The sequence below is a fragment of the Magnetospirillum sulfuroxidans genome, from assembly GCF_018224925.1.
Lineage (GTDB): Bacteria > Pseudomonadota > Alphaproteobacteria > Rhodospirillales > Magnetospirillaceae > Magnetospirillum > Magnetospirillum sulfuroxidans.
On record NZ_JAGTUF010000004.1, the window covers coordinates 172,574 to 228,058 of the forward strand.

The 55,485-nt window shown below is 63.5% G+C and carries 60 protein-coding genes and 1 riboswitch (2 of these 61 only partly in view); of the genes, 34 read left to right on the plus strand and 26 right to left on the minus strand.

Annotated features, from left to right (window positions below):
• Positions 1-863, plus strand: the 3' portion of a protein-coding gene (locus KEC16_RS06910; RefSeq protein WP_211547189.1) for a sensor domain-containing protein. 1,660 nt of this gene lie to the left of the window's left edge; only the last 863 of its 2,523 coding nucleotides appear in the window; its start codon lies beyond the left edge, outside the window; the stop codon is at positions 861-863.
• Here the strand turns inward: KEC16_RS06910 and KEC16_RS06915 are convergent.
• From KEC16_RS06915 to KEC16_RS06935, 5 genes are all read right to left on the minus strand, one after another.
• Positions 858-2,111, minus strand: coding sequence for a sodium ion-translocating decarboxylase subunit beta (locus tag KEC16_RS06915; protein ID WP_211547191.1), 1,254 nt, complete (start codon positions 2,109-2,111; stop codon positions 858-860). The two genes, KEC16_RS06910 and KEC16_RS06915, sit on opposite strands and share 6 nt — an antisense overlap.
• Before the next feature lie 15 nt (positions 2,112-2,126).
• Positions 2,127-2,528, minus strand: a complete 402-nt coding sequence (locus tag KEC16_RS06920) for a biotin/lipoyl-containing protein (RefSeq protein WP_211547193.1) — start codon at positions 2,526-2,528, stop codon at positions 2,127-2,129.
• Positions 2,529-2,548: 20 nt separating this feature from the next.
• Entirely contained in the window at positions 2,549-2,914 is a 366-nt protein-coding gene (locus KEC16_RS06925; RefSeq protein WP_211547195.1) for a hypothetical protein, read from the minus strand.
• Between the two features lie 24 nt (positions 2,915-2,938).
• Positions 2,939-4,492, minus strand: coding sequence for an acyl-CoA carboxylase subunit beta (locus tag KEC16_RS06930; protein WP_211547197.1), 1,554 nt, complete (start codon positions 4,490-4,492; stop codon positions 2,939-2,941).
• A gap of 85 nt (positions 4,493-4,577) precedes the next feature.
• Complete coding sequence (locus KEC16_RS06935; protein ID WP_211547199.1) at positions 4,578-5,717, minus strand: alpha-hydroxy acid oxidase; 1,140 nt, start codon at positions 5,715-5,717, stop codon at positions 4,578-4,580.
• Positions 5,718-5,907: 190 nt separating this feature from the next.
• Positions 5,908-6,014: riboswitch (guanidine-I (ykkC/yxkD leader) on the plus strand.
• A gap of 126 nt (positions 6,015-6,140) precedes the next feature.
• Here KEC16_RS06935 and KEC16_RS06940 point away from each other — a divergent pair.
• The 7 genes from KEC16_RS06940 (at position 6,141) to atzF (ending at position 15,627) form a co-directional block, all read left to right on the plus strand.
• Positions 6,141-7,211, plus strand: coding sequence for a putative urea ABC transporter substrate-binding protein (locus KEC16_RS06940; protein WP_211547201.1), 1,071 nt, complete (start codon positions 6,141-6,143; stop codon positions 7,209-7,211).
• Positions 7,212-7,213: 2 nt separating this feature from the next.
• Positions 7,214-8,035, plus strand: a complete 822-nt coding sequence (locus tag KEC16_RS06945) for an ABC transporter permease (protein WP_211547202.1) — start codon at positions 7,214-7,216, stop codon at positions 8,033-8,035.
• Positions 8,032-8,781: an ABC transporter ATP-binding protein gene (locus tag KEC16_RS06950; RefSeq protein ID WP_211547221.1), complete on the plus strand. Its 750-nt coding sequence runs from the start codon at positions 8,032-8,034 to the stop codon at positions 8,779-8,781. The genes KEC16_RS06945 and KEC16_RS06950 overlap by 4 nt, the downstream gene beginning before the upstream one ends.
• Before the next feature lie 71 nt (positions 8,782-8,852).
• Positions 8,853-9,569 carry an urea amidolyase associated protein UAAP1 gene (locus tag KEC16_RS06955; RefSeq protein ID WP_249208882.1) on the plus strand — a complete coding sequence of 239 codons (717 nt, stop codon included), beginning with the start codon at positions 8,853-8,855 and terminating at the stop codon, positions 9,567-9,569.
• A gap of 12 nt (positions 9,570-9,581) precedes the next feature.
• Positions 9,582-10,226, plus strand: coding sequence for an urea amidolyase associated protein UAAP2 (locus KEC16_RS06960; RefSeq protein ID WP_211547223.1), 645 nt, complete (start codon positions 9,582-9,584; stop codon positions 10,224-10,226).
• A complete protein-coding gene (gene uca / locus KEC16_RS06965; RefSeq protein ID WP_211547225.1) occupies positions 10,226-13,846 on the plus strand; it encodes an urea carboxylase in 3,621 nt (1,206 codons plus the stop codon). Before KEC16_RS06960 ends, uca begins: the two co-directional genes overlap by 1 nt.
• A complete protein-coding gene (gene atzF / locus KEC16_RS06970) occupies positions 13,846-15,627 on the plus strand; it encodes an allophanate hydrolase (protein ID WP_211547227.1) in 1,782 nt (593 codons plus the stop codon). The genes uca and atzF overlap by 1 nt, the downstream gene beginning before the upstream one ends.
• 42 nt (positions 15,628-15,669) lie before the next feature.
• Here atzF and KEC16_RS06975 read toward each other — a convergent pair whose 3' ends face one another.
• From KEC16_RS06975 to KEC16_RS07015, 8 genes are all read right to left on the minus strand, one after another.
• Positions 15,670-15,921 (minus strand): hypothetical protein, encoded by a 252-nt coding sequence (locus tag KEC16_RS06975; protein WP_211547229.1) that lies wholly within the window; start codon positions 15,919-15,921, stop codon positions 15,670-15,672.
• Positions 15,922-16,011: 90 nt separating this feature from the next.
• The gene (locus tag KEC16_RS06980; RefSeq protein WP_211547231.1) at positions 16,012-16,422 is read right to left on the minus strand and encodes a flagellar export chaperone FliS; all 411 of its coding nucleotides are present in this window, start codon (positions 16,420-16,422) and stop codon (positions 16,012-16,014) included.
• A gap of 2 nt (positions 16,423-16,424) precedes the next feature.
• Positions 16,425-18,113 (minus strand): flagellar filament capping protein FliD, encoded by a 1,689-nt coding sequence (gene fliD / locus KEC16_RS06985; RefSeq protein WP_211547233.1) that lies wholly within the window; start codon positions 18,111-18,113, stop codon positions 16,425-16,427.
• 90 nt (positions 18,114-18,203) lie between these two features.
• Positions 18,204-19,418, minus strand: coding sequence for a flagellin N-terminal helical domain-containing protein (locus KEC16_RS19765; protein ID WP_249208883.1), 1,215 nt, complete (start codon positions 19,416-19,418; stop codon positions 18,204-18,206).
• A 218-nt stretch (positions 19,419-19,636) separates the two neighbouring features.
• Positions 19,637-20,248 (minus strand): sigma-70 family RNA polymerase sigma factor, encoded by a 612-nt coding sequence (locus KEC16_RS07000; protein WP_249208884.1) that lies wholly within the window; start codon positions 20,246-20,248, stop codon positions 19,637-19,639.
• Between the two features lie 133 nt (positions 20,249-20,381).
• Complete coding sequence (locus tag KEC16_RS07005) at positions 20,382-20,816, minus strand: periplasmic heavy metal sensor (protein ID WP_211547235.1); 435 nt, start codon at positions 20,814-20,816, stop codon at positions 20,382-20,384.
• A gap of 3 nt (positions 20,817-20,819) precedes the next feature.
• Positions 20,820-21,149, minus strand: a complete 330-nt coding sequence (locus KEC16_RS07010; RefSeq protein WP_211547237.1) for a hypothetical protein — start codon at positions 21,147-21,149, stop codon at positions 20,820-20,822.
• Positions 21,146-21,739, minus strand: a complete 594-nt coding sequence (locus KEC16_RS07015; protein ID WP_211547238.1) for an RNA polymerase sigma factor — start codon at positions 21,737-21,739, stop codon at positions 21,146-21,148. Before KEC16_RS07015 ends, KEC16_RS07010 begins: the two co-directional genes overlap by 4 nt.
• 124 nt (positions 21,740-21,863) lie before the next feature.
• On the opposite strand from KEC16_RS07015, the gene KEC16_RS07020 reads away from it, so the two are divergent.
• From KEC16_RS07020 to KEC16_RS07035, 4 genes are read left to right on the plus strand one after another with little or no spacing between them, the layout of a single operon-like run.
• Positions 21,864-23,012, plus strand: a complete 1,149-nt coding sequence (locus KEC16_RS07020) for an ABC transporter permease (RefSeq protein ID WP_249208912.1) — start codon at positions 21,864-21,866, stop codon at positions 23,010-23,012.
• Positions 23,009-23,716 (plus strand): ABC transporter ATP-binding protein, encoded by a 708-nt coding sequence (locus KEC16_RS07025; protein ID WP_211547242.1) that lies wholly within the window; start codon positions 23,009-23,011, stop codon positions 23,714-23,716. Before KEC16_RS07020 ends, KEC16_RS07025 begins: the two co-directional genes overlap by 4 nt.
• A gap of 2 nt (positions 23,717-23,718) precedes the next feature.
• A complete protein-coding gene (locus KEC16_RS07030) occupies positions 23,719-24,651 on the plus strand; it encodes an efflux RND transporter periplasmic adaptor subunit (protein ID WP_211547244.1) in 933 nt (310 codons plus the stop codon).
• Positions 24,648-26,039, plus strand: coding sequence for an efflux transporter outer membrane subunit (locus KEC16_RS07035; RefSeq protein WP_211547246.1), 1,392 nt, complete (start codon positions 24,648-24,650; stop codon positions 26,037-26,039). The genes KEC16_RS07030 and KEC16_RS07035 overlap by 4 nt, the downstream gene beginning before the upstream one ends.
• On the opposite strand, the gene KEC16_RS07040 is transcribed toward KEC16_RS07035, so the two are convergent.
• Positions 26,003-26,176, minus strand: a complete 174-nt coding sequence (locus KEC16_RS07040) for a hypothetical protein (RefSeq protein WP_211547248.1) — start codon at positions 26,174-26,176, stop codon at positions 26,003-26,005. The genes KEC16_RS07035 and KEC16_RS07040 overlap by 37 nt on opposite strands.
• 129 nt (positions 26,177-26,305) lie before the next feature.
• Here KEC16_RS07040 and KEC16_RS07045 point away from each other — a divergent pair, with 129 nt between their 5' ends.
• The 7 genes from KEC16_RS07045 (at position 26,306) to KEC16_RS07075 (ending at position 32,288) form a co-directional block, all read left to right on the plus strand.
• Positions 26,306-26,698 (plus strand): hypothetical protein, encoded by a 393-nt coding sequence (locus KEC16_RS07045; protein WP_211547250.1) that lies wholly within the window; start codon positions 26,306-26,308, stop codon positions 26,696-26,698.
• Between the two features lie 183 nt (positions 26,699-26,881).
• Positions 26,882-27,544 carry a flagellar hook assembly protein FlgD gene (locus tag KEC16_RS07050; RefSeq protein ID WP_211547252.1) on the plus strand — a complete coding sequence of 221 codons (663 nt, stop codon included), beginning with the start codon at positions 26,882-26,884 and terminating at the stop codon, positions 27,542-27,544.
• A gap of 14 nt (positions 27,545-27,558) precedes the next feature.
• Positions 27,559-28,851, plus strand: coding sequence for a flagellar hook protein FlgE (gene flgE, locus KEC16_RS07055; protein WP_211547254.1), 1,293 nt, complete (start codon positions 27,559-27,561; stop codon positions 28,849-28,851).
• Positions 28,852-28,871: 20 nt separating this feature from the next.
• The gene (locus tag KEC16_RS07060; RefSeq protein WP_211547256.1) at positions 28,872-29,219 is read left to right on the plus strand and encodes a hypothetical protein; all 348 of its coding nucleotides are present in this window, start codon (positions 28,872-28,874) and stop codon (positions 29,217-29,219) included.
• A 14-nt stretch (positions 29,220-29,233) separates the two neighbouring features.
• Entirely contained in the window at positions 29,234-29,698 is a 465-nt protein-coding gene (locus tag KEC16_RS07065; RefSeq protein WP_211547258.1) for a hypothetical protein, read from the plus strand.
• A gap of 20 nt (positions 29,699-29,718) precedes the next feature.
• Positions 29,719-31,383, plus strand: a complete 1,665-nt coding sequence (flgK, locus tag KEC16_RS07070; protein ID WP_211547260.1) for a flagellar hook-associated protein FlgK — start codon at positions 29,719-29,721, stop codon at positions 31,381-31,383.
• Between the two features lie 2 nt (positions 31,384-31,385).
• Entirely contained in the window at positions 31,386-32,288 is a 903-nt protein-coding gene (locus KEC16_RS07075) for a flagellin (protein WP_211547261.1), read from the plus strand.
• A 9-nt stretch (positions 32,289-32,297) separates the two neighbouring features.
• On the opposite strand, the gene KEC16_RS07080 is transcribed toward KEC16_RS07075, so the two are convergent.
• Positions 32,298-32,795 (minus strand): DinB family protein, encoded by a 498-nt coding sequence (locus KEC16_RS07080; RefSeq protein ID WP_211547263.1) that lies wholly within the window; start codon positions 32,793-32,795, stop codon positions 32,298-32,300.
• A 153-nt stretch (positions 32,796-32,948) separates the two neighbouring features.
• On the opposite strand from KEC16_RS07080, the gene hemP reads away from it, so the two are divergent.
• The 7 genes from hemP to KEC16_RS07115 all read left to right on the plus strand — a co-directional run bounded on the left by hemP (position 32,949) and on the right by KEC16_RS07115 (position 39,646).
• Positions 32,949-33,152: a hemin uptake protein HemP gene (hemP, locus tag KEC16_RS07085; RefSeq protein WP_346344049.1), complete on the plus strand. Its 204-nt coding sequence runs from the start codon at positions 32,949-32,951 to the stop codon at positions 33,150-33,152.
• Positions 33,153-33,250: 98 nt separating this feature from the next.
• Positions 33,251-35,242: a TonB-dependent hemoglobin/transferrin/lactoferrin family receptor gene (locus tag KEC16_RS07090; protein WP_211547266.1), complete on the plus strand. Its 1,992-nt coding sequence runs from the start codon at positions 33,251-33,253 to the stop codon at positions 35,240-35,242.
• A gap of 17 nt (positions 35,243-35,259) precedes the next feature.
• The gene (locus KEC16_RS07095) at positions 35,260-35,967 is read left to right on the plus strand and encodes an energy transducer TonB (protein ID WP_211547268.1); all 708 of its coding nucleotides are present in this window, start codon (positions 35,260-35,262) and stop codon (positions 35,965-35,967) included.
• Positions 35,968-35,979: 12 nt separating this feature from the next.
• A complete protein-coding gene (locus KEC16_RS07100; protein WP_211547270.1) occupies positions 35,980-37,032 on the plus strand; it encodes a hemin-degrading factor in 1,053 nt (350 codons plus the stop codon).
• Positions 37,033-37,110: 78 nt separating this feature from the next.
• Entirely contained in the window at positions 37,111-37,896 is a 786-nt protein-coding gene (locus KEC16_RS07105) for a heme/hemin ABC transporter substrate-binding protein (protein WP_211547271.1), read from the plus strand.
• Positions 37,893-38,873 (plus strand): FecCD family ABC transporter permease, encoded by a 981-nt coding sequence (locus tag KEC16_RS07110; RefSeq protein ID WP_211547273.1) that lies wholly within the window; start codon positions 37,893-37,895, stop codon positions 38,871-38,873. The genes KEC16_RS07105 and KEC16_RS07110 overlap by 4 nt, the downstream gene beginning before the upstream one ends.
• Complete coding sequence (locus KEC16_RS07115; protein WP_211547275.1) at positions 38,870-39,646, plus strand: heme ABC transporter ATP-binding protein; 777 nt, start codon at positions 38,870-38,872, stop codon at positions 39,644-39,646. Before KEC16_RS07110 ends, KEC16_RS07115 begins: the two co-directional genes overlap by 4 nt.
• Here the strand turns inward: KEC16_RS07115 and KEC16_RS07120 are convergent.
• Positions 39,641-40,333: a pseudouridine synthase gene (locus KEC16_RS07120; RefSeq protein WP_211547277.1), complete on the minus strand. Its 693-nt coding sequence runs from the start codon at positions 40,331-40,333 to the stop codon at positions 39,641-39,643. The genes KEC16_RS07115 and KEC16_RS07120 overlap by 6 nt on opposite strands.
• Positions 40,334-40,342: 9 nt before the next feature.
• Positions 40,343-41,368, minus strand: a complete 1,026-nt coding sequence (locus KEC16_RS07125; protein ID WP_249208885.1) for a class I SAM-dependent methyltransferase — start codon at positions 41,366-41,368, stop codon at positions 40,343-40,345.
• Between the two features lie 139 nt (positions 41,369-41,507).
• Between KEC16_RS07125 and KEC16_RS07130 the strand changes: the two genes are divergently transcribed.
• From KEC16_RS07130 to KEC16_RS07150, 5 genes are all read left to right on the plus strand, one after another.
• Entirely contained in the window at positions 41,508-42,119 is a 612-nt protein-coding gene (locus KEC16_RS07130) for a DapH/DapD/GlmU-related protein (RefSeq protein ID WP_249208886.1), read from the plus strand.
• A gap of 147 nt (positions 42,120-42,266) precedes the next feature.
• Positions 42,267-43,133, plus strand: a complete 867-nt coding sequence (phnC, locus tag KEC16_RS07135; protein ID WP_211547279.1) for a phosphonate ABC transporter ATP-binding protein — start codon at positions 42,267-42,269, stop codon at positions 43,131-43,133.
• Positions 43,134-43,168: 35 nt separating this feature from the next.
• Positions 43,169-44,170 (plus strand): phosphonate ABC transporter substrate-binding protein, encoded by a 1,002-nt coding sequence (gene phnD, locus KEC16_RS07140; RefSeq protein WP_211547281.1) that lies wholly within the window; start codon positions 43,169-43,171, stop codon positions 44,168-44,170.
• Positions 44,171-44,241: 71 nt separating this feature from the next.
• Complete coding sequence (phnE, locus tag KEC16_RS07145) at positions 44,242-45,036, plus strand: phosphonate ABC transporter, permease protein PhnE (RefSeq protein WP_249208887.1); 795 nt, start codon at positions 44,242-44,244, stop codon at positions 45,034-45,036.
• 107 nt (positions 45,037-45,143) lie between these two features.
• Positions 45,144-45,884, plus strand: coding sequence for a flagellin family protein (locus KEC16_RS07150; RefSeq protein ID WP_211547285.1), 741 nt, complete (start codon positions 45,144-45,146; stop codon positions 45,882-45,884).
• 21 nt (positions 45,885-45,905) lie between these two features.
• On the opposite strand, the gene KEC16_RS07155 is transcribed toward KEC16_RS07150, so the two are convergent.
• The 8 genes from KEC16_RS07155 to phnG form a co-directional block, all read right to left on the minus strand.
• Positions 45,906-46,985 (minus strand): helix-turn-helix domain-containing protein, encoded by a 1,080-nt coding sequence (locus KEC16_RS07155; RefSeq protein ID WP_211547287.1) that lies wholly within the window; start codon positions 46,983-46,985, stop codon positions 45,906-45,908.
• Between the two features lie 395 nt (positions 46,986-47,380).
• Positions 47,381-48,526 carry an alpha-D-ribose 1-methylphosphonate 5-triphosphate diphosphatase gene (locus tag KEC16_RS07160; protein ID WP_211547289.1) on the minus strand — a complete coding sequence of 382 codons (1,146 nt, stop codon included), beginning with the start codon at positions 48,524-48,526 and terminating at the stop codon, positions 47,381-47,383.
• Entirely contained in the window at positions 48,523-49,209 is a 687-nt protein-coding gene (gene phnL, locus KEC16_RS07165) for a phosphonate C-P lyase system protein PhnL (RefSeq protein WP_211547291.1), read from the minus strand. Before phnL ends, KEC16_RS07160 begins: the two co-directional genes overlap by 4 nt.
• Positions 49,206-49,982, minus strand: a complete 777-nt coding sequence (gene phnK, locus KEC16_RS07170) for a phosphonate C-P lyase system protein PhnK (RefSeq protein WP_211547293.1) — start codon at positions 49,980-49,982, stop codon at positions 49,206-49,208. Before phnK ends, phnL begins: the two co-directional genes overlap by 4 nt.
• On the minus strand, positions 49,979-50,818 hold the full coding sequence (locus KEC16_RS07175) for an alpha-D-ribose 1-methylphosphonate 5-phosphate C-P-lyase PhnJ (protein WP_211547296.1): 840 nt from the start codon (positions 50,816-50,818) through the stop codon (positions 49,979-49,981). The genes phnK and KEC16_RS07175 overlap by 4 nt, the downstream gene beginning before the upstream one ends.
• Positions 50,815-51,888 carry a carbon-phosphorus lyase complex subunit gene (locus KEC16_RS07180; protein WP_211547298.1) on the minus strand — a complete coding sequence of 358 codons (1,074 nt, stop codon included), beginning with the start codon at positions 51,886-51,888 and terminating at the stop codon, positions 50,815-50,817. Before KEC16_RS07180 ends, KEC16_RS07175 begins: the two co-directional genes overlap by 4 nt.
• 3 nt (positions 51,889-51,891) lie before the next feature.
• A complete protein-coding gene (gene phnH / locus KEC16_RS07185) occupies positions 51,892-52,497 on the minus strand; it encodes a phosphonate C-P lyase system protein PhnH (RefSeq protein ID WP_211547300.1) in 606 nt (201 codons plus the stop codon).
• 4 nt (positions 52,498-52,501) lie between these two features.
• Positions 52,502-52,960: a phosphonate C-P lyase system protein PhnG gene (gene phnG / locus KEC16_RS07190; protein WP_249208888.1), complete on the minus strand. Its 459-nt coding sequence runs from the start codon at positions 52,958-52,960 to the stop codon at positions 52,502-52,504.
• Between the two features lie 95 nt (positions 52,961-53,055).
• Between phnG and phnF the strand changes: the two genes are divergently transcribed.
• From phnF to KEC16_RS07205, 3 genes are all read left to right on the plus strand, one after another.
• Positions 53,056-53,793, plus strand: a complete 738-nt coding sequence (gene phnF, locus KEC16_RS07195) for a phosphonate metabolism transcriptional regulator PhnF (protein WP_211547302.1) — start codon at positions 53,056-53,058, stop codon at positions 53,791-53,793.
• A gap of 121 nt (positions 53,794-53,914) precedes the next feature.
• Positions 53,915-54,562, plus strand: a complete 648-nt coding sequence (locus KEC16_RS07200; RefSeq protein ID WP_211547304.1) for a DUF1045 domain-containing protein — start codon at positions 53,915-53,917, stop codon at positions 54,560-54,562.
• Positions 54,550-55,278 (plus strand): endonuclease/exonuclease/phosphatase family protein, encoded by a 729-nt coding sequence (locus KEC16_RS07205; protein WP_211547306.1) that lies wholly within the window; start codon positions 54,550-54,552, stop codon positions 55,276-55,278. The genes KEC16_RS07200 and KEC16_RS07205 overlap by 13 nt, the downstream gene beginning before the upstream one ends.
• A gap of 45 nt (positions 55,279-55,323) precedes the next feature.
• On the opposite strand, the gene KEC16_RS07210 is transcribed toward KEC16_RS07205, so the two are convergent.
• Positions 55,324-55,485: the 3' portion of a peroxidase-related enzyme gene (locus KEC16_RS07210; protein WP_211547308.1), read on the minus strand. 420 nt of this gene lie beyond the right edge of the window; 162 of the gene's 582 nt are visible here — the last part of the coding sequence; its start codon lies off the right edge, out of view; its stop codon occupies positions 55,324-55,326.

The window sequence follows — 55,485 nt, forward strand, 5'->3', positions numbered from 1 at the left end:
TGGCCATGTTCCGTTCCAAGGCCGAAGGACGCAACAATTACCATTTCTACGTCACCGAGATGGATGCCGAGATCCAGGCGCGCAAAGTGGTGGAACACGATTTGCGCGTCGCCCTGGGCACCGATCAGCTGGAAATGCATTATCAACCGTTGATCGAGATGACTACCGGCGAAGTGGTCGGCTGCGAGGCGCTGATCCGCTGGAAGCACCCGACGCGCGGGTGGATCAGTCCGGTGGAATTCATCCCCATCGCCGAACGGACTGATTTGATCATACCGTTGGGCCGCTGGATCCTGCATCGCTCGTGCCTGCAAGGCCGCGATTGGGCGCGGGCCGGGTTGCCGCCCCTGAAAATCGCCGTCAACCTGTCGCCGGTGCAATTCAGGAACCACACCGCGCTTCTGGCCATGGTCGCCGACATTTTGGATCAGACCGGCTTTCCGCCCGATCTGCTGCAATTGGAAATCACCGAAGGCATCGCCATGCAGAACGTCGAGGCGACGGTGGATGTCTTGCGGCAATTGCGCGATATGGGGGTGCTGATCTCTATTGATGATTTCGGCACCGGTTATTCATCGCTGAATTATCTCAAGCGCTTCCCGGTGGACAAGCTGAAGATCGACCGTTCCTTTGTTGTCGATATCGGCCTGCATCCCGACAACGCCGCCGTGGTCAACGCCATCGTCACCTTGGGCCATTCGCTCGGCACCCGCGTCAACGTGGAAGGGGTGGAAACCATCGAGCAATTGGACTTCCTGAAAACCCACGGCGTCGACGAAGCCCAGGGCTTTTACTTCGCCAAAGCCCTGCCCCCCGATGACTTCGCCACCTTCGTTCGCGAAAAAAGCCCCTGGCCGCTATAGCGGGTAAACCGTCTGAATCACGGTGACGTAGATGGCGGCCAGGATGGCGGTGGTGATGACCCCAGAGATGCTGGCGCCGAGCGCGTGCGGCATGACGATGACGTCGCGGCCGGCTTTCGACACTTCCTTTTGCGCCACCTTGGCGGTGGTGGGAATGCACGACACGGCGGCGATGCCGATCACCGGGTTGAACTTCTTGCCCGAGGCAAAATACAGCACATAGCCGCCGATGATGCCGCCGATGCCGGAAATCAGCAACGCCAGCACCCCCAGCACCAGCAGGATCAGCACTTGCGGGTCAAGGATCAGCCGCGCTTCGCACAGCACGCCCAACAGCAGCCCCAGGAAGAAGGTCCCGCCATACAGAAACACCCCGCCCAGCAGGTCGATATAGGGCACCAAATTGCTTTCGCGGATGATGACGCCAAGGAACAGGCACATGATCAGCGGCGACGCCACCGGGAACAGCAGCGACAGCAAGATGCACAAGGTCACGGAGAACGCGATCTTCTGGCCCGAGGTGATCGGCCGGCGCGGCTTTTCCACCGGCATGGGCAGGGCGCGCAAGCGCTTGGGGATCAACAATCGGATCAGATAGGGATAGCCGCCATAGGTCAGGCCCAGATAGAGATAGGCGACCACGGTGATCGGCACGAATAATTCGCGCGCCAGGGACAACGAGGTAAACAGCACCATCGGCCCATCGGCGCCGCCGATAATGGCGACAGAGGCCGCCTGCCCCGGCGTCAGGCCCATGGCGATGGCGATGGGATAAATGACGATGGTGCCCAATTCGCCGAACAGGGCCAAGATCATGCTTTGAAACGGCCGCGCCATCACATAACCGACATCCAGCAAAATGCCGATGCCCAAAAAGACGATGCAGGCGATCAAGCCGTTACTGAAGGTGAAGGTATAGATCGGTTGCAGCCAGTTGATTTGCAAAATATTCATCAGCGCCGTCGCCTGCGCCGCATCATTGGCTCCGGCCAAGGCATCGACGAAAATCTGGTTGGGGCCGGCCCGCAACCAGCCGCCTTCGGGGACGAACAGAACGGCGGCGTTGATGGTCGCCATCCCCAAGCCCATGGGGATCATCAGCAACGCTTCCAGAACCCCCTTTTTGCCCAGATAGATCAGCACCACACCCAGGGCGATCAGCACCAGACGCATGATCAGGACGCTTGGCTCCGCCGCCGCCAGGGTGGCGATGCCTTGAAACAGGTCCAGAGGGTTCAGGCGTTCCATCGTGGCTCTCCGCCCTTAACCAATGCTCAGCAGCACATGCCCGGCATCCACGGCCTGGCCGGGAGTCACCGCGATGGCGGTCACCGTGCCGCCGCGATGGGCATGAACCGGAGTCTTCATCTTCATCGCTTCGATCACCGCGATCTTGTCGCCATCGGCCACCGTCTGACCGACGCTGACCAAAATGGACTCGACCATTCCGGCCAAGGGGCTGATCTCGTCGCCGGCACCGGCCACCGCAGGAGCGGCCGCGGCCACTGGCGGCGGCGCCGCCATGGGCGACGCGGCGACCAACGACGGCACGCCGGTTCCGGCGATCGAGGGATAGGTCGGGGCGGCATAACCGTTCTCGGTCAATTCCTCGACCAGCACGTCATAGACTTTTCCCTCGACGGTGATCCGCAGCTTCTTTTGCATGGAGCGGTCCTTAATGCGGGCTAGTGATGGGTGGACGGATGATGCGAACCGTGCTGGGCGAAACGCCCTTCGGCCGACCACCCGGCGGCACCGGCATTGCTGCCGATGTGCAAGATGCGATGGGCGCCGACCATGGCGTGGGCGCAGGCGGCGATGACCACCAGATGGTGGGGGGGAACGTCCGCCGCCACGGCCTGAGCCTGGGCCTGAGCCTGAGCCGGGGTCGGGGCCGGGGCCGGTTTCGCCATCCCGGCGCCCGGCGCGGCGGCGGCGCGGTCCGTCCAGGATAAAAGGCCGACGATCCCCTTGATCAGCAACGCCGCCAACAAGGCGATGAAGATGCCCAATCCATAGACGATCAGCGACAGGTTAAGTGCTTCTGGCACCGTATTCCCCCTTGCTATCCGGCCTTACAGCGGGATGTTGCCATGTTTCTTCGGCGGCCGGATCTCGCGCTTGGCCAGCGATTTGCGCAACGCCAAGGCAAGAATGCCACGGGTTTCCGACGGCATGATGACGTCGGTGATATAGCCTTGCGCCGCCGACAGATAGGGGGAGGCGAATTCCTCGCGGTAGCTGGCGGCCAGTTCCTTGGCCTTGGCCCGACGGTCCTCGGCCTCGCCCAATTCCTTGCGATACAAGATGTTGATGGCGCCTTCGGCCCCCATCACCGCGATTTCGGCGGTCGGCCAAGCCAACACCCAATCGGCCCCCATTTCCTGGCTGCACATGGCCAGATACGAACCACCATAGGCCTTGCGCAAGATAACGGTGATCTTGGGCACGGTGGCCGAGCCATAGGCAAACAGCATCTTGGCGCCGTGGCGGATGATCCCGCCGCGTTCCTGCTCGATCCCCGGCAGGAAGCCGGGCACGTCGACCAAGGTGACCAGCGGAATATTGAAGACGTTGCAGAACCGGACGAAACGGGCGCCCTTGTCCGAGGCGTTGATGTCCAGCGCCCCGGCCATTTCCGCCGGCTGATTGGCGATGATGCCGGTGACGATGCCGCCGATGCGGCTTAGACCGACGATCAGATTACGAGCCCAGCCGGCATGGACTTCCAAAAACGACCCTTCATCGACGATGCGGGCGATGACTTCGCGCACATTCATCGGCTCGGACGGATCGTCGGGGACCAGGGCGTCAAGGATCGGATCCGCTTCCACCGGAATGTCCGGCCATGGCTGATGCGGCGGGTCCTCGGTGTTGTTGGCCGGCAGATAAGACAGCAGCGCCCGGGCGATATCCACCGCGTGCTGGTCATTCTCGGCGACGAAATGGGCGTTGCCGCTGACGGTGGCATGCATGTCGGCGCTGCCGACCTGATCCATGGTATAGGCCTGACCGGTGACCGCCTTGATCACTTCCGGCCCAGTGATGAACATATGGGCGTTGTGCCGGGTCATGATGACGAAATCCATCAAGGCCGGCGAATAGGCGGCGCCACCGGCGCACGGCCCCAGCACCAGGGCGATCTGCGGCACCACACCCGACAGCAGGACGTTCTGATAGAACACCTGACCATAGCCGGACAAGGCGTCGACGCCTTCTTGAATGCGGGCGCCGCCGGAATCCTTGCACGCCACCAGCGGCACGCCCATTTTCAGCGCGTATTGCATGGCCGTCACCAGCTTTTGCGCGTGCATCTTGCCCAAGGTTCCGGCGCTGACGGCGAAATCCTGGCTGAAGGCTGAAACCTGGCGACCATTGACGAAGCCATTGCCGACGATCACCCCATCCGAGGGCAATTCCTTATCGGCCATGCCGAAAGCGGTGGCATGGTGGCGCACATGCATGCCGGTTTCCTGGAAGGTGCCGGGATCGAACAGCACCCCCAGCCGCTCGCGCGCGGTCAGCAAGCCTTTGTCGTGACGCTCTTGCGCCTTCTTCGCGCCGCCACCGGCCAAGGCCTTTTGGCGCAATTTCTCAAGCTTGTCCGCCAGCCGATTTGCAAGTGGCATCAGTATCCGCCCTTTGGTTGCCTTGCCGGGATGGTAAGGCCATTCACCGCACCGCACAAACGATGAAATGACGACATCGCCCAGATCAATCGGTGAACAGGGTCCGGGCGCCGGCCTCGGCGACGTCGCGGGTCCCCGTCAACGCCATGGAAATATCCAGTTCCTGGCGGATCACCCTTAGAACGGCGTCAACGCCGCGCCGGCCGTCGGCCCCCAATCCATAGAGAAAGGCCCGGCCAACCATGGTCGCCGAAGCCCCCAGGGCCAGCGCCTTCAAGACGTCCTGGCCGCTGCGCACCCCGCCGTCGAACAAAATATCGGCGCGGCCTTTCACCGCCGCCACCACCCCCGGCAAAGCGGCGATAGAGGATGGCCCGCTATCCAGCTGACGACCGCCATGGTTGGAAACGACGATGGCATCGGCACCGGCATCGATGGCGGCACGGGCGTCATCGGGATCGGTCACCCCCTTGATCACCAGCTTGCCCGGCCACAACGACTTGATCCAGGCGATATCGTCCCAGCCGATGGCCGGTTGGAACTGCCCCATGATCCAGTGCGCCATGGAGGTTCCGCGCGGCTGCGGCGGAATGTGGCCGTCCAGATTGCCAAAGGTGAAGCGCCGCCCGGCCAGCAAACGCAATCCCCAGGCCGGCTTGGTCGCCATGTCCAACAGATTGCCCAAGGTCAGCCGGGGCGGGACCGACAGCCCGTTCTTGAGGTCGCGGTGACGCTGACCGGTGACCGGCAGATCGACGGTGACGACCAAGGCCGCGCATTGGGCGGCGGCGGCGCGGGCAATCAGGCTGGCGACGAAATCGCGGTCCTTCATCAGATAAAGCTGGAACCAAAATGGCCGGACGGCAGCGGCCGCCACCTCTTCAATCGAGCAGATGGACACGGTGGACAGGCAGAACGGCACCCCCGCCGCATCCGCCGCCTGCGCCGCCAGCACCTCGCCCCGCGCATGGACCAGACCGGCCAGACCGGTCGGGGCGATAACCACCGGCATGGCGGCCGAACTCCCGGCGATGGTGCAAGCCATATTGCGCCCCGACACATCGACCATCACCCGCTGTCGCAGACGGATGGCGTCCAGGTCGCGGCGATTGGCGGTCAGGGTCAGCTCGTCATACGAGCCGCCATCGACGTAATCGAAGATCGCCCGTGGAATGCGTCGCCGCGCCAGACGGCGCAAATCGTCGGTACAGGTGATCACGGTCATGACCGGTGGCTCCAGCGCGGATCGGACCGACAGTAAAGCAGCAGCCCCCCGACTTGACCACGGGCTTGTTCGCCTGCCCACGATGCGGGCATCGCATGCCCATTTGCGCAGCATCGCCCCCTCTCGACGCCGACGACTTTCTTGAGTTCCCGCCACGTCGGCCCTGGCATGGAGCTTGCGTATACAATGGCCATAACGCGTCTAGGGTTCCGGCCGCTTGGTGTCTGGTCCGAGAGATGCACTCCCGCCTGCTGGCATCAGGGGGCGGAGCCACGGCGGGATAAAAGCCCGGGAGAGCTGTGCCGCGAGAGCCTTTGGTTTCTCAGGGACGGTCTCTGCCCACCCGGCCAAGGCCCCCTCCCCCAGTTGCCATCGTCCCCCGCGGCGCCTTGCGAAGCTTCTTAAGCAACCGAGGGGGTTTTCATGCGTTCTTCCTTTTCCCGAGTTCTTGGCCTGGCTGTCGGCGCTGCCGCCATGGTCGCCGCCACCTGTTCGCCCGGTCTCGCCGCCGAGAAAAAAGACTTCAAGATCGCGTGGTCGATCTATGCCGGCTGGATGCCCTGGGGCTATGCCGCCGATTCCGGTCTGATGAAGAAGTGGGCCGACAAATACGGCATCACCGTCCAAATCGTGCAGATCAACGATTATGTGGAATCCATCAACCAGTACACCGCCGGCGGGTTCGACGGCTGCGTCATGACCAACATGGACGCCCTGACCATTCCGGCCGCCGGCGGCATCGATTCGACCGCGCTGATTTCCGGCGACTTTTCCAACGGCAATGACGGGATCGTCTTGAAAAAGGGCAAAAGCATCGCCGACATCAAGGGCCAGAAGATCAATCTGGTGGAATTGTCGGTCTCGCATTACCTGCTGGCCCGTGCGCTCGACACCGTCAAGCTTAAGGAAAAAGACGTCGGCGTCGTCAACACCTCGGATGCCGACATCGTCTCGGTCTTCACCTCGTCCAAGGATTCCACCGCCGTGGTCACCTGGAACCCGCAACTGGCCGAAGTCTCGGCGGTCAAGGGCGCCACCAAGGTGTTCGACAGTTCAAAAATTCCGGGCGAGATCATCGATTTGATGGTGGTCAATTCGGCGACGCTGACCGACAACCCGGCCTTGGGCAAGGCGTTGACCGGCGTTTGGTATGAAATGATGGCCAAGATGGAAGCCGGCGACCCGGCCATGCTGGAAGCCATGGCCAAGGCCTCGGGCACCGATCTGGCCGGCTATAAGGCCCAGCTTGCCACCACCAAGATGTTCTATAAGCCGATCGATGCGGTGTCGTTCACCACCTCGGCGCAATTGCCCAAAACCATGGATATGGTCCGCACCTTCTCGTTCGAGCACGGCCTGCTGGGCGAGGGCGCCAAGTCCAAGGACGCCGTCGGCATGGCCTTTCCCGGCGGCAAGACCCTGGGCGATGCCAACAACATCAAGCTGCGCTTCGACGCCACCTTCATGACGCTGGCCGCCGACGGAAAGCTGTAGGCATGGGCCGCCGGATCATCAACCGGCATCCCGGCAAAGGGAGCGCGCTTTTCTGGGGCGCGCTCCCCTTCCTGGCGGTGTTGGCGCTCTACGTCATCTTCTCGGCCTTGCGGCTGGCCGAGAATCCCAACGACAAGCTGCTGCCGGCGTTTTCCACCATCGCCGACACCATCATCCGCCTAGCCTTCACCGCCGATAGCCGCAGCGGCCAGATCCTGTTATGGGCCGATACCCTGTCCAGCCTGACGCGGCTGGGCTTGGGGCTGCTGGTCTCCACCTTGCTTGGTCTGCTGCTGGGCGTCGGCACCGGCCTGATCCCTTATGTCCGCGCCGGGCTGTCGCCCTTTGTCGCCGTGCTGTCCTTGATCCCGCCCATGGCGGTCCTGCCCATCTTGTTCATCGTTTTCGGCTTGGACGAATTGTCCAAGGTGGTCCTCATCGTCATCGGCATCGCCCCGTTTCTGGTCCGCGATCTGGCCATGCGGGTCGAGGCCATTCCGACCGAGTTGGTGATCAAGGCCCAGACCCTGGGCGCCGGCACCTGGCAGATCATCGTGCGGCTGGTGCTGCCCACTGTCTGGCCCAAACTGCTCGACAGCGTGCGGCTCTCCCTGGGGCCGGCCTGGCTGTTCCTGATCTCGGCCGAAGCCATCGCCGCCCAGGATGGCCTGGGCTACCGCATCTTCCTGGTGCGGCGCTATCTGGCCATGGATGTCATCTTGCCCTACGTGGCCTGGATCACCCTGTTGGCCTTTTGCATGGATTGGCTGCTGCGCGCCGCCAACCGCCGTTTTTGCCCGTGGCTGGAACGGGGGGCGTCATGAGCCGCGTCACCGTCGACAATCTGTGGATGGAATACGGCGAGCAAGTGGTGCTGGAACGGGTCAGCCTGGAGATTCCATCGGGTGAATTCTGCGCCCTGGTCGGGCCGTCCGGCTGCGGCAAGACCACTTTCTTGCGTCTGTTGCTGGCGATGGAGCGGCCGACCAAGGGCAGCATCCGCATCGACGGCCAGCCCTTGGCCCGCGAACCCGGCCCCGATCGCGGCGTGGTGTTCCAGCGTTATTCCGCCTATGCCCATCTGACCGTCGAGGAAAACGTGGTGCTGGGGTTGGAATTCGCCCGTGCGCCGCTGCTGGGCCGGCTATTCGGGGCGAAGAAACGCCAAGCCCTGGACGAGGTGCGCGCCACCATCGACGCCGTCGGCCTTGATCACGCCCGCACCAAATATCCGGCCGAACTGTCCGGCGGCATGCAGCAACGCCTGTCCATCGCCCAAGCCTTGGTCAGAAAGCCGCGCATCTTGCTGATGGACGAACCTTTCGGCGCCCTTGACCCCGGCACCAAGGCGCAGATGCACGATCTGGTGCGCCAATTATGGCGGGCGGAAAAGATGACCGTGTTCATGGTCACCCACGACATCCAGGAAGGTTTCGGCCTGGGAACCCGCGTGCTGGCCTTTGACAAGGTCCGCCACGACCCCGACGCCCCCGAAGCCTATGGCGCGACCATCACCTTGAACCTGCCCTTGGACGACAAGCCCGAACGGGCCGAGATCGTCCACGCCTGAACCCGCCACCGGGGACGACCCCGGATGGTTCGCACTGCGCCGGGACGGCCCGGCACGACGGAGAAATCCGCATGAGCGAGCTTTTCTACCAAGACACCCTGCCCGGCGGCAAACATTGGTCGTTCACCGTCAAGCGCGGCACCAGCCTGCGGCTGATCGACGCCGATGGCGGCGCCAATGTCGGCATGCTGTTCTATAACCCGGCCAATCCGCTGGAACGCTACAACGCCCCCGATACCTTGAAGTGCCAGCACACCTTCAAGTTGACCCGCGGCAATTGCCTTTATTCCGACATGGGCCGCATCTTTTGTTCGATCATCGAAGACAGCGTCGGCTGGCATGACACCGTCTGCGGCAACAGCACCAAGGACATGGTGGCCAGGCGCTGGGGGGTGAAGACCTATCAGGCCTGCCGCAACGATTGGTTCTTGAACGGTCATGACTCGTTCCTGGTCGAGGCCGGCAAATACGGCCTGGGCCGGCGCGATCTGGCCGCCAACGTCAACTGGTTCTCGAAAGTCGCGGTCCAAGACGATGGCGCCATGGTCTTCGATCCAAGCCATTCGCCCGCCGGTTCGGTGGTCACCCTTCGCTTCGAGATGGATACGCTGGTGCTGTTGCACACCTGCCCGCACCCGCTGAACCCGGCCGCCGATTATCCGAAAAAGCCGGTGACCTATCAATTGCTCAAGGCCGATGCGGTCGGAGCCGACGATTTCTGCCTGAACTTCCGCCCGGAAAACCGGCGCGGCTTCGAGAACAACCGTCTTTACACCCTGATCGGCTGAGGGAGGCTGGAAATGTTGAAGCAAAGCACTTTGGCCGCCGCGACGGCCCTTTATGCCGCCACCATCCCCGCCGGCGATTACTGGCTGCATGAAGTGAAAAAGGGCCAGACCTTGCGCATTGTCGACGTCGCCGGCAACCAGGCCGCCGACACCTTGTTCTACAACGCCGATGACCCGCACGAACGCTATTGCGCCACCAGCACCATCCGCACCCAGGGCAATGTCTATCTGGGGCTGGGATCGCGATTGCTGAGCCAGGACGGCACCCCGATGCTGACGATTGTCGCCGACACCGTCGGCCGCCACGACACCTTGGGCGGGGCCTGCGCCACCGAATCCAATACCGTGCGCTATGCCCTGGAAAAAAAGACCATGCATGCCTGCCGCGATTCCTATGTCCTGGCTTTGGCCGAACATGACCATTGGGGCCTGACCAAGCGCGACATCGGCCACAACATCAATTTTTTCATGAACGTCCCCATCACCGCCGATGGCGGCCTGTCTTTCGCCGATGGCGTCTCGGGACCGGGCCAATATGTCGAGATGGTGGCGCACATGAACGTCGTCGTGCTGATCTCCAATTGCCCGCAGCTCAACAATCCATGCAACGCCTATGACCCGACCCCCATCGACGTGCTGATCTGGGAGGCGGCGTGATGTTCACCAAGGTTCTGATCGCCAATCGCGGCGCCATCGCCACCCGCATCATCCGCACCCTGCGCCGCCTGGGAATCAAAAGCGTCGCCATTTATTCCGAGGCCGACCGCCATTCCCTGCACGTCGCCATGGCCGACGAAGCCTATTGCGTCGGCGCCGGCCCGGCGGCGCAAAGCTATCTGCAAGCCGACACCATCTTGGAGGTGGCAAAGGCGTGCGGCGCCCAGGCCATTCATCCCGGCTATGGCTTCTTGTCGGAAAACCCCGATTTCGCCGACGCTTGCGCCCAGGCCGGCCTGAACTTCATCGGCCCGTGGCCGGAACACATGCGCGCCTTCGGCCTCAAGCACACCGCCCGCGATCTGGCTCGGAAAGCCGGGGTGCCGCTGGCCCCCGGATCGGGCTTACTGAACGACGTCGCCCACGCCAAGGCCGAGGCCGCCCGCATCGGCTATCCGGTGATGCTGAAAAGCACCGCCGGCGGCGGCGGCATCGGCCTGTCGCTGTGCCGGTCCGAGGACGAGTTGGAACCGCTGTTCGAGCGGGTCCAACGGCTGGCGCGCAACAATTTCAAGGATGCCGGCCTGTTCTTGGAAAAATACGTCGAACGCGGCCGGCATATCGAGGTGCAGATTTTCGGCGACGGTCGCGGCACCGTCGTCGCCCTGGGCGAGCGCGATTGCTCGGCCCAGCGCCGCAATCAAAAAGTCGTCGAGGAAACCCCGGCCCCAGGCATCGCCCCCGACCTGCGCCATCACTTATGCGCCACCGCCGTCAAATTGGGACAAGCGGTGGGCTATGCCAATGCCGGCACGGTGGAATTTCTTTACGACACCGATAGCGGCGATTTCTATTTCCTTGAGGTCAACACCCGGCTTCAGGTCGAACACGGAGTGACCGAGCAGGTCACCGGCATTGATCTGGTCGAGTGGATGGTGCGGCAAGCGGCGGGCGAAGCCTTGCCGCTGGCCGATCACGGCGAACGGACGCGCGGCGCCTCGATCCAGGTCCGGCTTTATGCCGAGGATCCGGGCCGCGATTTCCGCCCCTCGTCCGGCTTGCTCACCCAGGTCTGCTGGCCGGAACAGGCCCGCATCGAAACCTGGGTCGAGACCGGCCAGGAGGTGTCGCCGTTTTACGATCCGATGATCGCCAAGATCATCGTTACCGGCAGCGACCGCGCCGACGCCTTGGCCAAGATGCAAGCCGCCCTGGCCGCAACCCGCATCGCCGGGATCGAAACCAATCTGGATTATCTGCGCGCCCTGGTGGCCAGCCCGGTTTTCGCCGCCGGGGAAGTGACCACCCGCACCCTGGATAGCTTCGTCCATCACGCCCGCTCGGTCGAGGTGCTGCGTGCCGGCACCCAGACCACACTTCAGGATTATCCCGGCCGTACCGGCTATTGGGATGTGGGCGTGCCGCCATCGGGGCCGATGGATAACCTGTCGCTGCGGCTGGCCAACCACGCGCTGGGCAATCCGGCCGGCATGGCGGCGCTGGAAATGACGGTGTCGGGACCGACCCTGAAATTTAACGCCGCGACGACGATCTGTCTGATGGGGGCGGAAATGACCGCGACCCTGGATGGCCTGCCGGTTATGTACGGCCAGCCGGTCCCGGTCGATGCCGGCCAGGTGCTGCGCCTTGGCCCGGTCAGCGGCGCGGGCTGCCGCGCCTATCTGGCGATCCAAGGCGGCTTTGACGTGCCCGATTACCTGGGCTCGAAATCCACCTTCACCCTGGGCAAGTTCGGCGGTCACGGCGGCCGCGCCCTGATGGCCGGCGACATCATCCATCTGGGCAAGCCCCTTGCGCCGGCGCCGGCGCGGCCGGTGCCCGAAGCCCTGGTGCCGAAGATCGGCCATGATTGGGAAATCGGCGTGCTCTACGGTCCGCACGGGGCGCCGGATTTTTTCACCGATGACGATATCGCCAGCTTTTTCGCCACCCCCTGGGAAGTGCATTACAATTCCAGCCGTACCGGCGTGCGCCTGATCGGCCCCAAGCCGAAATGGGCGCGCAAGGATGGCGGCGAAGCCGGCCTGCACCCCAGCAATATCCACGACAACGCCTATGCCATCGGCGCCATCGACTTTACCGGCGACATGCCGGTGATCCTGGGACCGGATGGGCCAAGCCTGGGCGGCTTTGTCTGCCCGGCAACCATCGTGCAGGCCGAATTGTGGAAACTGGGCCAAGTGCGCCCCGGGGACCGCATCCGCTTCATCCGCCTCAGCCCGACGCAGGCGGCCCTGCTGGAAGCCCGGCAAGAAGCCGAGATCGCCGCGTTCCAACCCGTCGATAGCGCCGCTTTGCCGCAACCGTTTGATTGCGGCCCCGACGACGCGGTGATCGGCGAAATCGCCGCCCACGGCGAACGGCCTCGGGTGATCTATCGCCGGGCCGGCGACAAATACCTGCTGGTGGAATACGGGCCGCTGGCGCTGGATCTGGAACTGCGCTTCCGCGTCCATGCGCTGATGGCGGCGCTGCGCGCCCTGGCCCCGGCCGGGCTGATCGAGCTGACGCCGGGTATCCGCTCGCTGCAACTGCATTACGACAGCCGGGTGCTGGCGCTGGGGGAATTGCTGGAGCTGCTGCGCCGGACCGAGGCAAGCCTGCCCAACAACGACGCCCTGGAAGTGCCCACCCGCATCGTCCATCTGCCGTTGTCTTGGGATGATGAAGCCACCCAATTGGCCATCGCCAAATACATGCAATCGGTGCGCGCCGATGCCCCCTGGTGTCCCAGCAACATCGAATTCATCCGCCGCATCAATGGCCTGGACAGCATCGACGCCGTGAAGAAAATCGTCTTCGACGCGTCGTATCTGGTGCTTGGCCTGGGCGACGTCTATCTGGGGGCGCCGGTGGCCACCCCCATGGACCCGCGCCACCGTCTGGTCACCACCAAATACAATCCGGCACGAACCTGGACGCCGGAAAACGCGGTGGGCATCGGCGGCGCTTATATGTGCGTTTACGGCATGGAGGGACCGGGCGGCTATCAATTCGTCGGCCGCACCTGCCAGGTCTGGAACACCCACAAGCACACCGCCGAATTCCAGCCCGGCAAGCCGTGGCTGCTGCGCTTTTTCGACCAGATCCGCTTCGTCGAGGTTTCGGCGGCCGAACTGCTGGAATTCCGCGACAACTTCCCCCAGGGCAAGGCCCATGTCAAAATCGAGGAAACCACGTTCAAACTGGCCGATTACCGGCAGTTCCTCGCCGATAACGACGCCGCCATCCGCGCCTTCAAATCCCGCCAGCAACAGGCCTTCGACGCCGAACGCGCCCGCTGGGAGGCGTCGGGCCAGATCGGCTATGGCGCCGACCTGCCCGAAGCTTTCGCCGATAGCGGCGATGAGACGTTGCCCGCCGGCGGCATCGCCGTGACCGCGCCGGTTTCCGGTTCGCTGTGGAAAATCGCCGTCACCCCCGGCCAGACGGTCAAGGAAGGCGAAGCCATCGTCATTGTCGAAAGCATGAAAATGGAAATCGCGGTCCTGGCCCCCGCCGACGGCGTGGTGCAGGAATTGCGCTGCGCCGAGGGCCGCGCCGTTTCCTTGGGACAAACTTTGGCGGTGATCGTCGCCCATGGCCAGGAGGCCGCGTAATGCAATCCTTGGATATCGCCAGCTTGTCCGCCGGCTATGGCGCCGGCACCCTGACCCCGGCCCACGTGCTGGACACGGTATACGCCCGCATCGACCAGCAGGGCGAACGCCCGGTGTGGATCACCCTGGTCGCCAAGGCCGACGCCCTGGCGCAACTGGCCGCCGCCCCCAAGGGCAAGCTGTGGGGCATCCCCTTTGCCGTCAAGGACAACATCGACGTCGCCGGCCTGCCGACCACCGCCGGCTGCCCTGATTTCGCCTATGTCCCCAGCCGCTCGGCCCATGTGGTCGAAGCGCTGCAAGCCGAGGGCGCCATCCTGATCGGCAAGACCAACCTGGACCAATTCGCCACCGGTCTGGTCGGCACCCGTTCCCCCTATGGCATCTGTTCATCGGTCTTTTCCGCCGATCACATCTCGGGCGGGTCCAGCGCCGGCTCAGCCGTCGCCGTTGCCGCCGGGCTGGTGTCGTTTTCCCTGGGCACCGACACCGCCGGCTCGGGCCGCGTGCCCGCCGCCTTCAACAACATCGTCGGCTTGAAGCCTTCCAAGGGATTGCTCAGCAATCGCGGATTGGTGCCGGCCTGTCGCAGCCTGGATTGCATTTCCATCTTCGCCACCACCTGCGCCGACGCCTTGGCCGTCTTGGCGGTGACCGGGCGCCCCGACCCGGAAGACGCCTTTTCCCGTTCCGCCCCCCAGGCGACGCAGACGGCGGCATGGCCGGATGGATTTCGCTTCGGCGTTCCCGCCGGCCGGCTGGAATTCTTTGGCGATGACCAGGCGGAAAGCTTGTTCCATCGCGCGGTGGAACGTCTGCGCGCCATTGGCGGCATGCCGGTCGAAATCGACTTCACCCCGTTTTCCCAATGCGCCCAGTTGCTGTATTCCGGCCCTTGGGTGGCCGAACGTCTGGCCGCCATCGAGGATTTCGCCACCGCCAGACCGGATTGCCTCCATGAGGTGGTGCGCGGCATCATTCTGTCAGCCAAAGGCCTTTCCGCCGTCGATAGCTTCAAGGGCTTGTACCGGCTGGCCGAACTGATCCGGCAGGCCGAGGCGCAATGGGCCAAGATGGAAGTGTTGCTGCTGCCCACCACCGGCACCACCTATCGCATTGATGAGGTGCTGGCCGATCCGGTCAAGCTCAACAGCAATCTTGGCGTCTATACCAATTTCGTCAATCTGATGGATCTGTCGGCCATCGCCCTTCCCGCCGGCTTTCGCCCCAACGGCCTGCCGTTTGGGGTCACCTTGCTGGGGCGCGCTTTCGCGGACGGCAAGATCGCCGCCTTGGCCGACCGGCTGCATCGCGCCCTGCCCACCGCCACCTTGGCCGCCACCCCCATTCCGCTGGCCACCACCCCCCCGATCCCGGTTGACGCCGCCGCCGCCGGCACGATCACGGTGGCGGTGGTCGGCGCCCATCTCAGCGGCCAACCGCTGCACCACCAACTAAGCGACCGCGATGCCCGCCTGCGGGCCACTTGCCGCACCGCGCCGGGCTACAGCCTCTATGCCTTGGCCAAGACCCAACCGGCCAAACCGGGACTGGTGTTCGACGGCCACGGTGCCGGCGCCATCGAGGTGGAAATCTATGAAATGGATGCCGCCGCCTTTGGCAGCTTCGTCGCCCTGATCCCACCGCCCCTGGGGATCGGGACCGTCACCCTGGCCGATGGTGCCACGGTCAAGGGCTTCTTGTGCGAAAGCCACGCCATCGAGGGAGCCACCGACATCACCCGCCATGGCGGGTGGCGCGCCTGGCTGGCTTCGCCATGAGACAATCCCCCCGCGATAGAAAGCGATCGCGGGGGGATTTGTTCAGGTCTTGGGCTTTTCCGCCCCGGCAGCGGCGATGATGCGATCCGCCAGACCGGCGGGAGCCTTGGGCTGCACCGCCGAAATCGTATCGGCAAGGACCAGCGCATCGGTCAGCAGAGCGGCAGCTTCATCGGATTGAAGCAAAAGAGCTTCGGCGCCCTGTCGCTCGGCACTCGGCCAGCGCCCCAGTTCCGGGCCCAAACGATCAAGCAGATCGGAGAAATCTCCGACCGTAAGAATGGTCTTGCTCATGTCGCCTCGGTTTCTTCGATGGCGTTAAGGAAAGCCGCCCTTTGGACAGCCGCAAGAGCCTATACGAATTCGGTCACCGATAACAAGGGATCAGGCGTCAAATCCGCTTTGCTTGGGTTCGTTCATCGCCATGCCGGCGATTTCGGCCCAGGCATTGCGCAGCGTCCGTAATCCTTCGGCGATCCGGCGACAGCTTTTTTCCGCATCCTTGCGCCCCACCGTGTGCAGCAGCGCCTGCATGTTGGTACGATAGGTGTCGGCCAAGCCGGCGGCCAGTTTCCCGCCCGCCTGCAAATCCAACGCCGCCAGCAGGCCGCGCAGAATCTCATTGGCGCGGGCGATTTCATCGTATTGGCGGCCGTAATCGCCGGCGGCGGCGGCATTGGCGGCATTGTGGAGACGCACCAAGATGCCGTCATAGAGCAGAACCACGGCTTGCAGCGGCGGCGTGGTCATGACGGCGGTCTGATAGGCGGCGATGGCGTGCTTGGAGAGGTTCATGATCAGTCACTGCTTTCAGCGTTGGTGAGGGCTTCCAAGAGGTCGAGAATGGACTGCGCCTCTGCCAGCTTGGCCTCGATACGGGCGTATTTTTCCAGCAGATAGCTGCGATAGGTCTCGGCGTTGGCCTCGATGGTGGTGATACGTTCGTCCAGATCGGTATTGGCTTCTTCCAAGTCGGTGACCATGACGGTCAAGGTGCCGTCATATTCGTCGGCGACGCTTTCCACCGCCTGCCACATGCGGTCAGCGATGCCCTGACTAAGGCTGACGTCGATGGATTGGCTGGATTTGCCGGTAAAGACGAAGGTCAACCCTTCGTAATCGCTGCCGGTGGCGCCGATGATGCGCGAACCGGAAACGGTGAACAGGCTGTCATCGCCATCGACCGAAACCGAGGTGATGTTGCCATCGTCGTCAACCGCGATATCCAAGGTGAATTCGGCCGCTTCCGGCCCGTCGCCGTGACGCAGCAAGCTCAGATTGCCGTTAGAGGTGGTCGCCTGGTAGGAAAACAGGCTTTCAATCTGATCAAGATCATTGAGCAAGGCATCGTCGAGGGTGTCCTCGTCCAAGACCAGATAATTGCTTGAATCGAAGGACAGCCCCAGAACGGCCATCGACGTCTTGTCGATGGCCGATCCCAGCGCTTCTTGCAGGCTGGTGGAAATGGATCGCAGGGTTGAATCGCCGAACAGCACCGCGCTGTCATCGGCGGTGCCGCTGCTGGTGGTGGTCTGGTTGGTGAGAACGAAATCGCGAAAGGCGTTATAGGTTTCAACCAGGGCTAGGATCTGTTCCTTGATATCGGACAGGGAATTGTCGATCTCAAGCGTCATGGTGTTGCCCGCTTCCGCCTTGTACAGCGTCAGGGTAATGCCGTCGATGGCGTCGTCGATTTCATTGCTGGTGCGTTCGATGGTGACGCCGTCGATCTTGAGCTGGGCGACTTGCGCGGCTTGCAACACGTCGGCCTTGTCGCCGTTTTCATCGATCAGACCTAAATCTTGCAACGCCGAACCGCTGCTGTCGGCCAAAGTGATGGTGGCGGCGGTTTCGCTCCCGGTCAGCACCATCATGTATTCGTCGTCGCTGACCTTGATCACCGAGGCCTTGACCCCGGTATTGCTGGTTTCGGCGTTGATGGCGTCAACGATATCGTCCAATGACATATCGTCGGTAAGGGTGATGGTGGCGCTGGTGGTGGTGCTGCCCAAGGTGGTGCCCAGGGTGAAGCTGCCGCTGATGCCGGCGTCATCACTGCGGCTGGATTGGGTCGTGCCGCCCAGACGTTCGGTCTTGGCCACTTGCAGGATTTCAATCTCGTGCTTGTCAAGGGCGGTGCCGTCTTCCACCGTCACCGACAGCAAGGTATCGGCCGAGGTGGTGGTCCCCGACGTCAGATAGCCGGTCCGATTGAGAAAGACGTCGTCGTCCTGGCCGCTTGACGAAGGATCAGAGCGCAGGGCTTGCAGGGAATCCTGCATGGCCAGCAGCAGGGTCTGCATTTCCTCGTAGGCGGCAATCTTGGTTTCGTTGGCGGTGACCTTGGTTTCCAAACTATCGGCACGGGTCAACTTGGCCGAAACGGCGGCTTCCACCAGGGCATCGGTGTCGAATTCGTTGCGGTTCTGCGAATAGCTGACCGAGGACGTGGTTGTCGTTGTGCTCGAACTGACGGCATCGGTCATGGCAACCTCGCAAACAGGAAGATGGCGGGGCGGGATCGGTGAAAATCCCGCCCCGCCGGCTTAAACCGGCCGGGGGCAGGTTTGACCGGCTTAGCTCTTCAGCAGGCTCAACAGGTTTTGCGGCATCTGATTGGCTTGCGACAAAGCCGCGATGGCCGCTTGGGTCTTGACGTCGGCCGAGGACAAGGTCGACTTTTCCGCCGCCACGTCGGCGTCCATGATCGCCGATTGCGCCGATTGCAGGTTTTCCGAGGTGGTGTCGATGGTTTCCGAGCGGAATTCGAAGCGCGACATGGTCGCACCCACTTCGGCGCGGGCCTGGATCACCGCATCGATGGCGGCATCCAGCGCGGTCAGGGCGGTTTGGGCGTTGGGCTGGGTGCCGACCGCGGTGGTGGACAGGCCCAGGGCGGTGGCGCCGACATTGTCGATGGACAGGTTGATGGTATCGGTGGACGAGGTGCCGACCATGAAATCGACGCCCGACTTCGACCCGCCGACGATGGTGGTGCCATCGGCGGCCAGCATGCCCAGGCCTTGCAGGGCGGTGCCGGTGGTGTCGCCCATGCCGGTGACGGTGGTGCCATCGACGCCGGTCAACACCAGACGCTTGCGACCATCGTTGTCGGTTTCGATGGAGGCGGTGACGTTGGCGGCTTCCGGCGTGGCGGTGTTGCCGGCATTGATCGAGGCGGCGACATCTTCCAGCGATACCCCGGCGACGGTGTCATAGTCCTCGGAGATGATGTAGTTGACGGTGTTGCCGTCCGAGGTGGTGATGGTGAAGGCGTCGGCGTCGGCGATGGTGGTGATGTCGGCGTACTGGGAATCGGTCATCCAGTTGGACGAGACGGTGGCGTTGGTCGAGGCCGAGGCGTACTGACCGGTGCCGTCCAACAGCGACACGCCGTTATAGCGGGTCGAGGTGGCGATGCCGTCGACTTCGTCCAGCAATTCCTGATATTCGGCGTCGATATAGATGCGTTCGTCGTTGGTGACCGAGCCGGAATCCGACTGGGTGGCCAATGACTTCATGCGCTGAAGAATGTCGGAGATGCGGGCAAGGCCGCCATCGGCGGTTTGCAGGATGGCGGTGGCCTGGCTGGCATTGGTGGCCGCCTGGCTCAACACGGTGACGTCGGACTGGATGCGGGTGCCGATGGCCAGACCGGCGGCATCGTCGGACGCCTTGGTGATGCGCGAGCCCGAAGCCAGCTTCGACAGGCTGGAAGATTGCGCTTCGGAATTCAGGTTCAGGTAGCGCAGCGCCGAATTGGCGGCGGTGTTGGTGGCGATGACGGCCATGATACTGTCTCCTTCTGATCCAATGTACGACCCGGTTTACCGGGGTCTCTTGGATGAAACGGGCCAGCTGGCCCGGTCAGGCGGAGAATCTTGAAGGGCCGCTTCCGTCTAATGGGCCGCTCCAGACAAAAGGTTCGTTCGCATGAACCGTCTGAATTAATCAGCGCATTAGGCGGAAGCGGCCCCTGGGTTTGTAGACGCTGCCATGACGCTCGCCATTATTCGACCAAAGCCTGACGGAAATCATGTTCGGAGCGCCGCAAGCGGTCGCGCAGGGTCTGGCGGCCACGCTTGAGCAGGCTTTCCACCGCACTGACGGTGGTTCCCAGAATTTCCGCCACCTCGGCATTGCCCAGATCGTCGAAATAAGACAGCGTCAGGGCCAGACGCTGCTGTTCCGGTAACCGGCCCATGGCTTCTTCCAGGCGACCGAACACTTGGGCGCGGTGGATGCGGGTAACCGAATCGGTCTCGTCGTCCATGGGCTCGGGGACGTCGTCCAGACATTCGTTGCTGGGACGACGGCGCAGGTCGATGCAGCGGTTGACCACCACCCGGTACAGCCAGGTGGAAAACTTGGCCTTGCCCTCTTGCCAGGACTGGCGATGGGTCCACACCTTGACCAGACATTCCTGCGCCACGTCCTCGGCATCGGCCACATTGCCCAACACCCGCAAGGCGATGGCATAGGCGCGATCCACATGGCGTTCGACCAAAAGGCGATAGGCGGCGGCGTCATCAATCTTCATGCGCGCCAGCAAGGTATCGTCGTCTAATCCGGCGAGGGGGCTGGGAAGGCTGGCTGTAGAGGTCAAGCGCTGGATCATCATGGTCTGCATCCTGACGAAGGAAGAAGCATCGTTACTGAGTTACACGTCGCCCAACGACAATCCAGGCGAAAAATATTGATTATTTTCAAACACTTAACTAGGCACATTCTGCCGATTAGTGGGCAAAATATGCCTAGCGCGGCCCTCCGCCCGGCGGCGGCTGGTCGGCCAACGCCCGCCGTCCGGCCCAAGACATCCGCGGCAAAGCGTCGATCAGGGTCTTGCCGATGCGATCGCCGGCCTGTTCCCGTTTGCTGGAAAATTCGGCGATCAACTGGCGAAAGGCGGCGGCATCGAACGTCTCGGCCCGCATCAATTCCTGCGTCCGCCGATGAAAGGCCCCCATGTCATCGTCGGGGCCTGCGGCCAGCCCTTGATCGGCCGCCGCTTGTTTAAGGATACGGGCGTCATCGGCGGGCAGAACTTCGGCCATCCGTTCGATGATGCCATAAGGCGGCGGCGGTCCCGGTTGGTGACCAGGACCGTTGGCGACCAGCACACCGATCAAAAAGCCGTTGCCGACCAGCGACGCGATCAGAATCCAGGGACGGAGACGACGGAAATCCATGCTCTACAACCCCATCGGCGACAAAGGCTGCGCCTGCGCGTAAAGCTGCATGGCCGTCGGTTGCGCCTGCGTTTGCGTCACCGAGGCAAAGCCGACCGCCAACCCCAAAAGCAAGCCCAGCGCCAGCGATCCGGCATAGCGCGGCATGCCGCCCCACGCGTTGAGCGCCATGCAGAAACGCCGAACAAGGCTTGGCCGGGTTTGCGGCTCGGCGGCGATGCGGGTGAGCACGGCACGGCTGACGCGGCTGACGCGGGCTTGATCGATCCGCTGTGCCGGATCGTAACGCCTCAGAAGAGCGTCCAAATCGTCATCAAAACGGTCGCGGGTCATAGCAAATCTCCCGATGCGGCAAAGCCTCGCCGCGACAAATAATTCCGTAACCCCCGGCGGCCGCGAACCAACAGCGATTCCAGGGCGGAAACCGTGACGCCCAGGGACTGGGCAGCCTCAAAATTACTAATCTCGCCCAGATGGCACAGCGCGATGGCCGCGCGCTGACGATCCGGCAAGTCGGCCAACGCCTCGGCCACCAACGCCCGCATCTGGGTGCTGGCCAGATGATCCAGGCCATTGGGGCCGGGATCGGGCGGTTCCTCGACATCGTCCAGGGGCAGCGTTTGTTTGCGCCGCTTGCGGTCGGTACACAGATTGATGACCACCCGGTACAACCACGTGGTGAAGCGGGCGTCACCGTCACCATCCCAGTTCGGGGCCTTGCGCCACACCCGCAGAAACGCTTCTTGCGCCACATCCTCGGCGTCGTCGGCATTGCCCAGCAGGCGAATCCCCAAGGCCAGGGCGAAAGGCGCGTGGCGTTCCATCAATTGGGCAAAAGCCCAACGATCCCCCGTTCCGGCGGCGATCAACAGATCCCGGTCCGAAATTATCGCCTCGTCGTCTTCACCCATACCGATGGTCATCGTTTCCATATGCCGCTTACACGGGGCAGCCGCCAGCCACCCTGCGCAAAAAACGCAGGAAAAAGCAAAAGAGAGCGTGAAAGCCCCTGTCAGTCACCGGACAAGGATAGATTTCGTGTTGGTCATGGCCTTGCGTATGTTGATGGGCGATCGCGCCAAATATCTGGGAATCGTCATCGCCCTGGCTTTCACCAGCTTCGTGATGATCCAGCAGCCGGCCACCTTTTTAGGGATCTTGCGTCACACTTACGGTTTCATCACCGATGTCGGTGTCGGCGATGTCTGGGTGATGGACCCCAAGGCCCGCCATCTCGACGACGTCAAGCCGATGATGGATGCCGAATTGCAGCGCGTGCGCGGGATCGACGGCGTTGAGTGGGCCATGCCGCTTTATAAAGGCGGCATCCGCGCCCGTCTGGACAGCGGCGATTTCGTTCAGTGCCAGCTGGTTGGCATCGACGAAACCACCCTGATCGGCGGACCGGGACGGATGGTTCTGGGCAAGCTGGCCGATCTGCGCCAAAGCGACGGCATCATCGTCGATGCCGCCGCCGCCCAAGGCCAACTGGCCGCCCGCGCCGATGGCAGCCGGCGCCCCCTCGGTCTGGGCGAGTCCATCGAGCTGAACGAACACCGGGCCCAGGTGGTCGGCACCGCCACCGCGTCATCCAATTTCCAATCCATGCCGACCCTTTACACCACCTATGCGCGGGTGAAGACCTTCCTGCCGTCAGAGCGCAAATTGCTGTCCTTCGTTCTGGTCACCGTCAAACCAGGAGAGGATGCGGAAAAGGTGGCGGCGGAAATCAGCCGCCGCACCGGTCTGGCGGCTTATACCACCCAAGGCTTCATCGACCGCTCGCTGCGCCATTTCCTCGGCAATACCGGCATGATCATCAACTTCGCCATGTCCGCCGGGCTGGGCTTTCTGATCGGCGCCTTCATCGCCGGCCAGACCTTTTTCAATTTCACCACCGACAATCTGCGCCATTTCGGCGTCATGAAAGCCATGGGTGCCGGCACCGCCATGCTGGTGCGGATGATCTTGGTCCAGGCCCTGTATCTGGGGAGCATGGGCTTCGGCCTGGGGGCCGGCGCCGGGGCGGTGATGGGCTTTCAACTGGCCAATGTCGATCCCCATCTGGTGTTCCGCCTGCCGTGGCAATTGATCCTGGGCGGCGGCATGGCGGCGTTGACGGTGATCATCGTCGCCGCCCTGCTGGCCATCCGCAAGGTGGTGCGGTTAGAGCCGGCCCAGGTGTTCAAGGCATGAGCGCGCCCATCGTCAGCTGTCGCGCCCTGACCAAAACCTATGGCCAGGGCGACACCGCCGTCCAGGCGCTGCGCGGCGTCGATTTCGACGCCGCCGCCGGCGAAGTGGTGATGCTGGTCGGCCCCTCGGGCTGCGGCAAGACCACCTTGCTGTCAGTGATCGCCGGGGTCTTGGACTGCGATGGCGGCGCCTGCCAGGTGTTGGGACACGATTTGCGCGGCGAAAGCGCCGCCGCCAAGACTCGGCTGCGCCGCCACGGCATCGGCTTTGTCTTCCAGTCCTTCAATCTGGTGCCGACGTTGAGCGTGGCCGAAAACGTCGCCGTGCCGTTGCTGATCCAGGGCGAAAAGCGCCGCCTTGCCCTGGAACGGGCGCGCGAAGCCTTGGTTCCGGTGGGATTGGCCGACAAGGCCTTGGCGTTGCCGGCGCAATTGTCGGGCGGCCAGCAACAGCGTGTCGCCATCGCCCGCGCCATCGTCCACCAGCCGCCCTTGATCGTTTGCGACGAACCGACCAGCGCCTTGGATCACCGCACCGGCGATCAGGTGGTGGCATTGCTGCGGCAATTGGCCCAGCACCATCAATGCTGCCTGCTGGTGGTCACCCACGACAATCGCATTTTTTCTTATGCCGACCGCATCGCCGAAATGGATGACGGTCATATCGTCGCCATCCGCGACGCGTCCCCTGCCATCGGATCGTGATCATGCGCCCTTATCTTTTGCCCGCCCTGGCCGTCGCCGGCATTGCCGCCGCCATCGTCCTTAGCCTGCGCGACACCGCGCCGCCGCCGCCGGCGCAAGCGGTGGCCCAGCCCGCCTCGCCGCCTTATGCCAGTTATATTGCCGGGACCGGCCAGATCGAAGCCGGCACCCGCAACATCGCGGTGGCGACGCCGCTCTCGGGGGTGGTGGCCCAGGTCGCCGCCACCATCGGGGTCAAGGTGACGGCAGGGGCCGAACTGTTTCGTCTGGATGGCCGCGATCTCGAGGCGCAATTGGCGACCAAACAGGCGGCCATTGCCGCGGCCCAGGCGGCGGTGGGAGAGGCCGAGGCCAATCTGGCCGATGTGCGCAACCAGTTGCGGCTGGCCGAAAGCATCAACGACCGCCGCGCCATCAGCCAGGAAGATTTGTCCAAGCGCCGCTATGCCGTGCAATTGTACGAGGCCAAACTGCGCAACGCCCAGGCCCAGGTGGTTCAGGCGCGGGCGCAAGCCGGCGAAATCCAGGTCTCGCTTGACCGGCTGGTGGTGCGGTCGCCGGTCGATGGTCAAGTCATGCAGGTCAATCTGCGCCAAGGCGAATATGCCAGCGCCGGGGAACATTCCACCCCGTTGGTGATGGTCGGTGGCACCGATATCTTGGCGGTGCGCGTCGATATCGACGAAAACGACGCTTGGCGCTATCACCCCGGCGCCCGGGCGCGGGCTTTTGTCCGCGGCAATCGCGACCTGTCCTTTGACCTCGGCTTCCGCGCGCTTGAACCCTATGTGGCGCCGAAAAAATCGCTGACCGGCGATTCATCGGAACGGGTCGATACCCGCGTCTTGCAGGTGGTCTATGAATTCGTCAATGACGGCCAGGTTCTGGTCTATCCCGGCCAGTTGGTCGACGTCTATCTGGAGGTGACGCCATGAAGCGGAATCTCGCCCTGATCCTGACATTGGCCATCGGCGGCTGCACCATGGGGCCGGATTATCAGCCCCCCGCCGCCCCGGTGCCGGCACACTGGAGCCTGACGGCCGCGGCCCAACCCCAGGGCCGCGAATGGTGGCAAGCCTTTGACGACCCCCAGATAGCGGCCCTGGTGGTGCGCGCCCTGGCCGCCAATCCCGATCTGGCGGCGGCCGAAGCCGCCGTCCGCGCCGCCCGCGCCCTGGCCGCCAAAACCACGGGCGGCACCTGGCCCGAGCTGGATCTGTCCACCGCCGCCAGCCGCAGCCGCGATCCGGCCAGCCAAGGCAGCACCACCGCCGCCGCCAAACCACGCATCGCCAACAGCATGACCAGCGGCTTCGATGCCAGTTGGGAGGTGGATCTGTGGGGCAAGCTGGAACGCGGAGTGCAAGCCGCCACCGCCACCGCCCAGGCCAGCCAGGCCGAAGCCGATGGCGTCCGCCTGACCCTGATCGGCGATGTCTTGCGGGCGTATGTGGAAGTGCGCGGCATGCAATTGCGCCTCGGTGTGGCCGAACAGGCGACGGCGGCCTATGCCGATACCGTGACCCTGACCGAAGCGAAATTCCGTGCCGGGACCGGTTCGGGGCTTGATCTGGTCCGCGCTCAGGCGCAATTGGATGCCTCGCGCGCGGAGCTGCCGCCGTTGCGGGCGACATTGCGGGCGCGGCTGCACGCCTTGTCCATCCTGACCGGTCAAATGCCCGAGGCATTGGCGGTGGTGTTGGAAACCCCGGCTCCGGTGCCGCGCATGACCGCCCGCCCCGGCCTGGGGGTGCCGGCCGATCTGGTGCGCAAGCGCCCGGATCTACGGCAAATGGAACGGAATTTGGCCGCCGCCAGCGCCGCAATCGGCGTCGCCGAAGCCGATCTGTACCCATCGCTCAGTCTTAGCGGCTCCATCGGCCTGTCTTCGGCCACGGCCGGATCCTTGCTGGAACTTGCCTCTCGCACATGGTCGTTCGGGCCGTCTTTGGTGTTGCCGCTGCTTGACGGCGGCAGCCGACGGGCGGAAATCGCCTATCGCCGCGCCAAGGCCGAACAGGCCGAACAGCTCTGGCGCTCGGCGGTCCTGGGCGCCTTGGCCGAGGTCGAGGACGCGCTGTCCGCCTGGGATCAGCAGGTCCTGCGCCAACAGGCCCTGGTCGCGGCAGTCGCCACCAGCCGCTCGGCTTTGGATTTAGCCAGCGAATTGAACGCCAAGGGGATGAGTTCGTATCTCGACGTGCTTGACGCCCAGCGGGAATTGCACGACCTGGAAGCGCAAGTGGCCGAGGCCCAGGTCGCCGTCATCACCGACCTGATCAGCCTTTACAAGGCCTTGGGCGGCGGCGCCCCCTTGTCCTGACGCTGGACATAGCGTTCAACGGTTTGCAACAGGAAGAGAAAATCGCCCCATTCCATTCCCATGCGATCCGCCAGATGGACGGCGCGGGTCTCTAACGAGACATCAACGGAATGGGAAGTGGGCTGAGAAACGGGCATGATTTTGATCTTCTGATAAACACGGACACCACCTTACACGCGGCAACCAAATTTTTCCTGCGTTTCTCGCGCACGGATGCTATCGATTGTCGCGTGTAATGATCCAGCCGCATCGCGTTCGAGGTCGTCATGAGCGGAACCCGCATCGGGCCGCCACCACCGGCCGCCAGCAGCAGCCCTGATTACCCGCCACGACCGGCGCCGGTCGAGGATTTGGCCGACGCCTTGGCCGATTTGGCCCATCTGTTGGGGCGCGACAGCGAAACCACGCGACTGGCCAAGGCGCAATCACAAATCGAAGCGCTGATGTACGCCGCCCAATTGGCCGTGGCCCGAGGCGATGCCCAAGGCTTGCGCGGCGTCGCCTCGGAAGCCGGACGCATCGCCCGCGATTTGGGCATGGCCGGCGCGGTCAGCGACCAAGCCAACGCCATCATCGCCCAGGCCGGCCAAGTTCGGCAGATCTGCGATGGCGGCGATGGCGGCGGCGCCCCCTCTTCCGCCACCGACCTTACCGCCTGAATATTTTTCCGCCTGAACACAGCGACAGCGCCGTATCAGTATTGGCGGATGGTTTTTCACGCCTAATGCTCAGATAAAAAAACAAACATCAAACAAAATCCGCCTGAACCACCCGATCGCATCCGTAGAAGAAGACAAGAGCGGTGACCTCGCCGCAGATATTTTCTTCTGGAGTGCACCGCGATGGTCTCCGCGATTACCAGCACAACATCGACGACAACTTCGTCATCGACCACGTCGTCGGGGCTTTCCGCTGATTACGACATGTTCATCCAGTTGCTTGTCGCGCAATTGAAGAACCAGGACCCGCTTGATCCCACCGACGCCACCGAATTCACCAGCCAATTGGTCGAATATTCCAATCTGGAACAGCAGATGGCCACCAACGACAAGTTGGATGACGTCTTAAGCTCGATCAGTTCGCTGTCGCTGGGAACCGGGGTTGGCTATATGGGCCACACCGTCGAAGCCCAAGGCGACGAGATCAGCGTCGAAGACGACGGCACCGTTGATGCCTCGTGGGTCTATTCCCTGGGATCGGCCGCTTCCTCCGTCGCCCTGACCATCTCCGACGAAGACGGCAACGTGGTCTGGGAAGGCAGCGGCGACACCGCTTCGGGCCGCAACACCTTCACCTGGGACGGCAAGGACAGCGACGGCAACACCGTCGAGGGCGGCGCCTACACCCTGGCGGTCGCGGCCACCGACGCCGACGGCACATCCATCAGCAGCACCACTTACGTCAGCGGCAAGGTCACCGGGGTGTCCTCGGTCGACGGCACCACCGTGCTGGAACTGGGCGAGATGGGGATCACCCTTGACGCCATCACCCGCCTGGCCGCCTGAGAGGGAGAACGATCATGAGCCTTTTAGGAGCCATGAACTCGGCGGTCACCGCGCTGAAAGCCCAAAGCACCGCGCTGGCCATCATCTCGGACAATTTGTCCAATTCATCGACCACCGGCTACAAGGCCAGCACCACCAGCTTCAAGACCTTGGTGACGCAATCCTATAGCAGCACGTCCTACGCCTCGGGCGGGGTCTCGGCCTCGGTCCGCCAGAACGTCACCAATCAGGGCGTGATCAGCGCCACCTCGAACGCCACCGATCTGGCCCTGGATGGCGATGGCTTCTTCGTCGTCAGCTACGGCGCCACCGGCGAAGAAACCTTCTTCAGCCGCGACGGTGAATTCGAGATCGACGCCCAAGGCTTCATGTGCATCGGCAATTACTATCTGCAGGGCTGGAAAACCGATTCAGACGGCAATGTCATTTCCGGTTCGACCAATTCGTCGTCGACGCTGGACGCCATCAACGTCAACCGCTTCACCGGCACCGCCGAGGCCACCTCGGCCGAAGTGCTGAAGGCCAATTTGCCCGCCGACGCCGCCCTCAACGACGTGGTCACCGCCACCATGGAAGTGTTCGACGCGCTGGGCGTGTCGCACACGGTGACCATGAGCTACGAAAAGACCGCCGCCAACGAATGGACGCTGACCCTGGCCGATCCGGTGCTCAGCAGCGACACCTCGTCACAATCGGGTGACATCACCGGCGGCCCCTTCACCCTGACCTTCGCCGATGGCGCCTTGACCGGCATCACCGATTCCGGCGGCACCGCCACCGAGCTGGAATTCAGCATCACCAACTTCACCACCGGGGCCTCGGATATCGCCTCCGTCACCATGGATGTCGGCCAGATCACCGGCGGCACCGGCTCGCTGACCCAATTTGCCTCCAACAACGACGACCCGGATATCTCGATCACCTCGATCACCGGCGACGGCGTCGAATACGGCGCGCTGTCCTCGGTCGAAGTGGACGATACCGGCATCATCTGGGCCCATTTCGACAACGGCCAGGACATCGCCATCTACAAGATCGCGGTGGCCGATTTCACCAATGCCAACGGCCTGGAAAGCACCGGTTACGGCATCTACCGCCAAACCGCCGCCTCGGGTGATTTCACCCTGCACGAAGCCGGCGAGGACGGTGTCGCCACCATCACCGCCAGCGCCCTGGAAGGCTCGACCGTCGACACCTCGGATGAATTCACCCGGATGATCGTCGCCCAGCAGGCCTATTCCGCCGCTTCGCAGGTGATCAGCACCTGCTCTGACATGTTCGACGAACTGATCGCCGCCGTCCGCTGACGATGACAAGGGAAAAAGCCATGCACAGCAAACCGAAATCAGCGCAGGCCGTCACCTTGGCCGAAGCCCAGACCACCCGCGCCCTGGGACACATCCATCACCATCTGGGCGGCTTCGATCTGAACGACGCCGATGCCGCCGCCTTGTCGGTCAGCCTGGCCCGTCAATTATCCAGCCTGCCCGACGACAGCCGCCGCCTGCTGCGCCGCGACATCGCCGTGGCCGCCCACGAATTGGAAGGACTGGTCCAGGCCTTGGAAACCGAACTGGGGCTCTTGGCCGATGACCTCAAATCCCTGAACCAGCGGACCGGCGCCGCCCGCGCCTATGGCCAAGCCGCCAGCGTCATCCCGCTGCGCCGGTCGTGAACAGGAGAATCGCCATGCTGCCATTCATTTCCCAGCACATCCCTGGCGAACGCCCTGCCCGTCAGGTCGCCGAGGCCTTGTTGGAAACGGTGACCGAATTGTCCGAGGTCATCGCCGAGGAAAACATCACCTTGGCCTCGGGCTATCCCGCCGGGCTGGCGCTGACCAGCGAACGCAAGACCGAACTGGCCGCCGAATATGCCGAATTGTGGGAAGATCTCGGCGTCGACGGCGCCGCCGCCCTGGCTGCCGATCCCGCCTTCGGCCGGACCCTGATCGCCGCCGTCAATCACCTGCGCCAAGCCGCCGGCGAGAACATCACCCGGCTGGAAGCGGCGATGAACGCCTCGCGCCGCCGGGTCGAGGCGGTGCTGGAAGCCCTGCGCCAAGATGCCCGCGTCAGCGGCACTTACGGCGCCAAGGGCGACATCCCGCTTGAACTGCGTCTGCCCCCCGTTGGGGCGAATTTCCACGCCTGACGGCACCCCCGGAGGTCGCCATGTCCCTGAACCTCGCCCTCGGCTCCGCCACGTCGTCGCTACGCACCATCCAAAGCGAACTGGCCCTGGCCGCCAACAATATCGCCAATGCCGACACTCAGGGATACACGGTCAAATCGGCGACCAAGGTCAACACCACAGTCGGCGGCGGCGGCATCGGCACCGGGGTCGATATCACCGGCATTTTGTCCAAGGTCGACGCCAACCTCTTGAGAACCATCATCACCGCCACCTCGGCCAATGCCGAAACGGCGACCACCGCCGATTACCTGGACCGCCTCAGCGACGTTCTCGGGCAATTGTCATCGGAAGAAAGTGGGGGCGACACCCTGGCGACCTCGCTGGCCGCCCTGCAATCGACGCTGGAAGAACTGGCGGCGACGCCGGAAAGCGAAACCCTGAAGACCCAGGCGGTGCTGCAACTGACCGACGTTGCCGCCAACCTGCGCGACACCTCGGCCCAGGTCCAGGATTTGCGCTCTGACGCCGATGCCGATATCGAGAACGCCGTCGCCTCGATCAACGAATCGCTGCACGCGATCGATTCGCTCAACGATTCCATCGTCCAGGCCCGCGCCCGCGGCCAATCCACCGCCGATCTGGAAGACCAGCGCATGGTGCTGGTGGCCGATCTGTCCGAGCAGATCAACATCAGCTATTTCACCGATGAAGATGGCGCCATGACCATCTATACCGGCGGCCAACCATTGCTGAATTCCCAGGTGCACGAACTGTCGTATCAGGCCGCCGGCACGGTGACCTCGGAAACCGTCTATCCCGGCGGCTTCGATGCCATCACCCTCGGCGGCAGCGATATCACCACCACGATCAAATCCGGCACCTTGGCCGCCTTGGTCGCCTTGCGCGACGACACCTTGCCCGCCGTTCAAGATCAATTGGACGCCATCGCCACCACTCTGAAAGACCAGCTCAACACCATCAGCAACCAGGGGACGCCGTTGCCGGCGCCGCAAACCTTGACCGGCACGGTCGAAGGAATGACCGGCGCCGACGCGCTGGCGGCCACCGGCACCTTGCGGGTGGCCATCGCCAACAGCGATGGCAGCGCCGTCTCGGTCACCGACATCGACATGACCACCATCACCAGCGTCGATGATCTGCTTGGTCAGTTGAACGCCATTTCCGGACTTTCCGCCGCCCTTGACGGCGATGGCCGACTGGTCATCGAAACCACCGATTCCACCACCGGAATCGCCCTGTCCGGCGGCGATGTCGGCGGCAAGACAATATCGTCGTATTTCGGCATGAACGACCTGATCACCGGCGACGGGGCCGAGAATCTGTTCGTGCGCAAGGACATTGCCGCCGATCCGTCGCTGCTGGCGGTGGGCAAGGTCACCGATAGCGGCATCAGCCTGGATGCCGGCGCCTTGGCCCAGGCCATGGCCGATATCATCGACACCGGGGCCGCCGCCGATCTGGTGGCCGATGTCGGCGCCCAGGTGAAAGCCGCCGACAGCGCCGCCGCGTCGAAGCAAACGACGCTGACGGCGCTGACCGATTCGTTCTCGTCGCAATACGGCGTCAACATCGACGAGGAAACGGCGCGCATCTCGGAACTGGAAAACGCCTATTCGGCTTCGGCTCAGGTCCTGGCAACCATCCAGGAAATGTTCCAAGCCCTTCTCAACGCGGTGAGCTGATCATGGAACGGGTATCGACAGCAGGACTGGGCCAGGCGCTGCTGCGTTCGGCCATGAACGTTCAGGCCAAACTGGCGGAAAAACAGACCGCCAATTCATCCGGGCTGAAGGCCGAAACCTATGCCGGCCTGGGCGCCGGCGCCGCCAGGCTGGTATCGATGGAAACCTCGCTGGCGCAATTGCAGGCGCGTTCCGACACCGCGCAAACCGCCCTGGACCGGACCGAGGCCATGTATGCCGCCGTTGACTCCATGGTCGATCTGACCACCAGCATGCGCACGACCTTGTCCGGTCTGAGCACCAATTCCTCCAGCGAGGTCGATTACAACCAGATCGGCAAGAACATGCTGACCGACCTGGAAAACCTGATGAATCTGCAAGTGGACGGCCGCTATCTGTTCAGCGGCAGCGCCACCACCAGCGTTCCGGTGGATACGACGCTGCTGACCGCGCCAACCACGCCATCGGTCGCCGACACCAGCTATTACCTGGGCGATGACGTCGTTCAATCGGTCAAGGTATCCGATCAGACCGGCATCGATTATGGCGTCACCGCCAGCGAATCCGGCTTCGAGAAAGCCTTGCGCGCCGCCAACATCCTGGCCAATCTGGACACTTCGGATCTGGACGAGGATGCGGTCAGCGAAGCCTATGACCTAGCCACCGCGGCGCTGGACGAATTGCTTGCCTCGCAGGGGCGGCTGTCGGTCAATGCCGGTCGTCTGGAAAACTATCAGGCCCAGCAAGACACCTCGATCTCGCTGCTGTCCGATCGCATCAGCGACGCCAAGGCGGTGGACGTTGCCCAGACGACGGTGGAAATCTCGCAATACCAAACCACCCTGCAGGCCTCTTATGCCGCCCTCGGCAAGCTTAATGGCCTGTCGCTGGTGGATTACCTTTGATCCGTGCCTCTAAGGATTTTCACGCAGATAATAGACGAAATCCAGCACCGGCGGCGCTGTCGGCGTCGCCGACAGCATGTCATGCACCTGCCCCCGGTGGTGAGTGGTATGGGTGAACATATGCAACATGGTCAGGCCTAACGGCGTCACCGCCGCGCCGCCCGCCATCGTGCGATAGGAAAACGGCGCCTCCAGATCGCCCATCGGCCCGTCGAAATGCGCAATGATCACGCCGTCAAGTTCCGCCCGCGCCCGCGCCAGCGGGTCAAATGCGTCGTGCAGGATCTGATCCAGGGCGGTGATGCCGTGGTCGTAACGGTCGGTGAAGCGCCCCAGCCAAATCATATCGGCGACCAATGCATGATTAAGCGTGGCCATGATCGAGCCGAAAAAGCTCGGCCGCGGACCGGCGAATTCCGCCGGGTCCAAAGCACCGCAGGCGGCGTAAAGCCGCTGGTTGGCCCAAGCATTATAGCGCGACAGGCGGCGCAAGGTTGCGGGCGTCATCGGTCGATATCTCCCTTTATCCACCCCAAAAAGTGGCAGCTCAGCCAACCCGATGGCAAGCGCCATGCTGTCTGGCTGGTAATTTTGTCTTGACCTGAGAACGACTCTCATTATCATTGCAGGCAGTTGTTTTGCTGCACATCCAGGATAGCCGTGACCGCTCCGCTTCCGCCTCTCTCTGGCTCCATCGCCATCCCGACCGCCACCGCCATGACCGGTGTCACCTCGGGCGATGCTCGGCCGCGCGTGGCGCTCAGCACCTTGCTGGCCCAGGGCACCGAATTGGTGATCGAGCATGACGGCCACGACTATCTGCTGCGCCTGACCAGCAACGGAAAATTGCTGCTGACCAAGTAACCCGTCTCTCCCTTTCGGTCCCAGCCAGCCACTCACGGCGCATTTGCGCCCAGGCAGCCAGCCAAGACCATCTCCATCCTCATGATGAAGGTGCCTTGATGCCTGCCTCTCGCCTGTTGCTTCCCTCTGCCCTGATCGTGTCCGCCGCGATGGCCGCCACCGCCGCCCGCGCCGCCGATCCGGCTGATCCCGCCACCCGTCTGCACGGGGTTTCGGTAACCACCACCCGCACCGAAAAACCGGTGGACGAAACCCCGGCGGCGGTCACCGTCATTGGCCCCGAAGAACTGGAACGCAAGGCGCCGCAGGATTTGCGCGATATCTTGCGCGATGTGCCCGGCGTCAGTTTTTCCGGCGGCCCGCGTGCCGGGGTGATGTCGCCGACCATTCGCGGCCTGGGCGACGAACGGGTGGTGATTCGGATCGACAACGCCCGCCAGAATTATCAGGTCGGCCACAAGGCGCGTCTGTTCGTCGAGCCCGATCTGTTGAAGCAAGTCGAGGTGCTGCGCGGCCCCAGCTCGACCATGTTCGGTTCCGGCGCCATCGGCGGCGTCATCAACATGACCACCAAGGATGCCGCCGACCTGCTGAAGCCGGGACAGCTGGCCGGGGCGATGACCCGTTATTCCTATGCCAGCAATCCCAACGAAAACCATGTTACCGGCACCGCTTATGCCCGGCCGGTGGAATGGCTGGACCTGCTGGCCAGCGTCAGCCACCGCAATTACGGCAATCTGGAAGACGGTCAGGAAACCAAGTTGGTCGATTCCGGCGACAATCTGGTCTCGGGCCTGTTCAAGGTCAGCGTCACTCCGGCACCCCATCACAAAGTCACCGCCCAGGCCGAACGCAATATCAGCAACACCACCATTCCGCTGACCGCCGATTCCAGTTCAAACGGCGCAGCCGCCAACACCGCCGATCGTGATCTGGTGCGGAACTCTTATGCCCTGCATTACGTCTATGACGACCCCACCGACCGTATGTTCAATCTGCGGGCGACGCTGTACCGCAATGAAACCGAACTGGACGATTACCGCGCGTCCGACCGCCGTCACGATGAGCGCGACCAGACCACCGAGGGCTTCGACATCGCCAATACCAGCCGCTTCGCCGGATTGGGCTCCAATCATGCCCTGACCTATGGCGTCGAGGGCTATGAGGACCGCCAGGAAGGCAAGCGCGACAATGTCTCCACCCCCGGCTGGTACCCGGACGCGACCATGGACATTTTCGGCGGCTTCATCCAAGACGAGATCGGCTTCGGGCCGCTGACGGTGACGCCGGGCATCCGCTACGATTCCTTTGATCTGTCAGCCACCGGCCAACGTGAACGGAGCGACAGCGCGGTGTCGCCGCGTCTGGCCGTCGCCTATCAGGCCACGCCATGGGCCCAGCCTTACGTGTCTTACGCCCAGGCCTTCCGCGCCCCGTCGCTGACCACCATGTTCAATTCCGGCCAGCATTATCCCGGCAACAATTTCATCGCCAACCCCGATCTCAAGCCGGAAAAGGCGCAGAATTTCGAGTTGGGCGCCAACCTGAAATGGCACGATGTCTTGGCCAAGGACAAGCTGACCGGCAAGCTGGCCGCCTATCACAACAACGTCGAAGATTTTATCGAACAGACCATCGGCGGCACCACCACCACCACCCGCAACATCTCCAAGGCCCGGATTCGCGGCGTCGAGGCGGAATTGGGCTATGAATCGCTGTCGTGGTTCGGCTCGCTCGGCGCGGCGATGATCCGGGGCAAGAACGTCACCGACAACACCTCGATCAACTCGATCCCCGCCGATCAGGTCAGCCTGACCATCGGTCATCGCTTCAGCGAGTGGGGAGTGGAAACCGGGTGGCGCGCCGCCCTGGTCGACAGTCAGGACCGTATCGTCAACGGTTCGGGCACCGCCACCGGCGGCTATGCCTTGCACGACCTGTTCGCGTCGTGGACGCCGCCGCAGCTCAACGACGATGTCCGCCTGGATTTCGCCGTCGACAACATCTTTGACAAATCCTATCGCCCGCATGACAGCGCCCTCCGCGAGGCCGGACGCAACGTCAAGGCCGGCGTCACCGTCAAGTTCTGATCCGGCGGAGAATGAACATGGGCAAGACCCGGTTTCGGTTGGGAACGGCTTTGGCTTTATCGGTGCTGTGTCACGGCGGAGCCTTGGCCGCCCTGCTCGCCACGTCGCCGCCACCGCGACCGGTTCCCCCCTCCCAAAGCTATGCCGTGACCTTTTGGCATCCGCCGATTCCGGCGCCGCCGCAGCCGGCGGCTCCGGTCGCGGCCAGGACGTCGGAACCGGCCAAGGCTGAGCCGTCCAAGGCGGAACTGGCCAAGGCGGAACTGGCCAAGGCCCAACCGCGGCGTCCCCCGGTCAAGGCGGCCGCCGCCAAACCGGTGGCCACGCCGACGGTCAAAACCGCACCGGAGGAAATCGCGGCGCCGGCGACGGAGCCCACGGTCATTCCGGCCAGTTTCACCCCCCTTCCGGCTCAGCCCGACGCCCCGCCGGCGCCGCCGCCGATCGTGCACCGGGCCGATTACCTGAGCCCGCCGACGCCGCCGGTTTATCCGGCCCCGGCCCGCCGGCTGGGCATCGAGGGCACGGTGATCATCCGCGCCCTGGTCGAACGCCCCGGAATCGCCAGCCAAGTCACCGTGTGGCGGTCGTCGGGGGAAAGCCTGCTTGACCGCTCGGCCCTGGAAGCGGTGCGCAACTGGCGCTTTCACCCCATGACCCAAGGCGGCGTCATCATCGCCGCCTGGGTGGAAGTCCCCATCACTTTTTCCATATCCAATACCTGAAGGAGCCTGTCCATGACCTCGTCCCTGACCCAATTGTGGTGTGAAATCGCCAATGGCAACGCCAAGGGGTATGCCCGCGACCTGGCGGCCGAAGCCGGCGCCAGCGAAGCGCAGTTGGTCGCCGCCGGCTGCGGCGGCAACGGCGTCGTCCGCCTGGAGGTGGATTGGGCCGCCACCATGGCGCGCCTGGAGGAACTGGGCGAAGTCAAGGTCATCACCCGCAATGACAGCATCGTCCATGAAAAGGTCGGCAGCTTCGGCAAGGTCCAAATCACCGCCACCACCGGTCTGGTGCTGAACGGCGACGTCGATCTGCGCCTGTTCCTCGGTCACTGGAACCACAGCTTCTTCGTCCGCATGAACACCCGCCATGGCGAACGCCAGGCCATTCAGGTGTTCGACCTGCACGGTGAGGCCGTCCACAAGATCTATCGCACCCAAGCCACCCATGGCAGCGTCTGGGATGCCCTGGTCGCTGAGTTGGCGGCGGCCGACCAAAGCCCGGAACTGTCGGTGCTGCCGCCGCGCCGGCTCCTGGCCCCGCGTGAGGATGGAGCGATCGACGTCGCCGGCCTGCGCGCCTCGTGGACGGCGATGAAGGATATCCATCATTTCCACGGCATGTTGCAGGAATTCGGCGTCGATCGGCACCAGGCCCTGCGCCTGGCCGGTCCCGACCTCGCCCGTGAGGTCGATTGCGGAGCCTTGGCCGCGGTGTTGCGCGCCGTCCAAGCCGAACAAATTCCGTTCATGGTCTTCGTCGGCAATGCCGGTTGCATCCAAATTCATACCGGCACGGTGCAGCGGGTGATGGAAAAGGACGGCTGGGTCAACATCATGGACCCGCGCTTTAATCTGCATGCCCGCGCCGATCTGATCACCTCGGCCTGGGTGGTGACCAAGCCGACGCGCGAAAGCGCCATCACCACCTTGGAACTGTATGACGACCAGAACCGCAACGTCGCCATCCTGTGCGGCGAACGGCAGCCGGGCACCACGGAACGGGCCGAATGGCGGGCGCTGCTGTCCACTCTGCCGGCGCTGGCCGCCAGTCGGGCAGCCTAGACCATGTCGGCCCACTGCTCTCGCCGCGCCTTCCTTGACCTTGGTCTTGGCCTTGGCCTCGGAACGGTAATTACCCTGATGGCGCCCCGTCCGATTCAGGCGGCGGGGGCAGTCCGGCTGATCACCATCGGCGCTCCCACCACCGAAATCGTCTTCGCCCTCGGCGCGGGCGATCAGGTGGTGGCCACCGACACCACCAGTCGTTTCCCTCAAACCGCCGCCACCTTGCCCAAGGTCGGCTATATGCGGGCATTGTCGGCCGAGGGCTTGCTGTCACTGGCCCCCACCCGCATCATCGCCCAGGACGGTTCCGGCCCCATCGAGGTGCTTGAGCGCGTCCGCGAAGCCGGCATCCCCATCGACATGGTCCCCGACCGCCCCGACCTTTCCACCTTGGACAGCAACATCGCCCTGATTGCCGGCCGGTTGGGCCGCGAACCGGAAGGGGCCCGGTTGGCGGCCGAATTACGCCAGCGCCTAAGCCAGAACCAACCGCCGACGCCGCTATCGGCCCTGTGCCTGATCCATCCCGGCGGCGGCGGCTGGATGGCCGCCGGGCGCGACACCGTGCCCGATCTGCTGATCCGACTGGCCGGCGGTCACAACGCCATCGATTTTGCCGGCATCCGGCCATTGTCGCTGGAAGCGGCGGTGGACAGCGCCCCCGATCTGTTGGTCATCAGTTCCAGCGCCTTGGCCCAGGCCGGCGGCGTCGATGCCCTGCTGGCCCTGCCGCATCTGGCCGCCACCCCGGCAGCGGCCAAGCGCCGGGTCGTGGTGGTGGAATCGCAGATGCTGCTGGGGCTGGGACCGCGCTCGCCCGAGGCGGTGCAACGCCTGCGCGCGGTGATGGCAGCGGCATGATCCGTCTGGCCTTCATCATCTTGCCGCTGGCCGTGCTGGCGGTGGCGCTGCTGGCCCTGGCCCTGGGCAGCAGCGCCATTCCCATGACGGCGGTGGCGCTGTGGCCTTGGGATGCCGCGGCCCTCAGCGATCAGCAACGCCTGATCATCGAAAACATCCGGCTGCCCCGCATGGTGCTGGGACTGTTGGTCGGGGCCATGCTGGCGGTGGCCGGCGCCGCCCTGCAGGGCATCTTTCGCAATCCGCTGGCCGATCCCGGCCTGATCGGCGTTTCCGGCGGCGCCGCCCTGGGCGCGGCGGCGATGATCGTCATGGGCGGCGACCGTTTCGTCGGGCCGCTGGCCCTGCCCCTGGCCGCCTTTGCCGGCGCCGTCATCGCCACCCTTGCCGTTTATGGTTTGGGCCGACGACACGGCATGATTTCACCCCCGTCCATGCTGTTGGCCGGCATTGCCGTCAATGCCTTGGCCGGTGCCGGCATTGGCGTGTTTTCCTATGTCGGCGACGACCTGCAATTGCGCCAACTGACGTTTTGGACCATGGGCAGCCTGGGGGCGGCGGGCTGGAGCACGCTGTTGCCCTCGCTGGTTCCCATGCTGGCGTCCATGGCCGGTCTGTTCTTGCTCGCCACCCGGCTGGATGTATTTTCCTTGGGCGAGCGCGAGGCGTTTCACCTGGGCCTCAACCCCCATCGCATGGTCCAATTGGTGGTCGGCCTGACCTGTCTGGGGGTGGGGGCAGCCGTGGCCGCCGCCGGTCCCATCGGCTTCATCGGTCTGGTGGTGCCGCATCTGATCCGCCTGTCGCTTGGCGCCGGTCACCGGGTGTTGCTGCCGGCCGGGATGATGCTGGGGGCGGTCTTGCTGGTCGGCGCCGACACCATCGCCCGCATCGTCGCCGCCCCGGCCGAATTGCCGGTGGGCCTGCTGTGCAGCCTGCTGGGCGCCCCTTTCTTTTTGTGGTTGCTGCGTCGATGATCGAAGCCAAATCCATCAGCCTGCGCATCGGCGCCGCCACCTTGCTGGACGACGTCACTGTCACCCTTCGCCCAGGCCGCATCACCGCCATCCTTGGCCCCAACGGTGCCGGCAAATCGTCGCTGTTGGGGATTTTGGCCGGCGAACGCCGGCCCAGCGCCGGGACCGTCAGCCTGGATCAACGCCCGCTCAGCCGGTGGCCGGCCCGCGACTTGGCCCGGCGGCGGGCGGTGGTGCCGCAAGCGGCGCAACTGGCCTTTCCCTTCACCGTCGCCGAGGTGGTGCGCATGGGCTTTGCCCTGACCCCGCCCCGACAACAGCAGCGCACCGGCATCCTGGCCCAGGCCCTGGCCGCCGCCGACATCACCCATCTGGCGGATCGCGCCATGCCGAGCTTGTCCGGCGGCGAGCGTCAGCGCACCCATTTCGCCCGCGCCCTGGCCCAACTGGCCGCCAATGCCGAGCGTTTTCCCGCCTATCTGTTGCTGGACGAACCCACCGCCAGCCTGGACCCGGCGCATCAGCATAGTCTGCTGGCGGCAGTGCGCGCCTGGGTCCGCCAATCCGGCGGCGCCGCCGCCATCGTCTTGCACGATCTGGCCCTGGCCGCCCATTACGCCGACGACGTGGTGTTGCTGAGCCGGGGCAAGGTGGCGGCGCACGGCGCCATCGGCGCGCTTCGGGCCGAGACCCTGGGCGCGGTCTATGGCATCGATTTCGACCGCGTGATCGACGGCGCCGGAAACGCCGTCTTTCTTGCCCGTGGCCTATAGAAGCGCCAGTTCCTCGGGCGTGACCGCCCGCCACTGCCCCTCGGGCAGATCGCCCAAGGTCAGACCGCCGACGCCGCACCGATGCAAGCTTTCCACATGGTTGCCCAGGGCGGCGAACATGCGCTTGACCTGATGATAGCGGCCCTCGTGCACGGTCAGACGGGCGTGCAGCGGATCAATCACCACCAATTCGGCCGGGGCCAGCGGCGTTTTTTCCGACCGCAACATCAAGCTGCCGCTGGCGAAAGTGTCGGCCTCGCCGCCTTCCAGCGGCCGCGCCAGGGTAACCTCGTAGGCCTTGGCGACATGGTGACGCGGCGAAGTGATGCGATGCAGCAGCGGCCCGTCATCGGTCAGCAGCAACAAGCCGGTGGTGTCGCGATCCAACCGCCCGACCGGCGCCAGAACCGGATTGCGCCGGCCGAAACGCGGCGGCAGCAATTCATAGACGACCCGTCCGGGATCGGTGGTCGAACAGGTATAACCGGCCGGCTTGTTGAGCATGATCACCAGTCCCGCCGGTGGATCAAGCTTTTCGTCGTCGACGCGGATTTCGCCGGGATCGACCCTGTCATCAGCGGCCAAGGCGCGGCCATCGGTATGGGTGATGCGGCCGTCGCGGATCATCCCACGGACATCCTTTTGACTGCCATAGCCCAAATTGGCGATCAGACGGACCAGACGCATGGTATTTCCTTAACGGTCGTGACGGTTGGAAGAAAGATAGACCTTGAAGCCCTGGGCCAGGGTCACCAGCTCCACATCCCGGAAGCGGCGGCGCAGCTCGGCTTCATAGGGCAGATGCTGGTTGGCCACCAACAGGAACTTGCCGCGCCGTCGGATGGCTTTCCACGCGGCGGTGATAAAGGCCTGGCCGATGGCCGGATCGGCCTTGCCGCCATCGTGGAACGGCGGATTGCAGACGATCCAGTCATAGGGCGCCACGTCCGCCAAGCCGGCGCAGACATCTTGCCAATAAAAAGCGGCGCGGCCGCCATAGGCGGCCAGATTGTGGCGCGCATCGTCCAAGGCCAGCGCTTCGGCTTCGTAGAGATCAACACTGGTGACGGCGTCGAAACGGCTCAGCACCCGCGCCGCCAGATAGCCCCAGCCCGCCCCCAGATCAGCCACCCGCCCGGCCATGCCGGCGGGGAAATGCTCGGCCAGCAAAGCCGATCCCTTATCCACATGGTCGCAACTGAAACAGCCGGCACGGGCGACCAAGCCGCTGTCGCCGACCGGATGCGGCGTCGCCTCGGCCCGCCATTCCGCCAGACCGGCCGGCAATTGCTCGCCCTTTTGCAACCAGAACACCCGGCACTGGTGCTTGGACAGCGCCCCGGCCAAACCGACCAGCGCCGCGGCTTCTTTTTCCAGACTGGCGGCGCCCAAGGCATTGGCGCCACAGCACACCAGCACGCCGCCGGGCTCCAGCAGGTCCAGCCCCTGGGCCAGCGCCGCCCGGCTTTCGCCCTTGTGTTTGGACAGCAGGCACAATCCCAGCCCATACGGCCCGGCCAACCTCTCCACCGCCCGATAGCCGGCGGCGTTCAGGCGGTCGAAGGCGGGCTTGAAGCTTTGCCGGCATTCCAGCCGGTCGCGCCAGGGGGCAAGGGCCTCGCCACACTCGGCCCGCAGCCAAAAGGCCCGTGCCGGCATATCCAGGAAGCCCCGGTCAAAAGGCAGCGCCAAGGCGCGCAGCATGTCGTCGATCTTATCCATGAGCGGTCGTTTAGCACGGACCGCAGCAAGAATCGACGTCTTCGCCCATGGTCTAGACAATTGCGGCAAATTCACCGTCCCGTCACACAAAGCCGTCGCCTTCGCCTTTATCACAGAGACAATTGCGATGGAGACGACGATGACCTTAAGCGAAATTCCGTGGATCGACCCGACCGCCGAGGTGAGCGAAACCACCCTGGGCATCTATAGCGCCGTGCACGCTCGCACCCAAATGCGCGAAACCGTGTTCGGCGATTACAGTTACATGATGGAAGACGGCGATTGCATTTACGCCGAAATCGGCAAGTTCGTTTCCATTGCCCGCATGGTCCGCATCAATCCGGGCAATCATCCGCTGGAACGAGCCTCGATCCATCATTTCACCTATCGCGCGTCGTCTTACGACCTGGGCGACGACGATCTGGCGTTCTTTGACTGGCGCCGCGATCACAAGGTGATCATCGGCCATGACGTCTGGATCGGCCACGGCGCCATCATCATGGCCGGCGTGACCATCGGCAGCGGCGCCGTCATCGGCGCCGGCGCCGTCGTCACCCATGACGTCGCCCCCTACACCATCGTTGCCGGCGTCCCGGCAAAGCCAATTCGCCGACGCGTTACTTTGGAAGTCCAAGCGCAATTGTTGCAATTATCGTGGTGGGATTGGTCACATGACAAATTGAAACAGGCGCTTTCCGACTTCCGCACACTCAACGCCGAACAGTTCATTGCCAAGCATCCATGCGGATGACCGCGTGATGTTGTCTAAGACCTGTAACTATACATATCAACAAGTTGTTTGAACTTTATTTTCACGAAACAGAAACAAAGCTTCAATAAAACTGACGCCGTTGCCGGGTATGCTCCGTCGGAACGCATTCAATCCGAGGTGAGAGTAATGACCAAAGCCGCGAAGGTGATGGTTCCGGCGATCAAGGTGACCAGACTTCACAAGACCTTCAATTGCTGCAAGGCCTTGGATGGGGTCAGCCTGGACATCAATCCGGGCGAGATGGTCGCCCTGATCGGCGCCTCGGGCTCGGGCAAATCGACTTTGCTGCGCCATGTCGCCGGCTTGGCCGTGGGGGACGCCAGCGCCCAGGGCGGCAGCATCGAGGTGCTGGGCCGTCCGGTGCAGGCCCGAGGCCGGCTGGCCACGGACATTCGCGCCACCCGTGCCCGCGTCGGCTTTGTCTTTCAGCAATTCAATCTGGTCGGCCGCCTGCCGGTGATGACCAATGTGCTAACCGGTTCACTGGGCCGGCTGCCGCTATGGCGCTCCCTCTGCGGCCTGTTTCCGCACCAGGACCGCGAGCGGGCCTGGGAAGCGCTGACCCGCGTCGGCATCGTTGAAACCGCGTGGCAGCGGGCCTCGACCCTGTCGGGGGGGCAGCAGCAGCGCGCCGCCATTGCCCGCACCTTGGTGCAACGGGCGCAGATCATCCTGGCCGACGAACCCATCGCCTCGCTGGACCCCGAATCGTCGCGGCGGGTGATGGAAACCCTGGCCACGATCAATGCCGAGGATAAAACCACCGTGGTGGTCTGCCTGCATCAGGTGGACTTCGCCATCCGCTATTGCCCGCGCACCATCGCCCTGAAAAAGGGCGTGGTGGTCTATGACGGCCCCTCTGCCGCCCTGACGCCGGCCCTGCTGCGCGATCTGTACGGCGCCGAAGCCGAGGAACTGGGGGCGGCCATCCAAGGATCCGCCAGTTTCGTCACCGGTCCGGGGGGCAATGCCGCCCTGGCTGTCGCCGGTTGAATTTCACGCTTATCCAACGACGAAGGAACCTCCCCATGAAGATTTCCGCGACCCTTTTGGCCGCCGCCGCTCTGGGCGGTCTGCTCTCCGCCCCGGCCCAGGCCGAAGAGGTGCTGAATTTCGGCATCATCTCGACCGAATCCAGCCATAATCTGAAAACCGAATGGGTGCCGTTCCTGGCCGACATGGAGAAGCAGACCGGCTTCAAGATCAAGGCGTTCTTCGCCCCCGATTATGCCGGCATCATCGAAGGCATGCGCTTCAACAAGGTGCAGGTGGCTTGGTTCGGCAACAAGTCGGCCATGGAAGCGGTTGACCGCGCCGAAGGCGAAATCTTCGTCCAGTCCGTGGATGCCGACGGCAATCCCGGCTATTGGTCGCATCTGCTGGTCCACAAGGACAGCAACCTGAACAGCGTCCAAGACGTCTTGAAGAATGCCGGCGAGTTGGCCTTCGGCAATGGCGATCCGAACTCGACCTCGGGTTTCCTGGTGCCGGGCTATTACGTCTTCGCCCAGAACGGCATCGACGACCCGAAGAAAATCTTCAAGCGCGTGGTTTCCGCCAACCATGAAACCAACGCCATGGCGGTGGCCAACAAGCAGGTCGATGTCTCGACCAACAACAGCGAAAACCTGCGCCTGATCCAGGATCGCCAGCCGGAAAAATTCGCCAATATCAAGGTGATCTGGACCTCGCCGCTGATCCCCGCCGACCCCATCGTCTGGCGCAAGGATCTGCCCAAGGATTCCCGCGACAAGATCAAGACCTTCTTCCTGACCTACGGCGTCCCCACCCCGACCAAGACCCAGGACCAGGTGAAGAAGGAAATCGAGGTTCTGGCCGGCCTGAAATGGGCGCCGTTCAAACCCTCGACCAATGACCAATTGCTGCCGATCCGCCAGTTGGAGCTGTTCAAGGGCCGCAACAAGATCGCCGCCGACGCCAATATGAGCGAAGCCGACAAGAAGGCCAAGCTGGCCGAGATCGACACCAAATTGGCCGAACTGAACAAGAAGATGGCCGCCGCCAAGTAAGATCAATCGCACGCGGGCGGCCCCATTGTCGGGGCCGCCCTTTGTCTTGTCCAGCTTTCGGGAACATGCCCATGACCACCGCCCTTGACACCGCCCGCCTTTCGCCGCCGCCGCGCCAATCCCTGGTCAAGCTGCTGGTCTGGGGCCTGATTTTCGCCGTGCTGGCGTGGTCGTGGTCAGGAGCGGAAATCCGGCCATGGGCGTTAATCAAGGATGGCGCCAACATGGGCACCTTCCTGGCTGATTTCTTCCCGCCCAATTTCCATGATTGGCGCTATTACCTGGAAGAAATGCTGGTCACCTTGCAGATCGCCGTGTGGGGCACGGCGCTGGCCGTTGTCTGCGCCGTGCCGTTCGGCCTGTTATGCGCCGAAAACATTGCCCCGGCCTGGATCAACCAGCCGATCCGACGATTGATGGATTCCTTTCGCGCCATCAACGAGATGGTCTTCGCCATGCTGTTCGTCGTCGCCGTCGGTCTGGGGCCGTTCGCCGGAGTCCTGGCCCTGTTCGTCCACACCACCGGCATCCTGGCCAAGCTGTTTTCGGAAGCGGTCGAAGCCATCGACCCGCGCCCGGTCGAAGGCATCCGGGCGACCGGCGCCAATGTGCTGGAAGAAATCGTCTTCGGCGTCATTCCCCAGGTCATGCCGCTATGGATCAGCTATTCCCTTTATCGCTTTGAATCCAACGTCCGTTCGGCCACCGTGGTCGGCATGGTCGGGGCCGGCGGTATCGGCGTGGTGCTGTGGGAAATCATTCGCGGCTTTTACTTTGCCGAGACCTGCGCGGTGATGATCATGATCGTGATCACGGTCTCGGCCATCGACATCGTCTCGTCGCGGCTGCGTAAAATCTTCATCTGAGACAGTGGCGACACATTTGCGAGACAACCGGACAATCGGCATCGCCAAGCCCGCGTTAGACTCCCCTGGACGCAGAAAGCGTTCACAGGCTCGGGGGGGTTGGCAGAATGGCCACGGATATCTTCGCCGCAACATCCGGTGATCCCGAAATGGGGGTGATCCAGGCGGCACTCAACGGCATGGACGCCATCGAAAACGTGTTGTGCCGCATGCGCAGCCTGGCCTTGATCGCACATGCGGCGAAAACCAGCGATGAACGCCGCGAACTGGCGCGCCGCTTTGATCAGTTCCGCCGCGATCTTGACTTCATCGCCGCCGGCACCTTGGGGATCGGCAAGGCCTGCGGCGATTGCCAGATCTTTCCGGCTGAATACCAAAATTCCGGTCAAGCGATCATTGCCGTCTGCGAAGCCGACGGCAATGATCGCTGGCTTCAACTGGCCGGCCTGCCGCCGTATTGCCGGTTTCCGGCAAATGAACGCTCTTCTGTCGAGGCCGACGACAACGGCAATCTTGACCTGACCCAGTTCACCGACATCAGCCGCAAGAACGCGGTGTTCGACAACATCTATGGCTTGCTCAACGGCGACACCGTGTTGGTCCGCTCGGCCGGCGGCCCGTCGATCGCCGTCAACCAAAGCAGCCGGCCCGACCTGCGTCTTTATATCCACGCCATCCGTCACGGCTGGGCCGAACCCTTCGGCTACACCAAGGCCATCAGCGTCTCCCTTGAGGAAGCCACCGCGGCCTTGAATGGATTGCACGCCACCGCCACCAGCTTCGGCGCCTATATCTATCGCCTGTATCTGCGCTATGGCTTTGGCGACGTCCCCGCCAACGACCTTTAGCGCGGCTTTGGCGGAGACGGCTTAGCCGCGCATGGCGGCGCTGACCGTCAAGGATTTGACCCACCGCCACATGCGAACGGCGTCGGTGGCGGCGTCGGTGGCGGCATCGCCGCCCATGGACAGATCCAGTTCCAACCGGTAACCCGGCCGCTTTTCCCCCATCTCACGGGCCTCGCTTGGGCTGAGGCCGAAATGGCGGCGGAACAGATGGCTGAAATGGCTGGGCGAAACAAAACCGTAATCCAGCGCGATATCGAAGATGCGGCGCTGCATGTGCCGAGGCGCGGTGATCGCCTTGAAGCAGGCCATCAGCCGGCGCCCCTGGATATGCTCGCGCACGCCGCCATTTTGTTTGAACAGGCGGTACAACGTCGCCCGCGAGCAGCGAAACTGAGCACAGAGGGATTCCACCCCCAAGGCCGGATCATCCAAACGCTGATCAATATGACGGCAGATCGAAGCGAACATGGCCGTCTGCGCCACCCTCGCGGTGGCATCGCCATGGACCACCAGGGCGTCCAGCAATCCCAGCAAGGACTGGGTCAGGGCCGGAATACTGTCCATTCCGGCCTGCGGCAGCAGCCGCCGCAAGGCCAGCATGTGATCCATGAACAACTGCCCGCTGACCGACCCTTCAGCAAAAGCGGCGCCGCGCAGATCGGCGATTTGCGGCACCTCGTCCAGCAGCAATTGGCGCGGCAGCACCAATACCAGCGCCTCGGATTGGGTCGATCGCGCCGTCACCGCATGGGCCAAATTGACGCCATAGACATTGCCGGGTCTTATCTCGAAATCAATGCCGCCATTGACCACCCGGTTGCGGCCATGGGTGAACATGTGCAAGGACGCGTGATCGACATCGTCATGTCGCGCCATCATCGAGGCGGTGCGGCGGAAATTCTGGCCGGGGAAATTGCAGTCGATGAACAAAAATCGCCCCAGGTGATACTGGTTCATTTCCGGCAATTTTTGCGCAATCTCCGGCCCGTGAACCGGCACGGCCTCCAGCATCGGCGCAATGCTTTGCTGCCACAAATGGACATGCTGGTCTTCGGGAACATGCCCCGGCAACAGTGATGCCTTGGGGATGAACGTCTTCATGCCGCGTGCCCTTCCCCCGGAATTCTTCCGGTTTCCTGACGTCATCTCCGCCCGCTTTGCGGCCGGAATCAGGGCACTATGCGGATATTGAAATAATGAATGGTTAAAATGAAAATCAAACCACGGGAAGTTTACCACGACATAAGGTGTTCACCTGACAATCCCTCTTCGGCATGAATGAAGCCCCCATGCCCCTGTCATCGGCACAAATGAATGCACCTCCATTCTTCAGCCTGGACAGAAACAACACGCAACAGCCGGGAAAGGCCAAACCGCCTTCCCGCCTGTTGCGCCAATGGATACTTTAGACCGTGATGCCTTCAATATGCATCACCGCCTCAGTTTTGTTTGCCCCTCGCCGAGGCAACGCGCCTTCTGATGGAAGGCGCGTTGCTTTAAGAGACCCGCCGGCCCTGCCGCCACACCCCCCGGACCACCGGCATGTCGCCGGTATCGATGACGCGGACCAGATCGGCGCGCTTGCCCACATCGATGCTGCCGCGATCGCCGAGGCCGGCGACCTCGGCCGGATTCTTGGCCACCATGGCCAAGGCGGCGGGCAGGTCCAGAGCCAATTCGCCGTGATGCAGCAAAAAGGCCGCATGGATCAGGCTGGCCGGCACGTAATCCGACGACAGCACGTCCAGGCATTGGTGGCGGGCCAGTTCCAGGGCCGAAACATTGCCGGAATGCGAGCCGCCGCGCACCAGATTGGGGGCTCCCATCAGCACCTTCATGCCGCGCTTGTGCGATTCCTTGGCCGCTTCCACCGTGGTCGGGAACTCGGAAAAGTGAATCCCCAGGCCGGCGGCTTCCTCGACATGATCAATGGTGGCGTCGTCATGGGTGGCCAAAATCAGATCGCGGCCCTGGCAGGCGCTGGCGATGGCGCGGCGATGGGGATCGGCATACAGCGCGCTGGCCTCTTGCTGCTTTTTGGTGAAGGCTTCCATCTGTTCGGCGTTAAAGCCGTATTTGCCCATGTAATATTCGCGGTACTTGTCCTCGTGCACGAACTGGCGCTGTCCCGGCGTGTGGTCCATCAGCGAGACGATGCCGACCCGCGGGTCGGTGACGAAGCTGTTGAATGAGTCCAAGATATTTTGCGACGACACCTCGCAGCGCAGATGCAGGCGATGTTCGGCCCGGAACCACCCCTGATCGGCGACCGCGCCCAGGGTGTGGATCATCGCTTCCAGATTGGCTTGCCGGGCCGAACCTTCGATCATGTCGCCGATGGACACCGCGTCGAACACGGTGGTCACCCCGGCGGCGGCCATCTGCGCGTCATGGGACAGGCAAGCCGAGCGGGAATGCCAGCGCACGCCGGGGCGCGGGGTAAAGTGTTTTTCCAGATTGTCGGTGTGCAGTTCGACCAAGCCGGGGATCAGGTAATCGCCGTCGCAATCAATGGCCCCGGCGGCGCGGCTTGGTCCCTTGGCCAGCGAGACGATACGGTCGCCGACCACATGCAGCGAGCCGGTGAACACCTCGGCATCGGTGACAATGCGGGCATTGGTAAAGATCAGATCTTCGTTCATGAACAGACCTCGGGCTGCATGGTGACGATACGCGAAGACACCGCTTCGCGCACCTCGTCGTCGTGGAAAACACCGACCAGGGCGACGCCCCTGGCCTTGGCCTCGATGATCAACTGCACCACCACGGCGCGGTTGGCGGCGTCCAACGAGGCCGTCGGCTCGTCCAGCAACAAGATCGGATGATCGCTGGCGAACCCACGGGCAATATTGACGCGCTGCTGTTCGCCGCCGGAAAACGTCGCCGGGGCCAATTGCCATAGCCGTTCGGGGATGCGCAGCCGCGCCAGCAGGGCGGCGGCGCGGTCACGGGCCATGCTCAAATCGGCGCCCATGGCCCGCAACGGCTCGGCCACCACGTCGATGGCCGGCACCCGTGGAATGGCGCGCAGGAACTGGCTGACATAGCCCAAGCTGTGTTGGCGCAATGCGATGATGGTGCGCGGCGCCGCCGTGGTCAGATCGATCTGGCCGTCGCCATGACGGATCAAGATGGCGCCGGCATCGGCCTTGCAATTGCCATAGAGGCAGCGCAGCAACGTCGATTTGCCCGAGCCCGACGGCCCATGCAAGGTGACGCATTCCCCCTTGTCCACATGCATTTCCGCCTGTTTGAACACCGGAATGCTGATCCCGCCCTGGGTATGCAGGACATAGGTCTTATCAAGATTTCGAACGTCGATCATGGCTGCAACACCGAAGAGACGAGAAGCTGGGTATAGGGATGGTGCGGATCGTCCAGCACCTGATCGGTCAGGCCGTGCTCGACCACCTCGCCCTGACGCATGACCATCAGCCGGTGGGCCAGCAGACGGGCCACCGCCAAATCATGGGTGACGACGATGGCCGACAACCCCAGATCGGTGACCAGACGGCGCAGCAGATCCAGCAGGCGGGCCTGCACCGACACATCCAGGCCGCCGGTGGGTTCATCCATGAACACCAGACGCGGATGGGTGACCAGATTGCGGGCGATCTGCAAGCGTTGCAGCATGCCGCCGGAAAACGTCGCCGGCTGGTCGTCCATGCGGGTGGGATCGATTTCCACCTTGTCCAACCACTGCCCGGCCTGTTCGCGAATGCGGCCGTAATGGCGGGCGCCCACCGCCATCAGCCTTTCGCCCACATTGGCGCCGGCCGACACCCCCATGCGCAGACCGTCGCGCGGATTCTGATGGACGATGCCCCAATCGGTCCGCATCAGCATGCGGCGGCGCGGTTCGGACAGGGCGTAGACATCGGTCAGCCCCTGATCGGCGGTATCGTATTCCACCAAGCCCGCGCTCGGCTGTTGGCGGGTGGATAGACACGACAGCAAGGTCGACTTGCCCGACCCCGATTCACCGACGATGCCGATGACCTCGCCCGGCCATAATTCAAAGGACACGTCGCGGCAACCGACGCGATTGCCGTACATGTGGGTCAAATTGCTGACCCGCAACAGGGGCGCTTGGCTCATTGCTCGACCTCGTCGCGGCGTTCGCCGCAGTAATCGGAATCGGAACACACATACATGCGGCCGCCGGCATCGTCGGTGACCACCTCGTCCAGAAACGATTCGGTGGCCCCACACAGGGCGCAGGCCTGATCCCAGCGCTGGATCTCGAACGGATGATCCTCGAAATCCAGGCTTTTGACCGAGGTATAGGGCGGCACCGCGTAAATGCGCTTTTCCCGCCCGGCACCGAACAATTGCAGGGCGGGCGAGTTATCCATCTTCGGATTATCGAATTTGGGAATAGGCGACGGCCGCATCAGATAACGGTCGTTGACCAATACCGGATAATCGTAGGTGGTGGCGATATGGCCGTACCGGGCGATATCTTCGTACAATTTCACATGCATGGCGCCGTAATCGGCCAAGGCATGCATCTTGCGCGTCTCGGTCTCACGCGGTTCCAGCCACCGCAACGGCTCGGGGATCGGCACCTGATAGACCATGATCTGGCCCTCGGAAAGCGGCGTTTCCGGGATGCGGTGGCGGGTCTGAATAACTGTGGCCTCGCGGGTCTTTTCCGTCGTCGCCACCCCGGCGGTGCGAGCGAAGAAGCGACGAATGGAAACGGCGTTGGTGGTGTCGTCGGCCCCTTGATCAATCACCTTCAAGATGTCGTCAGCACCGATCACCGCCGCCGTCACCTGAATGCCGCCGGTGCCCCAACCATAGGGCAGCGGCATTTCGCGGCTGCCGAAGGGAACCTGATAGCCGGGGATGGCCACGGCCTTCAAGAGCGCCCGGCGCAGCATGCGTTTGGTCTGTTCGTCCAGATAGGCGAAATTGTAGCCGGTGCTCATGGGACGGCCTCCGCGTTTTCGCGCCTTAGGCGACGGATCATTTCCAACTCGGACTGGAAGTCGACGTAATGGGGCAGCTTGAGATGCTGGACGAAGCCCGAGGCCTCGACATTGTCCGAGTGATAAAGCACGAATTCCTGATCCTGGGCCGGGGCGGTGACGGTCTCGCCCAATTCCTCGGCCCGCAGCGACCGATCGACCAGGGCCATGGCCATGGCCTTGCGCTCGCATTGGCCAAAGGTCAGGCCATAGCCACGGGTAAATTGCGGCGGTACCGTCTTCGAGCCCTTGAACTGGTTGATCATCTGGCATTCGGTCACCGTGATGGTGCCGATATCGATGGCGAAACCCAGTTCTTCCGGCACCAGTTCCACCGCCACCTCGCCCATGCGGATTTCGCCGGCAAAGGGGTGGGTGTTGCCATAGCCGCGCTGACTGGAATAGGCCAAGGCCAGGACAAAGCCTTCATCGGCGCGGGCCAGATTCTGCAAACGCAGATCGCGGCCGGCGGGAAAGTTCAACGGCTGGCGGGTCAGATCGCCAGGAATGTCGGCGCCCGGCCCCGATTCCTCAATCAAGCCTTGATGGCGCAGCACATCGGTGACCCGCGGCGAGGGCTCCAGCCCGGTTTCGGCGGCTTTCACCTCTGGCCGCGCCGCCCCTTCCGCCGCCAGGGCGAAATCAAGCAGACGATGCGTGTAATCATAGGTCGGCCCCAACACCTGACCACCGGGCAAATCCTTGAACGCCGACGAAATGCGCCGACGGATGGTCATGGCGCCGGTATCAATGGGCTGACTGGCGCCAAAGCGCGGCAACGTGGTGCGATAGGCCCGCAACAGGAAGATGGCCTCCACCGCGTCGCCTTGGGCCTGCTTCAGCGCCAAGGCGGCCAGCTCGCGGTCGTGGACCGAGCCCTCGGTCATCACCCGCTCGACCGCCAGGGCCAGTTGCTGCGTTATCTGCGCCAAGCTCAGTTCCGGCACCTCCTCGGCGCCGCGCCGTTCCTCGGCCAGCAACGCGTGGGCGTTGTCGATGGCCTTTTCGCCCCCCTTGACCGCCACATACATGGCTTAACCCTCCAATTGGGTGGAACGCGGCAACCCGGCCACATGGGTCGGCGCCGCGAACAACAAATCAATCCCACGCGGAAACAGCAGGTGATTATCCTGCACCCAGGCCTTGAAGGCGGCGGGCAGATGACCGGCCGACAAGATCGCCTGATCGCGGATGCCCGGCCCTTTCAGGCTCCAGCCCTCGCCGCCATCCAGATGCGGCACTTGCACGATCACCGTGGTCGAACGGTCGGGATATTCGTCGCTGCCCAGATAAAAAGACGACAGCGGCGGCATGGATTTGGGATCGGTGATCAGGGCGAAAGCAGCCTGATCCGGGCGTTCCACCAACGGGCAACCGCAATGAAACCGCAGATAGTCGATCACCGCCGGCTGCGCCGCGGCCGGGTCCAACCACAGCGGCGTCTCATAATCGACCAGGGCCAGAATCAGGGCGGCGGCCACCGGATCAAGCGGCCGCGGCGCCGAAGCGACGGTGTGGGCCGCCACAATGGTGCCGGGCCGCGACATGGCTTCCAGTACGACGCGGAACACCTTTTGCGATTGCGCGACCGGATCGGAAAAGCCGGGCAACAGGCCGGTTTCGGGGGCAAGTGCATTCACGGGATCAATCCTCTCCGCGGACCATGGTGAAGAAATCGACACGGGTGGCGGCGGCCTTGCGGCCGGCCTGTTCCTGGGCGGCGGCCAAAGCCCGGTGCAGCGGCGCCACCAGCTTTTGCCCGACCACATCGCGCCACGCCGGGTCTTGCATCAAGGCATCGGCCACCGCCGCCATCTCGGCATGGGCGGCCGACCGCCCGGCAACCCAGGCATGACCGACGGCGCCGTTTTCCAGCCGGACCGAACAGCGGGTTACCGTCATCTCCCCCAGATTGAACGGCCCGCCATCGCCGCCCATGCGGCCGCGCACCATCACCAAGCCCACTTCCGGTCGGCGCAGATGGTCCCAGCCCGGCAAGCCGGAAAGACCGGACCACAACCGGGCCAATTCGGCCTCGGCCGATTGCGCCAATACGCCCATCCACAAGCGACGGGCATCGTTTTCGTTTGCTGCATAAGCCATGGACAAATCCGAAAAAGGTATAGACATCTATATGTTCTTCGGCCAAGATGCGCCCACAGCGTCTTTGTTTTCAAGCGTTAAAAGGTGAAGCTTCCATGACGACCCCAGAATTGGCGCGCGGCGCCGGCACCGCCCTGTGGCGCCAGATCGCCGAGACCCTGGAACGCGACATCATCGCCGGCAAGGTTGCCCCCGGTCACAAGCTGCCGACCGAACACGAGCTGGCGGCGGACTTCACCGTCAACCGCCATACCGTGCGCCGGGCCATCGCCGCCCTGGCGGAAAAAGGCTTGGTCCGCATCGAGCAGGGACGCGGCACTTTCGTGCAGGAAAGCGTGATCGAATATCAGGTGCGCCGCCGCACCCGCTTTTCCGAAAACATCGCCGCCAACAAGCGCGAGGCCTCGGGCCGGGTGCTGCGGGTGGTGGAATTGCCGGCCGAAGGCGCGGTGGCCAAGGCCCTGGAAATCCGCAAGGGCAGCCCGGTGGTGATGGTCGAACGCCTGGCCGAGGCCGATGGCCGCCCCCTGTCCATATCGGCCCATTACTTCCCCAAGGCGCGGTTTCCCGACATCGCCGACATCTATCAGCGGTCGGGCTCGTTCACTCAGGCGCTGATCCATTACGGCATCACCGACCCGACCCGCCGCACCACGCGGGTCACCGCGCGGACCGCACGGGCCGGCGACACCCAATTGCTGCAACAGCCGCCCAACAAGCCGATCCTGATGAGCGAAGGCATCAACATCGACACCACCGGCCGGCCGGTGGAATACACCGTGGCGCGGTGGGCCTGCGACCGGGTGCAACTGGTGTTCGAAGTCGGCGGCTGAAAAGTGGATCAATGGCTCAGTGGTCTAGTCATCCAGATATCTGTCACGCAAGCTTCACCCCACGATCCGCACAAGCTCCCGTATCAGAGCCCCGCCCCCTGGCTGCGATGAAATGGACATCATGAGCCCCCCGCGTTACGCCCTGTATTTCCTGCCCGAGACGGACAGCGCCCTTGACCGCCTGGGCCGCGCCTGGATCGATGGCGTCGCCGCCGACCTGACCGCCGAAGCGCGCGTTTATGGCTTTCACGCCACCTTGAAGGCGCCGTTTCGTTTGGCCGACGACCAGGACGAGGCCGCCCTGCGCGCCGCCTGCGCCGCCTTCGCCGCCACCCAGGCGCCGCTGGCCGAGGGGCCGCCAACCTTGGCCTTGTTGGACGATTTTTATGCTCTGCGCCCCGGCGCGCCCTCGGCCACTCTTCAAACCCTGGCGGCGGAATGCGTGCGCCGTTTCGATCCCTTCCGCGCCCCGCTCAACCCGGCCGAAAAGGCCAAGCGCTTGCGGACGCCGCTGACGCCCCGACAACGCCAGTTCCTGGATCAATGGGGCTATCCCTATGTTTTGGATGAATACCGCTTTCACCTGACCCTGACCCGACGGCTGAGCCCGGCCGAAATCCCGGCGGTGGAACAGGTGTTGCGACCGCTCACCGCCGAAGCCGTGACCGAACCGCTGGCCGTGCGTTCGCTGTGCCTGATGCATCAACCCGCCGGCGGCGGCTTTTCCATGCTCGCCCGTTACCCCCTGGAGGGCGCATGCGCGTCGTAACCTTGAATACCTGGAAGGGCGATGGCGCCTATGCTGCCCGCTTGACCGCCATGACCGAGGGACTGGCCCGCTTGCAGGCTGATGTCGTGCTGTTGCAAGAAGTCTTCGACGCCCCCAGCCTGGGCCTGCATACCGGCGCCAGACTGGCCGAACATCTGGGCTTGCACGCGGTGCATCTGCCGTTGCGCGATAAAAAGCGGACCGTCGAAGGCTTGCACGCCGAATCGCGTTCAGGCCTGTCGGTGCTGTCGCGTCACCCCATCCGCGACAGCCTGTCGATCCCGCTGCCCAGCCATGCCCAGGACGGCGAGCGCGCCGCCCTGGTGACGGAAATCACCACCCCGTCCGGGCCGCTGACGGTGACCAACCTGCACCTGACCCATCTGGAGGAGCCCGATTTGCGGCAACGCCAATTGGCGGCGGCGCAATTGGTGGCCAAGCGGGCGGGCACCGCCCTGATCGGCGGCGATTTTAATGCCGCCATCGAAAGCTTCGCCCTGGAAAAAAGCGGCTGGCGCGACTGCCGCACCGAAATGGGCCAGGCGGCCCGCTCGACCCTGGTCGGTCACCCCGACGGCCCCTGCCTGGACCACTTGCTGTGGTCGGGACACGGCCGGACGCCGAAATCCTGGCGGATCGACCTGGATCGGGTGACCGCCGACGGCCACCCGATGGTCAGCGATCATTGCGCCGTGGTGGTGGAAATGGGGGATTAGCCTCCCCCCCCAGCGAAGGCTGGATCAGCCCCTGCCAAGGCTTGATCAACCCTTGGGCAGACGCCCCATCAGATAGAATTCATCGTTGGTGCGGATCGACCCCATATTGACCAATCGGTTCGACAGACCGAAAAAGGCCGAAATGGCGCCGATATCCCAAATATCGTCATCGGAAAAACCATGGCCGCGCAAGCTGTCATGGTCTTG

Coding starts and splice junctions, on each gene's coding strand:
- atzF (WP_211547227.1), top strand. CDS start 13,846: ATGCAATCCTTGGATATCGCCAGCTTGTCCGCCGGCTATGGCGCCGGC.
- KEC16_RS06975 (WP_211547229.1), bottom strand. CDS start 15,921: ATGAGCAAGACCATTCTTACGGTCGGAGATTTCTCCGATCTGCTTGAT.
- KEC16_RS07175 (WP_211547296.1), bottom strand. CDS start 50,818: ATGAGCACCGGCTACAATTTCGCCTATCTGGACGAACAGACCAAACGC.
- KEC16_RS07035 (WP_211547246.1), top strand. CDS start 24,648: ATGAAGCGGAATCTCGCCCTGATCCTGACATTGGCCATCGGCGGCTGC.
- KEC16_RS06955 (WP_249208882.1), top strand. CDS start 8,853: ATGAGCGAGCTTTTCTACCAAGACACCCTGCCCGGCGGCAAACATTGG.
- KEC16_RS07010 (WP_211547237.1), bottom strand. CDS start 21,149: ATGACCCGCGACCGTTTTGATGACGATTTGGACGCTCTTCTGAGGCGT.
- KEC16_RS07180 (WP_211547298.1), bottom strand. CDS start 51,888: ATGTATGTGGCGGTCAAGGGGGGCGAAAAGGCCATCGACAACGCCCAC.
- KEC16_RS06930 (WP_211547197.1), bottom strand. CDS start 4,492: ATGCCACTTGCAAATCGGCTGGCGGACAAGCTTGAGAAATTGCGCCAA.
- KEC16_RS07130 (WP_249208886.1), top strand. CDS start 41,508: ATGACCTTAAGCGAAATTCCGTGGATCGACCCGACCGCCGAGGTGAGC.
- KEC16_RS07005 (WP_211547235.1), bottom strand. CDS start 20,816: ATGGATTTCCGTCGTCTCCGTCCCTGGATTCTGATCGCGTCGCTGGTC.
- fliD (WP_211547233.1), bottom strand. CDS start 18,113: ATGACCGATGCCGTCAGTTCGAGCACAACGACAACCACGTCCTCGGTC.
- KEC16_RS19765 (WP_249208883.1), bottom strand. CDS start 19,418: ATGGCCGTCATCGCCACCAACACCGCCGCCAATTCGGCGCTGCGCTAC.
- KEC16_RS07025 (WP_211547242.1), top strand. CDS start 23,009: ATGAGCGCGCCCATCGTCAGCTGTCGCGCCCTGACCAAAACCTATGGC.
- KEC16_RS07090 (WP_211547266.1), top strand. CDS start 33,251: ATGCCTGCCTCTCGCCTGTTGCTTCCCTCTGCCCTGATCGTGTCCGCC.
- KEC16_RS07045 (WP_211547250.1), top strand. CDS start 26,306: ATGAGCGGAACCCGCATCGGGCCGCCACCACCGGCCGCCAGCAGCAGC.
- KEC16_RS07015 (WP_211547238.1), bottom strand. CDS start 21,739: ATGACCATCGGTATGGGTGAAGACGACGAGGCGATAATTTCGGACCGG.
- KEC16_RS07110 (WP_211547273.1), top strand. CDS start 37,893: ATGATCCGTCTGGCCTTCATCATCTTGCCGCTGGCCGTGCTGGCGGTG.
- phnG (WP_249208888.1), bottom strand. CDS start 52,960: ATGGCTTATGCAGCAAACGAAAACGATGCCCGTCGCTTGTGGATGGGC.
- KEC16_RS07020 (WP_249208912.1), top strand. CDS start 21,864: ATGGCCTTGCGTATGTTGATGGGCGATCGCGCCAAATATCTGGGAATC.
- KEC16_RS06940 (WP_211547201.1), top strand. CDS start 6,141: ATGCGTTCTTCCTTTTCCCGAGTTCTTGGCCTGGCTGTCGGCGCTGCC.
- phnE (WP_249208887.1), top strand. CDS start 44,242: ATGACCACCGCCCTTGACACCGCCCGCCTTTCGCCGCCGCCGCGCCAA.
- KEC16_RS07065 (WP_211547258.1), top strand. CDS start 29,234: ATGCTGCCATTCATTTCCCAGCACATCCCTGGCGAACGCCCTGCCCGT.
- KEC16_RS06920 (WP_211547193.1), bottom strand. CDS start 2,528: ATGCAAAAGAAGCTGCGGATCACCGTCGAGGGAAAAGTCTATGACGTG.
- KEC16_RS07120 (WP_211547277.1), bottom strand. CDS start 40,333: ATGCGTCTGGTCCGTCTGATCGCCAATTTGGGCTATGGCAGTCAAAAG.
- KEC16_RS07000 (WP_249208884.1), bottom strand. CDS start 20,248: ATGATGATCCAGCGCTTGACCTCTACAGCCAGCCTTCCCAGCCCCCTC.
- KEC16_RS07150 (WP_211547285.1), top strand. CDS start 45,144: ATGGCCACGGATATCTTCGCCGCAACATCCGGTGATCCCGAAATGGGG.
- phnC (WP_211547279.1), top strand. CDS start 42,267: ATGACCAAAGCCGCGAAGGTGATGGTTCCGGCGATCAAGGTGACCAGA.
- KEC16_RS06945 (WP_211547202.1), top strand. CDS start 7,214: ATGGGCCGCCGGATCATCAACCGGCATCCCGGCAAAGGGAGCGCGCTT.
- KEC16_RS07200 (WP_211547304.1), top strand. CDS start 53,915: ATGAGCCCCCCGCGTTACGCCCTGTATTTCCTGCCCGAGACGGACAGC.
- KEC16_RS07030 (WP_211547244.1), top strand. CDS start 23,719: ATGCGCCCTTATCTTTTGCCCGCCCTGGCCGTCGCCGGCATTGCCGCC.
- KEC16_RS07040 (WP_211547248.1), bottom strand. CDS start 26,176: ATGCCCGTTTCTCAGCCCACTTCCCATTCCGTTGATGTCTCGTTAGAG.
- KEC16_RS07115 (WP_211547275.1), top strand. CDS start 38,870: ATGATCGAAGCCAAATCCATCAGCCTGCGCATCGGCGCCGCCACCTTG.
- KEC16_RS07075 (WP_211547261.1), top strand. CDS start 31,386: ATGGAACGGGTATCGACAGCAGGACTGGGCCAGGCGCTGCTGCGTTCG.
- flgE (WP_211547254.1), top strand. CDS start 27,559: ATGAGCCTTTTAGGAGCCATGAACTCGGCGGTCACCGCGCTGAAAGCC.
- KEC16_RS07060 (WP_211547256.1), top strand. CDS start 28,872: ATGCACAGCAAACCGAAATCAGCGCAGGCCGTCACCTTGGCCGAAGCC.
- phnL (WP_211547291.1), bottom strand. CDS start 49,209: ATGATCGACGTTCGAAATCTTGATAAGACCTATGTCCTGCATACCCAG.
- KEC16_RS07160 (WP_211547289.1), bottom strand. CDS start 48,526: ATGAACGAAGATCTGATCTTTACCAATGCCCGCATTGTCACCGATGCC.
- KEC16_RS07080 (WP_211547263.1), bottom strand. CDS start 32,795: ATGACGCCCGCAACCTTGCGCCGCCTGTCGCGCTATAATGCTTGGGCC.
- KEC16_RS07095 (WP_211547268.1), top strand. CDS start 35,260: ATGGGCAAGACCCGGTTTCGGTTGGGAACGGCTTTGGCTTTATCGGTG.
- phnD (WP_211547281.1), top strand. CDS start 43,169: ATGAAGATTTCCGCGACCCTTTTGGCCGCCGCCGCTCTGGGCGGTCTG.
- KEC16_RS06935 (WP_211547199.1), bottom strand. CDS start 5,717: ATGACCGTGATCACCTGTACCGACGATTTGCGCCGTCTGGCGCGGCGA.
- KEC16_RS07105 (WP_211547271.1), top strand. CDS start 37,111: ATGGCGCCCCGTCCGATTCAGGCGGCGGGGGCAGTCCGGCTGATCACC.
- phnF (WP_211547302.1), top strand. CDS start 53,056: ATGACGACCCCAGAATTGGCGCGCGGCGCCGGCACCGCCCTGTGGCGC.
- KEC16_RS06915 (WP_211547191.1), bottom strand. CDS start 2,111: ATGGAACGCCTGAACCCTCTGGACCTGTTTCAAGGCATCGCCACCCTG.
- KEC16_RS07205 (WP_211547306.1), top strand. CDS start 54,550: ATGCGCGTCGTAACCTTGAATACCTGGAAGGGCGATGGCGCCTATGCT.
- KEC16_RS07050 (WP_211547252.1), top strand. CDS start 26,882: ATGGTCTCCGCGATTACCAGCACAACATCGACGACAACTTCGTCATCG.
- uca (WP_211547225.1), top strand. CDS start 10,226: ATGTTCACCAAGGTTCTGATCGCCAATCGCGGCGCCATCGCCACCCGC.
- KEC16_RS06950 (WP_211547221.1), top strand. CDS start 8,032: ATGAGCCGCGTCACCGTCGACAATCTGTGGATGGAATACGGCGAGCAA.
- KEC16_RS07125 (WP_249208885.1), bottom strand. CDS start 41,368: ATGGATAAGATCGACGACATGCTGCGCGCCTTGGCGCTGCCTTTTGAC.
- phnK (WP_211547293.1), bottom strand. CDS start 49,982: ATGAGCCAAGCGCCCCTGTTGCGGGTCAGCAATTTGACCCACATGTAC.
- flgK (WP_211547260.1), top strand. CDS start 29,719: ATGTCCCTGAACCTCGCCCTCGGCTCCGCCACGTCGTCGCTACGCACC.
- KEC16_RS06980 (WP_211547231.1), bottom strand. CDS start 16,422: ATGAACCTCTCCAAGCACGCCATCGCCGCCTATCAGACCGCCGTCATG.
- KEC16_RS07155 (WP_211547287.1), bottom strand. CDS start 46,985: ATGAAGACGTTCATCCCCAAGGCATCACTGTTGCCGGGGCATGTTCCC.
- KEC16_RS06960 (WP_211547223.1), top strand. CDS start 9,582: ATGTTGAAGCAAAGCACTTTGGCCGCCGCGACGGCCCTTTATGCCGCC.
- KEC16_RS07100 (WP_211547270.1), top strand. CDS start 35,980: ATGACCTCGTCCCTGACCCAATTGTGGTGTGAAATCGCCAATGGCAAC.